Annotated in this window: 41 protein-coding genes, 1 other RNA gene and 2 pseudogenes; 18 read left to right on the plus strand and 26 right to left on the minus strand. The window is 67.4% G+C overall.

Translation table 11 applies throughout. The features are described from left to right. Nucleotides 1-161: 161 nt before the first annotated feature. The 12 genes and pseudogenes from CYU89_RS10175 to hrcA form a co-directional block, all read right to left on the minus strand. Nucleotides 162-359 (minus strand): annotated as a pseudogene (locus CYU89_RS10175) (phosphoglycerate mutase); the annotation flags it as partial. Between the two features lie 16 nt (nucleotides 360-375). Then, on the minus strand, nucleotides 376-840 hold the full coding sequence (gene greA / locus CYU89_RS10180) for a transcription elongation factor GreA (RefSeq protein ID WP_296280735.1): 465 nt from the start codon (nucleotides 838-840) through the stop codon (nucleotides 376-378). 8 nt (nucleotides 841-848) lie between these two features. Next, nucleotides 849-4,094, minus strand: coding sequence for a carbamoyl-phosphate synthase large subunit (gene carB / locus CYU89_RS10185; protein ID WP_296280679.1), 3,246 nt, complete (start codon nucleotides 4,092-4,094; stop codon nucleotides 849-851). 18 nt (nucleotides 4,095-4,112) lie between these two features. After that, on the minus strand, nucleotides 4,113-6,011 hold the full coding sequence (locus CYU89_RS10190; protein WP_296280681.1) for a S9 family peptidase: 1,899 nt from the start codon (nucleotides 6,009-6,011) through the stop codon (nucleotides 4,113-4,115). A gap of 79 nt (nucleotides 6,012-6,090) precedes the next feature. Further along, nucleotides 6,091-7,218 (minus strand): glutamine-hydrolyzing carbamoyl-phosphate synthase small subunit, encoded by a 1,128-nt coding sequence (gene carA / locus CYU89_RS10195; protein ID WP_296280683.1) that lies wholly within the window; start codon nucleotides 7,216-7,218, stop codon nucleotides 6,091-6,093. 221 nt (nucleotides 7,219-7,439) lie between these two features. Continuing rightward, a complete protein-coding gene (dapB, locus tag CYU89_RS10200; protein WP_296280684.1) occupies nucleotides 7,440-8,159 on the minus strand; it encodes a 4-hydroxy-tetrahydrodipicolinate reductase in 720 nt (239 codons plus the stop codon). A 34-nt stretch (nucleotides 8,160-8,193) separates the two neighbouring features. Continuing rightward, on the minus strand, nucleotides 8,194-9,537 hold the full coding sequence (locus CYU89_RS10205; protein WP_296280686.1) for an EAL domain-containing protein: 1,344 nt from the start codon (nucleotides 9,535-9,537) through the stop codon (nucleotides 8,194-8,196). Nucleotides 9,538-9,638: 101 nt separating this feature from the next. Then, nucleotides 9,639-10,751 carry a prephenate dehydrogenase gene (locus CYU89_RS10210; protein ID WP_296280688.1) on the minus strand — a complete coding sequence of 371 codons (1,113 nt, stop codon included), beginning with the start codon at nucleotides 10,749-10,751 and terminating at the stop codon, nucleotides 9,639-9,641. Between the two features lie 55 nt (nucleotides 10,752-10,806). Then, on the minus strand, nucleotides 10,807-11,925 hold the full coding sequence (gene dnaJ / locus CYU89_RS10215; RefSeq protein ID WP_296280690.1) for a molecular chaperone DnaJ: 1,119 nt from the start codon (nucleotides 11,923-11,925) through the stop codon (nucleotides 10,807-10,809). 94 nt (nucleotides 11,926-12,019) lie between these two features. After that, entirely contained in the window at nucleotides 12,020-13,945 is a 1,926-nt protein-coding gene (dnaK, locus tag CYU89_RS10220) for a molecular chaperone DnaK (RefSeq protein ID WP_296280691.1), read from the minus strand. A gap of 108 nt (nucleotides 13,946-14,053) precedes the next feature. After that, nucleotides 14,054-14,572: a nucleotide exchange factor GrpE gene (gene grpE / locus CYU89_RS10225; RefSeq protein ID WP_296280692.1), complete on the minus strand. Its 519-nt coding sequence runs from the start codon at nucleotides 14,570-14,572 to the stop codon at nucleotides 14,054-14,056. A 42-nt stretch (nucleotides 14,573-14,614) separates the two neighbouring features. Beyond that, nucleotides 14,615-15,664 (minus strand): heat-inducible transcriptional repressor HrcA, encoded by a 1,050-nt coding sequence (gene hrcA / locus CYU89_RS10230; RefSeq protein ID WP_296280694.1) that lies wholly within the window; start codon nucleotides 15,662-15,664, stop codon nucleotides 14,615-14,617. Between the two features lie 92 nt (nucleotides 15,665-15,756). On the opposite strand from hrcA, the gene recN reads away from it, so the two are divergent. Next, on the plus strand, nucleotides 15,757-17,424 hold the full coding sequence (gene recN / locus CYU89_RS10235; RefSeq protein WP_296280696.1) for a DNA repair protein RecN: 1,668 nt from the start codon (nucleotides 15,757-15,759) through the stop codon (nucleotides 17,422-17,424). 108 nt (nucleotides 17,425-17,532) lie between these two features. Here recN and fur read toward each other — a convergent pair whose 3' ends face one another. Next, a complete protein-coding gene (gene fur / locus CYU89_RS10240; protein ID WP_296280697.1) occupies nucleotides 17,533-17,937 on the minus strand; it encodes a ferric iron uptake transcriptional regulator in 405 nt (134 codons plus the stop codon). A 103-nt stretch (nucleotides 17,938-18,040) separates the two neighbouring features. On the opposite strand from fur, the gene bamE reads away from it, so the two are divergent. After that, a complete protein-coding gene (bamE, locus tag CYU89_RS10245; RefSeq protein ID WP_296280698.1) occupies nucleotides 18,041-18,433 on the plus strand; it encodes an outer membrane protein assembly factor BamE in 393 nt (130 codons plus the stop codon). Nucleotides 18,434-18,441: 8 nt separating this feature from the next. Here the strand turns inward: bamE and CYU89_RS10250 are convergent, their stop codons facing one another. Together CYU89_RS10250 and CYU89_RS10255 are read right to left on the minus strand one after the other, a co-directional pair. Then, nucleotides 18,442-18,690, minus strand: coding sequence for an RnfH family protein (locus CYU89_RS10250; protein ID WP_296280737.1), 249 nt, complete (start codon nucleotides 18,688-18,690; stop codon nucleotides 18,442-18,444). A gap of 1 nt (nucleotide 18,691) precedes the next feature. Further along, entirely contained in the window at nucleotides 18,692-19,120 is a 429-nt protein-coding gene (locus CYU89_RS10255) for a type II toxin-antitoxin system RatA family toxin (protein WP_296280700.1), read from the minus strand. A 41-nt stretch (nucleotides 19,121-19,161) separates the two neighbouring features. Between CYU89_RS10255 and smpB the strand changes: the two genes are divergently transcribed. From smpB to CYU89_RS10285, 6 genes are all read left to right on the plus strand, one after another. Next, nucleotides 19,162-19,650, plus strand: coding sequence for an SsrA-binding protein SmpB (gene smpB / locus CYU89_RS10260; protein ID WP_296280702.1), 489 nt, complete (start codon nucleotides 19,162-19,164; stop codon nucleotides 19,648-19,650). Between the two features lie 210 nt (nucleotides 19,651-19,860). Next, nucleotides 19,861-20,214: a transfer-messenger RNA gene (gene ssrA, locus CYU89_RS10265) on the plus strand. 133 nt (nucleotides 20,215-20,347) lie between these two features. Further along, nucleotides 20,348-21,013: a DUF3348 family protein gene (locus CYU89_RS10270; RefSeq protein ID WP_296280703.1), complete on the plus strand. Its 666-nt coding sequence runs from the start codon at nucleotides 20,348-20,350 to the stop codon at nucleotides 21,011-21,013. After that, a complete protein-coding gene (locus CYU89_RS10275; protein WP_296280705.1) occupies nucleotides 21,010-23,097 on the plus strand; it encodes a DUF802 domain-containing protein in 2,088 nt (695 codons plus the stop codon). Before CYU89_RS10270 ends, CYU89_RS10275 begins: the two co-directional genes overlap by 4 nt. Further along, nucleotides 23,094-23,744 (plus strand): OmpA family protein, encoded by a 651-nt coding sequence (locus CYU89_RS10280; protein WP_296280707.1) that lies wholly within the window; start codon nucleotides 23,094-23,096, stop codon nucleotides 23,742-23,744. Before CYU89_RS10275 ends, CYU89_RS10280 begins: the two co-directional genes overlap by 4 nt. Further along, the gene (locus CYU89_RS10285) at nucleotides 23,734-24,357 is read left to right on the plus strand and encodes a DUF2894 domain-containing protein (protein WP_296280708.1); all 624 of its coding nucleotides are present in this window, start codon (nucleotides 23,734-23,736) and stop codon (nucleotides 24,355-24,357) included. Before CYU89_RS10280 ends, CYU89_RS10285 begins: the two co-directional genes overlap by 11 nt. 92 nt (nucleotides 24,358-24,449) lie before the next feature. Here CYU89_RS10285 and CYU89_RS10290 read toward each other — a convergent pair whose 3' ends face one another. Then, nucleotides 24,450-25,733, minus strand: coding sequence for a DUF1343 domain-containing protein (locus tag CYU89_RS10290; RefSeq protein ID WP_296280710.1), 1,284 nt, complete (start codon nucleotides 25,731-25,733; stop codon nucleotides 24,450-24,452). A gap of 141 nt (nucleotides 25,734-25,874) precedes the next feature. Between CYU89_RS10290 and CYU89_RS10295 the strand changes: the two genes are divergently transcribed. The 3 genes from CYU89_RS10295 to CYU89_RS10305 all read left to right on the plus strand — a co-directional run bounded on the left by CYU89_RS10295 (nucleotide 25,875) and on the right by CYU89_RS10305 (nucleotide 29,816). Beyond that, nucleotides 25,875-27,917, plus strand: coding sequence for a hypothetical protein (locus CYU89_RS10295; protein ID WP_296280711.1), 2,043 nt, complete (start codon nucleotides 25,875-25,877; stop codon nucleotides 27,915-27,917). Nucleotides 27,918-28,073: 156 nt separating this feature from the next. Then, nucleotides 28,074-29,654, plus strand: a complete 1,581-nt coding sequence (locus CYU89_RS10300) for a hypothetical protein (RefSeq protein ID WP_296280713.1) — start codon at nucleotides 28,074-28,076, stop codon at nucleotides 29,652-29,654. Nucleotides 29,655-29,660: 6 nt separating this feature from the next. Continuing rightward, a complete protein-coding gene (locus CYU89_RS10305; protein WP_296280715.1) occupies nucleotides 29,661-29,816 on the plus strand; it encodes a hypothetical protein in 156 nt (51 codons plus the stop codon). Nucleotides 29,817-29,861: 45 nt separating this feature from the next. Here the strand turns inward: CYU89_RS10305 and CYU89_RS10310 are convergent, their stop codons facing one another. Continuing rightward, nucleotides 29,862-32,225, minus strand: a complete 2,364-nt coding sequence (locus tag CYU89_RS10310; RefSeq protein WP_296280717.1) for a Tex family protein — start codon at nucleotides 32,223-32,225, stop codon at nucleotides 29,862-29,864. A 154-nt stretch (nucleotides 32,226-32,379) separates the two neighbouring features. On the opposite strand from CYU89_RS10310, the gene pip reads away from it, so the two are divergent. Continuing rightward, nucleotides 32,380-33,324, plus strand: coding sequence for a prolyl aminopeptidase (gene pip, locus CYU89_RS10315; RefSeq protein WP_296280719.1), 945 nt, complete (start codon nucleotides 32,380-32,382; stop codon nucleotides 33,322-33,324). A 55-nt stretch (nucleotides 33,325-33,379) separates the two neighbouring features. Here the strand turns inward: pip and CYU89_RS10320 are convergent. From CYU89_RS10320 to CYU89_RS10360, 9 genes and pseudogenes are all read right to left on the minus strand, one after another. Then, nucleotides 33,380-33,952 (minus strand): annotated as a pseudogene (locus tag CYU89_RS10320) (OmpA family protein); the annotation flags it as partial. Nucleotides 33,953-34,158: 206 nt separating this feature from the next. Then, nucleotides 34,159-35,619, minus strand: a complete 1,461-nt coding sequence (locus tag CYU89_RS10325) for a wax ester/triacylglycerol synthase family O-acyltransferase (RefSeq protein ID WP_296280720.1) — start codon at nucleotides 35,617-35,619, stop codon at nucleotides 34,159-34,161. A gap of 59 nt (nucleotides 35,620-35,678) precedes the next feature. Continuing rightward, entirely contained in the window at nucleotides 35,679-37,097 is a 1,419-nt protein-coding gene (locus tag CYU89_RS10330) for a deoxyribodipyrimidine photo-lyase (protein ID WP_296280722.1), read from the minus strand. 31 nt (nucleotides 37,098-37,128) lie between these two features. Next, on the minus strand, nucleotides 37,129-38,325 hold the full coding sequence (alr, locus tag CYU89_RS10335) for an alanine racemase (protein ID WP_296280723.1): 1,197 nt from the start codon (nucleotides 38,323-38,325) through the stop codon (nucleotides 37,129-37,131). 42 nt (nucleotides 38,326-38,367) lie between these two features. Beyond that, nucleotides 38,368-39,768 (minus strand): replicative DNA helicase, encoded by a 1,401-nt coding sequence (locus CYU89_RS10340; RefSeq protein ID WP_296280738.1) that lies wholly within the window; start codon nucleotides 39,766-39,768, stop codon nucleotides 38,368-38,370. 199 nt (nucleotides 39,769-39,967) lie between these two features. Beyond that, nucleotides 39,968-40,417, minus strand: a complete 450-nt coding sequence (gene rplI / locus CYU89_RS10345; protein ID WP_296280724.1) for a 50S ribosomal protein L9 — start codon at nucleotides 40,415-40,417, stop codon at nucleotides 39,968-39,970. Nucleotides 40,418-40,515: 98 nt separating this feature from the next. Then, nucleotides 40,516-40,746: a 30S ribosomal protein S18 gene (gene rpsR / locus CYU89_RS10350; protein WP_056880329.1), complete on the minus strand. Its 231-nt coding sequence runs from the start codon at nucleotides 40,744-40,746 to the stop codon at nucleotides 40,516-40,518. Between the two features lie 11 nt (nucleotides 40,747-40,757). Further along, on the minus strand, nucleotides 40,758-41,180 hold the full coding sequence (gene rpsF / locus CYU89_RS10355) for a 30S ribosomal protein S6 (RefSeq protein ID WP_296280725.1): 423 nt from the start codon (nucleotides 41,178-41,180) through the stop codon (nucleotides 40,758-40,760). Between the two features lie 170 nt (nucleotides 41,181-41,350). Further along, complete coding sequence (locus CYU89_RS10360; protein WP_296280726.1) at nucleotides 41,351-41,689, minus strand: iron-sulfur cluster assembly accessory protein; 339 nt, start codon at nucleotides 41,687-41,689, stop codon at nucleotides 41,351-41,353. Nucleotides 41,690-41,801: 112 nt separating this feature from the next. Between CYU89_RS10360 and asnS the strand changes: the two genes are divergently transcribed. The 6 genes from asnS to CYU89_RS10390 form a co-directional block, all read left to right on the plus strand. Further along, nucleotides 41,802-43,202, plus strand: coding sequence for an asparagine--tRNA ligase (asnS, locus tag CYU89_RS10365; RefSeq protein ID WP_296280727.1), 1,401 nt, complete (start codon nucleotides 41,802-41,804; stop codon nucleotides 43,200-43,202). Beyond that, on the plus strand, nucleotides 43,202-43,507 hold the full coding sequence (locus tag CYU89_RS10370; protein ID WP_296280728.1) for a hypothetical protein: 306 nt from the start codon (nucleotides 43,202-43,204) through the stop codon (nucleotides 43,505-43,507). The genes asnS and CYU89_RS10370 overlap by 1 nt, the downstream gene beginning before the upstream one ends. Further along, a complete protein-coding gene (locus CYU89_RS10375) occupies nucleotides 43,504-43,812 on the plus strand; it encodes a hypothetical protein (protein ID WP_296280729.1) in 309 nt (102 codons plus the stop codon). The genes CYU89_RS10370 and CYU89_RS10375 overlap by 4 nt, the downstream gene beginning before the upstream one ends. 4 nt (nucleotides 43,813-43,816) lie before the next feature. Beyond that, nucleotides 43,817-44,461, plus strand: a complete 645-nt coding sequence (locus CYU89_RS10380) for an FMN-binding negative transcriptional regulator (RefSeq protein WP_296280730.1) — start codon at nucleotides 43,817-43,819, stop codon at nucleotides 44,459-44,461. A 116-nt stretch (nucleotides 44,462-44,577) separates the two neighbouring features. Beyond that, entirely contained in the window at nucleotides 44,578-45,366 is a 789-nt protein-coding gene (locus CYU89_RS10385) for an SDR family oxidoreductase (protein WP_296280731.1), read from the plus strand. Nucleotides 45,367-45,409: 43 nt separating this feature from the next. Continuing rightward, the coding region (locus CYU89_RS10390; protein WP_296280733.1) for an aldehyde dehydrogenase family protein at nucleotides 45,410-46,119 on the plus strand (710 nt) is incomplete at its 3' end.

The following is a 46,119-nucleotide window of genomic DNA, read 5'->3' on the forward strand; positions in this document are numbered from 1 at the left end:
GCATCTTGTGCAGCGCCACGGTCGCAGCGGATCACGGGTCGCTTTTCCTCGACGCGGCGAAGGCGCTGGACTGCTCCCTGGCGGAGGAGGTCCTGGACACCGGCTTGGAGGACCACCCGCACGCGTACAGGGGCGACCCGGTGACGCTGGGAGACCTGAGCGCCAGCATCGTGCTGGCGCGTGAGCGCGGCGACCGGCCAGTGGTCCGGTATCAGCTGGAACTGGCGGCGCAGCTGCGCGCGCTCCCCCGCCTCGCTCGCTGCACGGTCGGCACGGCCCAGGGCCTTCGCGAGATCAGGCGGCAGGACCTGCCCGACCAGGCGGGTGCGTGCGGGCAGCAGCAGGGTGGCCTGGGCCATGACGGGGCGACCGCGGTCAGTCGGCGTAGGAAACGCTGATGATTTCGTACTCGCGCTGGCCGGCCGGCGCATCGATGGTGACCGAATCGCCCTCGTGCTTGCCGATCAGGGCGCGAGCGAGCGGCGACGAGATCGCGATCAGGCCCAGCTTGATATCGGCCTCGAGGTCGCCGACGACCTGGTAGCGCTTCTCTTCATCGGTATCCACGTCCGCCAGCACCACCTTCGCGCCGAACACGATGCGCGAGCCCGCGTTGAGCTTGCTCACGTCGATGATCTCGGAATGCGAAAGCTCGCCTTCCAGCTGCTTGATGCGGCCTTCGATGAAGCCCTGCTGCTCGCGGGCGGCGTGGTACTCGGCGTTTTCCTTCAGGTCGCCGTGCGCACGCGCCTCGGCGATCGCGGTGATCACCTCGGGGCGCTTGACCGTCTTCAGAAGGTCCAGTTCCTGGCGCAGGCGCTGTGCGCCCTGCATCGTCAATGGGGCTCTCACCCTTGAAGCTCCTTGTGCAGTTCCTGCAACGCCAGCACCGGGCCCGTGCCGCGGTATTCCAGCGAATGCACCAGCGCCTTGGCGCCGGCGACGGTGGTCGAATAGGTGACGCGGTGCTGCAGGGCCTCGCGCCGGATGGAGAAGGAGTCGGCGATGGCCTGGCGTCCTTCCGTGGTGTTGACGATATACACGATTTCGCCGTTCTTGATCAGGTCGACCACGTGCGGCCGTCCCTCTAGCACCTTGTTGATCTGCTCGCAGTCGATGCCACGCTCACGCAGCCACGACGCGGTGCCGGCGGTCGCGACGATGGAGTAGCCGCGGCCGACCAGTTCCTGCGCCACGGGCAGCACGCGCTTCTTGTCCGGGTCGCGAACCGAGATGAACACCTTGCCCACCGGCGGCGCCTTGATGCCGCCGGCTTCCTGCGCGCGCGCCATCGCGGCACCGAAGCTCCGGCCGACGCCCATCACCTCGCCGGTGGAGCGCATCTCCGGCCCGAGGATCGGGTCCACGCCCTGGAACTTGGCGAACGGGAAGATCGCTTCCTTGACCGAGTAGTAATCGGGCACGATTTCCCTGGTGGCGCCCTGCCCGGCAAGCGTCTTTCCGGCCATGCAGCGTGCCGCGATCTTGGCCAGCGGCATGCCGGTGGCCTTGGAGACGAACGGCACGGTGCGCGACGCGCGCGGATTCACTTCCAGCAGGTAGACGATGTCGTCGCTGCCGTCCTCGCTCGACTGGATGGCGAACTGGGTATTCATCAGGCCGACGACCTTCAGTGCCTTGGCCAGCTCGACCACTTGGCGGCGCAGTTCGTCCTGCGTCTTCGCCGACAGCGAATACGGCGGCAGCGAGCACGATGAGTCGCCCGAGTGCACGCCGGCCTCCTCGATGTGCTCCATCACGCCGCCGATCAGCACGTTGCCGTCGGCGTCGGCGATGATGTCCACGTCCACCTCGACCGCGTTGTCGAGGAAGCGGTCCAGCAGCACCGGCGAATCATTGGAAACCTTGACCGCGTCCCGCACGTAGCGTGCCAGGTCGGATTCGCCGTACACGATTTCCATCGCACGGCCGCCCAGCACGTACGACGGGCGCACGACCAGCGGGTAGCCGATCTCGCGCGCCAGCAGCAGGGCTTCCTGGTCGTTGCGGGCGATCCGGTTCGGCGGCTGCTTGAGGCCCAGCGAATCCACGAGTTGCTGGAAGCGCTCGCGGTCCTCGGCGAGGTCGATCGAGTCGGGGCTGGTACCGATGACGGGCACGCCGTTGGCTTCGAGCGCGCGCGCCAGCTTCAGTGGGGTCTGGCCGCCGTACTGCACGATGACGCCCTTCGGCTGCTCCAGTTCGACGATGGCCAGCACGTCTTCCAGCGTCAGCGGCTCGAAGTACAGGCGATCGGAGGTGTCGTAGTCGGTGGAGACGGTTTCCGGGTTGCAGTTGACCATGATGGTCTCGAACCCGTCCTCCCGCAGCGCGAGCGCCGCATGCACGCAGCAGTAGTCGAACTCGATGCCCTGGCCGATGCGGTTTGGCCCGCCGCCGAGGATCATGATCTTGTCGCGCGTCGTCGGCTCCGCTTCGCATTCGTCCTCGTACGTCGAATACAGATACGCGGTGCTTGTGGCGAACTCGGCCGCGCAGGAATCCACGCGCTTGTAGACCGGCTTCACGCCCAGCGCCTTGCGCAGGACACGCACGGCGGTTTCGTTGGTGTTCGCCAGCTGCGCCAGGCGCGCATCGGAGAAACCCATCCGCTTCAGGTGGCGCATGCGCGCCTTGTCGAGCGAACCGAGACCGTCGTTGGCCAGCTGGCGCTCGGCCGCGATGATCTCTTCCATCTGGTCGAGGAACCAGGGGTCGATGAACGACAGCGCATGCACCTGCTCGACCGTCATGCCGGCGCGGAACGCATCGGCCACGTAGAACAGGCGCTCCGGACCCGGCGCTTTCAGTTCCCGGCGCAGCGTGGCCAGGTCGTCTTCGTCGGCAAGGTCCAGTCCGGTGGGATCGAGGCCGACCTTGCCGGTTTCCAGGCCCCGCAGTGCTTTCTGCAACGATTCCTGGAAGGTGCGGCCCATCGCCATCACCTCGCCCACCGACTTCATCTGGGTGGTGAGGCGCGCATCGGCCTGGGGGAACTTCTCGAACGCGAAACGCGGGATCTTGGTGACGACGTAGTCGATCGCCGGCTCGAACGACGCCGGCGTCAGGCCGCCGGTGATCTCGTTCTTCAGTTCATCCAGCGTGTAGCCCACCGCCAGCTTGGCCGCGACCTTGGCGATCGGGAAACCGGTTGCCTTGGACGCCAGCGCCGACGAACGCGAAACGCGCGGGTTCATTTCGATGACGACCACACGGCCTGTCTGCGCGTTGATGCCGAACTGCACGTTCGAGCCACCGGTATCCACGCCGATCTTGCGCAGCACGGCGATGGAGGCGTCGCGCAGGCGCTGGTACTCCTTGTCGGTCAGCGTCTGCGCCGGCGCGACGGTGATGCTGTCACCGGTGTGCACGCCCATCGGGTCCAGGTTCTCGATGGAGCAGACGATGATGCAGTTGTCCGCGGTATCGCGGACCACCTCCATCTCGAACTCCTTCCAGCCCAGCACCGACTCCTCCACCAGCACTTCGGTGGTCGGCGACAGCTCGAGGCCGCGGGTCACGATGTCGACCAGTTCCTCGCGGTTGTAGGCGATGCCGCCGCCGCTGCCGCCCAGCGTGAAGCTGGGGCGGATGATGGTGGGATAGCCGACGCGGGTCTGGATTTCCAGCGCTTCCTCCAGCGTGTGGGCGACCGCGGCCTTCGGACACTCCAGGCCGATCTCACCCATCGCCACGCGGAACAGCTCGCGGTCTTCGGCCATCCGGATGGCGTCGCGCTTGGCGCCGATCAGCTCGACGCCGTACTTCTCGAGCACCCCATTGTCCGCCAGGTCCAACGCGCAGTTCAGCGCGGTCTGCCCACCCATGGTGGGCAATAGCGCGTCGGGCTTCTCCTTGGCGATGATCTTCTCGACCGTCTGCCAGTTGATCGGCTCGATGTAGACCGCGTCCGCCATCTCCGGGTCGGTCATGATGGTCGCGGGGTTGCTGTTGACCAGCACCACCCGATACCCCTCCTCGCGCAACGCCTTGCACGCCTGGGCGCCGGAATAATCGAATTCGCAGGCCTGGCCGATGACGATCGGGCCTGCGCCGATGATCAGGATGGTGTTGAGGTCGTTGCGCTTGGGCATGGGGGACTGCTTCCAGGGTTACGGGGCCGAGGCGGTCTTCGCGTTCGGCCCGATGTACTTGTCAAAGAACGCCAGCATCTTGGTGTAGAGGTTGACGTTGTTCTGCAGGTCGCGGAAGCCGTGCGCTTCCTTCTTCTCGACGATCACGTCATCGGGTTTCTTGCCGACCTTGGCCAGTTGCGAAATCAGGAAGTGCATGTTCTTGATCGGCACGCGCACGTCCTTCTCGCCGTGGACCAGCAGGATCGGCACCTTGATGCGCTCCACGCCGTATGCCGGCGACTGCGCCATGCGCTCGGCAGCGGTCGGCGGATAGACGTCCTTCAGGTAGTTGCGACCGCTTTCATGGCCCATGAAGTCCGCGTCGCGCTGCGCGTCGAGGTCGTAGACGCCCACATAGCCCACCGTGCAGCGGTACAGGTCGGGCTCGCGCACCACGCTCATCAGCGCGGCATAGCCGCCGTAGGACGCACCGTAGATGCAGACGCGGTTCGGGTCAGCGATACCTTGCGCGACTGCCCAGCGGACCGCGTCCGTCAGGTCGTCCTGCATGGTGGTGCCCCACTTCCGGTAACCCATGCCTTCGAAGGCGTTGCCGTAGCCGCCGGAGCCGCGATAGTTGACCTGCAGGACGGCATAGCCGCGGTTCGCGAACAGCTGGACCTCGGGATTGAAGCCCCACTCATCGCGCGGGCCATGCGGGCCGCCATGCGGGTTGATGATCAGCGGCAAGTTCTTGCCGCTGCTGTCCTTCGGGATGGTGATGTAGCCGTGGAGGGCAAGACCGTCCCGTGCCTTCACCACGATGGGCTTCATCGGCGACATGTCTTCCGGCTTGATCCAGGCCATGCTGGCGGTCAGGAACTGCGCCTGACCCGTCTGGCGATCGAACAGATACGCCTCGGGCGCCTGCACGTCCGAATAGACCCGCATCATCAGGTAACGCCCGTCATCGGACGGTCGCTGGAAGCGAACGGCCTTGCCGGGGAACGCCTTTGCGAGTCCCGCGTACACTTTCGTCTCCGGATGCTCCGGAGCCACCCAGTCCCAGTAGGGGACACCGTCTTCGTACCACACGCCCAGCAGGGTCTTCTCGTCACTGCTCCACAGATAGCCGGAAGGACTGACGGTGCCGTTGCTGGAGACGGGCGTCTCTTCGCGGGAATCCACGTCGAGCAGGACGATGGTCTCGGGCTTGCCCTGCTCGCCTTTCGCCATGTACACGCGCTTGTTCTGCGCGTCGAAGCCGAGCGGATAGTAGGTTGCACCGTTGCGTTCGCTCTCGTGGACCAGCGTCCACCGATCGCCATCGCGGCGATACGTCACGTTGCGGCCGTCGTTCATCGCGCCGGCCACGAACCGAACCTTGCGGTCATGGTCGACCAGGAAGCTGCCCTGCTCGACCGGTGCATTGGCCACCGTGGTGATGCGGCCGTTGTTGACGTTGAGTTTGGAGAGGAAGGACGTTTCGACGGACCGCTCCACGAGGATCGTATCCGGATCCTCGGGCGTCAGGTCCACGATGCTGTAGCTGTTTCCGTTCGGGATATCCATCCGGCCCGTGCCGTCCAGGTTCGCGGCGTACATGTCGCCTCGCGCGGTCTCGAAGTCGAATCGACCCGTCTTGAACGTCACCACGAACAGCAGGCGCTTGTCGTTGGCCCAGACGACCTGGCGGAAATGGCGGTTCTCGCCATAGTCGAACTTGCCGACGATGGCCTGGTCCGCAACCCGCACGATGGCGAGCAACGTGCGATCGGCCTGGGGAACGTTCACCGCCATGTGCTTCCCGTCGGGAGAAAGCGCGACGGAGGTGAACTGGGGATCCTTGAAGAAATCCTGGATCGGAATCTCACGCGCGAAGCCCTGCACAGGCAACAGCGCGAGCAGCAACAACAGGCGCACCATCATTTTCATCTTCCACTCCCTGAAATGGAAAGGCAGCGATACGCCGCCGTACGGACAATCGATGGCGCTGGGCCATCCCCCTTCACGATTACCTCGCCTGCTCCATGCAGACAATGAAACGATCGAACAGCGGTGAGACATCATGCGGCCCCGGCGATGCCTCCGGGTGGCCCTGGAACGAGAAGGCCGGCGCGTCTGTCAGCTCGATGCCCTGGTTGGTGCCGTCGAACAGCGAGCGATGGATGACACGCACGTTGGCCGGCAGCGAGGCCTCGTCCACGGCGAAGCCGTGATTCTGCGACGTGATCATCACGCGGCCGGTATCGATGTCCTGCACCGGATGGTTCGCGCCGTGGTGGCCGTGGCCCATCTTGAGGGTCTGTGCGCCGGCGGCCAGCGCCAGCAGCTGGTGGCCGAGGCAGATGCCGAACGTCGGGATCTTCCTCGCGATGAATTCGCGGATGGCGGTGATGGCGTAGTCGCACGGCGCCGGATCCCCCGGGCCGTTGGACAGGAACACGCCGTCGGGCTGCAGCGCGAGCACGTCGGCCGCGCTGGTCTGCGCCGGGACGACGGTGACCTCGCAACCGCGTTCGGCGAGCATGCGCAGGATGTTGTGCTTAACACCGAAGTCGTATGCCACCACCTTGAACTTCGCGGGCGCCTGCACGAAGGCATTGCGGTCCAGGTCGAGCTGGCCATCGCGCCACGGATACGGCTTGTCGGTGCTGACCACCTTGGCCAGGTCCATGCCTTTCAGGCCGGGGAACTTGCGCGCGGCTTCCAGCGCCTTCTCCACGTCGACATCATCGCCCGCCATCAGCGCGCCGTTCTGGGCACCGCGCTCGCGCAGGATGCGCGTCAGCTTGCGCGTATCGATGCCGGCAATGGCCACGATGCCGCGCGTGGACAGCCATTCCGGCAGGGCCTGCTGGTTGCGCCAGTTGCTGGGGCGGCGCGGTACGTCGCGCACGATCAGGCCGGCACACCAGACCTTCGACGCTTCGTCGTCCTGGTCGGTGCAGCCGGTATTGCCGATGTGGGGATAGGTCAGGGTGACGAGCTGGCGGGCGTAAGAGGGGTCGGTCAGGATTTCCTGATAACCGGTCATCGCGGTGTTGAACACCACTTCGCCGACCGAGAGGCCGTCTGCGCCTACGGATTCGCCCTCGAATACGGTGCCGTCTTCGAGTACGAGGATTGCGGGTCGTGTCACGGGGTTCGCCTTGGGGTGGAGGAACCCTGTCCCACCGGCTTGCGGCTGCAAGAAACCGCAGACGCGGCGTTCATCCGGTCCGTGGCGATGGGTAACAGGCGAGCGGGAATTGTACGGAAACGGCCTGTTCAGCGCCACCGTTTTTTACGCCGGATGCTCGGCGGCGTGCCCAAGCCCGCCGTGTTCAGGTTGTAGCGCGACGTGGGCAAGCCAGCGTGCCTTCACGCCAACAGGTCGCGCACCCGGTAGCTGCCCGCCGGGCGCCCGGCGAGCTGCCGCGCAACGTGCAGCGCGCCGCGTGCAAACACATCGCGATGCGTCGCCCGGTGCACCAGTTCCACCCGCTCGCCCAGCCCGGTGAACTGCACGGTGTGCTCGCCGACGATGTCGCCCGCGCGCAGGCTGGCGTAATGCACGGGCGCGCCCGCGCTGCCTGCCGCGCCTCCGAGCGTGAGCGCCGTGCCGGACGGCGCATCCTTCTTGTGCACGTGGTGCGACTCCACGACATCCACGTCCCACCCCGGCAGCGCTGCCGCGGCTCGCTCCACCAGGTCCGCCAGGACCGCGACGCCAAGGCTGAAGTTGCTTGCCCACACCAGCGGGATGCTCTTCGCCGCCTGCACCAGGGCGCCCGCCTGCGCGTCGGCCATGCCCGTCGTTCCGGACACCAGCGCCGCGCCACGCTCGACGCAGAGGGCGAGGATGTGATCGAACCCGTCGGGCAGGCTGAAGTCGATGGCGACATCGAAGGCCGGCACGCCCGCCAGCTCGCTGGCCGCGAAATGGGGGACGCCGTCCACCACGCGCGGTGACGGCGTACGCCGTGTCACCGCCGCGACGACCTGGCAGTGGCCGGCCTGTTCGGCGGCGAGGCGGAGCAACGCCTGGCCCATGCGACCGGACGCACCATGGATGAGGAGACGGATCGGGGAGGCGTTCATGGCCGCATGGTAACCGCTGGCCCGCCAGGCCGGGCTACGGCGCGGCCGGATGACCGAGGAAGTAGCCCTGCGCGAAGGGCACGCCGAGTGCTTTCAGTGCGTCGCACTGGCGTTCCGTCTCCACGCCTTCCGCGATCAGCTGCGCGCGCGTCCCCTCGGCGAATGCGAGCAGCGCCGCGATGAGGGCCTGCATGCGCGGGCGCTGGTCGACTTCGCGCACCAGCGAGATGTCGAGCTTGATGATGTCCGGGGAAAGCCGCAGCACGTGGCGCAGGCTGGCGAAGCCCGCGCCGGTGTCGTCCACCGCGATGCGCACCCCGCGCGCCTGCAGCGTGGCGAGACAGGTGTTCAGCTGTCCGTAGTCGTCGACAGGCGTGTGCTCCGTGATTTCCAGCACCAGTCGCTGCGGCTCGCTCGCCGCCAGCAACGATGAGAGGCGCTCGTTGCATGCGGTCTCGGGCGACACATTGAGCGCGATGTAGGCGTCTCCGGGAATGCGCGGCAGGCACGCCAGCCCGGCTTCCACGGCAGCGAGTTCCAGTGGCACGCTCAAGCCGTGCCTTGCGGCGTCCTCGAACCAGCGGCTGGTGGACAGGTCGTATTCGATCGGGAAGCGTGCCAGTGCCTCGTACCCGACGGTGGCGCCGTCGGCAAGCCGCACGATGGGCTGCAGGACGCTCGTCAGTCTGCCCTCGCGCAGCACGTCTTCGAGGCGCGCCCTCGCCGCCTGCGCATGCTGGCGGTCCCGATCCAGCGCTCCCTTGCGCGTTTCCAGTGCCGCGCGCATCTGCGCGTGCTCGATCGCCTTGTAGAAGCTGGCGGCCACCAGCGTACTGAGCTGTTCCAGCGTGCGGCAATCGGCGTCGCGGTAGGCAATGGGCGTCGCCGAAACCACCTTCAGCACGCCGACCACCTGGCCACGGAAATGCAGGGGGGCGACCAGCATGGAACGCAGTCCGACCCGCCGGCAGGCATCGCGGTTCACGCGTGCGTCGTCCTCGCTGTCGTCGCACCTCAGCACACGGCCTTCGTGGATGCAGCGACCGGACAGGCTACCCTCCACGGGGATGCTCATGCCCACCATGTCGTGCGCGATGCCGCTGGCCGACCAGTAGCGCATGACCGCGCCATCGCGGATTTCCAGCACCGCGCCGTCGGAGCGCGTCAGGGCCTGCGCACGATGGGTGATCGCATCCACGACATCCTGGGGCTCGGGACCGGCCGCGGCGATTTCACCCTGGGCGACCACGATCTGCGTGAGCAGGGCGATCGCCTCCTCGTCGTCCTTCCGTGCAGCCAGCACCTGCAGTGGCGACCGCGTCACCCGCGTGTTGTCCTGACCCATCTCCCGTCGCTCCCTGAGGATGATGAAGCTCATGCGACGGTCGTGGCCGCCGCCTCGTGGGGGATGCTAGGGCTCTCGACTCACGCTTGTCGAGTAAACGGGTTTACATGCCGATCGGCGGATTCGATGGTCGATCAGGCGGACGACACGATCCGACCGATACCGGTCTCCGCGATTTCGGCGACGGCGCGCTGCAACGCCTCCGCGTCGATGTCCGTGTCGAATCCGATCCGGAAATGCACGTCACCCTCTGGCGTGCGCGACGAATGGATGGACGACAGGCTGACGTCGTGTCGCTCGAACACATGCAGCAGGCTGCGCAACGAGCCGGGCCGGTCCTGCGGCAGGTGAACGCTGAGCGCTTTGTCCGCCGACAGGTCGGCCAGCAGGTAGCCGATGCGCTCGTAGTGGTAGTTGCCCTCCGCGAGCGCAGCGGCACCCACCGCTTCGCGGTTGTCGTGCAGGAACTCGTTGCGGAAGGCCTCGCGTGCGGCGTCGCCGCCTTCTTCCACCAACGCGGCCATCCGGGCCACCTGTTGTCCGAGCGCGCGCAGGACCTCGGACGCATGTGGATTGCCGAACTGGATGTCTTCGTAGATCGCAGGGTTCAACGACAGGATGCGCGCGATGATCGCGGCATCCATCTCGAAGGAGGCCGAACGGAAAGGCATCACCGAGGCGAGATCGCCTACCCTGTCGGCCTGTCCCCTCAGCACGCCCGCCTGCGCCAGGTGCGTCGCATGCACCATGGCCTGCACCAGTGCCATCACGCGGTCGTGCTGTTCCGGGGTGGCCTCCACGCATTCGGCGTCCAACGCCTCGAGCAGCGCGGTCAGCCACGGACGCCAGCGGTCGAGCCGCGCCTCGCACACCACCATCACCCTGCCCTTCAGCGTCGGCGACTTGGGCGGGGCGGTCATGGGGTGCAGGCCAACGACCTCGGCCCGGGACCGCAGCATGGCGGCCACCGGCGCGGCCTTGACCGACGTCACGTCGAGCCACAGCTTCCCGCTCTCGCCGCCGCCCGCCAGGTCCACGTAACGCTCGATCAGCGACACCGTCGCCCGGATGGGTGCGGAAAACAGAAGTACGTCGGCACGGCGGACCAGGTCCGCCTCGTCCGTGGAAGACGGGTCGGCGGGATCATGGCCGATCACCTCCAGGGCCATGCGGTTGCGGAAGAACTGCTGCAGCCAGCGGCCATAGGCGCCTGCACTGCCGACGATGCCGATGAGGGGTCCGGGCACGAAAAGGGCTCCACGAAGGAGCCCCATTCTAGAAGCAAGCCGGCGCGTCCCGTCGTCAGGACGTCATGCGGTCCCAGAAGCCCTTCACGCCGTCGAGAAACGTCGCCGACTTCGGCGAGTGCTTGCGCGCTTCCTCGCCGCTGAAGGTGGCTTCGAACTTCTCCAGCAGCTCGCGCTGCTCGCCGGTCAGGTTGACGGGGGTTTCCACCACCACGCGGCAATAGAGGTCGCCCTCGCTGCGGCTGCGCACCGATTTCACGCCCTTGCCGCGCAGGCGGAACAGTTTGCCGGTCTGGGTTTCGGCGGGAATGCGGATCTCCGCCTCGCCCCGCAACGTCGGAACGCGCACGGTATCGCCCAGCGCCGCCTGCGAGATGCGGATCGGCACTTCGCAGTGCAGGTCGTCGCCATCGCGCTGGAAGATGTCGTGCTCGCGCACGCGTACTTCCACGTACAGGTCGCCCGGCGGCGTGCCCGGAGGGCCCGCTTCGCCTTCGCCGGTCAGGCGGATGCGGTCGCCATTATCCACACCGGCCGGGATCTTGACCGACAGAACCTTTTCTTCCTCCACGCGACCGGCGCCATGGCACTCGGTGCAGGGATTCTTGATGGTCTGGCCGCGCCCGCCGCAGGCCGGACAGGCCTGCTGCATGGCGAAGATGCCGCGCTGCATGCGCACGTTGCCGCGACCGCCGCAGGTGCCACAGGTCTCGACCTTCCCGTCCGCCGAGCCCGAGCCCTTGCAGGGCTCGCACGCGACCAGCGAAGGAATCTCGATGCGCTTCTCGATGCCCGCGACCGCTTCCTCCAGGTCGAGCTCCATGACGTAGCCCACGTCGGCGCCCCGTCGGGCGGCACGCGCGCCACCTCCGCCGAAGATGTTGCCGAAGATGTCCCCGAAGATGTCGCCCATGTCCGGGCCGCCGGGACCGCCACCGCCCATGCCATGCTCGAATGCCGCATGTCCGTGCGCGTCGTAGGTGCGTCGCTTGGCGCCGTCGGACAGCACCTCGTACGCCTCCTTGCACTCCTTGAACGCCGCTTCGGCCGCGGCATCGCCGGGGTTGCGGTCGGGGTGGTGCTTCATAGCACAGCGACGATAGGCCTTCTTCAGGTCCTCATCGCTGGCGTCCCTGTCCACGCCCAGGACTTCGTAGTAATCGCGCTTGCTCATGTGTCGTCAGGCTGGTCTCGCAGGTTCGCCGGATGGCAAAACGGGAGGCCGTGGCAGGCCACGTCTCCCGTCCGCCGCATCCCGTGGGCCGGGATTACTTCTTGTCGTCCTTCACTTCGGTGAACTCGGCGTCGACCACGTCGTCCGCGCCGGCCGATGCACCGCCGGCAGGACCGGCACCGCCACCCGGCTGCTCGGTCGACGCCGCGGCCGCGTACAGCGACTGGGCCGCCTCTTCGAGCGCCTTCGACTTGGCTTCGATCTGCGCCTTCTCGTCGCCCTTCATCGCCGTCTCCAGCTCGGCGATGGCGGATTCGACGCGTCCGATCACGTCACCCGGCACCTTGCTGCCGTGCTCGGTGATGGCACTGCGGGTGGCGTGCAGCAAGCCATCGGCCTGATTGCGCGCCTGCACCAGTTCCTGGAACTTCTTGTCCTCTTCGCGGTGCGCCTCGGCGTCGGCCACCATGCGCGCGATCTCGTCCTCGGACAGGCCCGAACCGGCCTTGATCTCGACCTTCTGTTCCTTGTTGGTCTTCTTGTCCTTGGCCGACACGTGCAGGATGCCGTTGGCGTCGATGTCGAACGACACTTCCACCTGCGGCATGCCGCGCGGCGCCGGCTCGATGCCGGACAGGTCGAACTTGGCCAGCGACTTGTTGAAGCGGGCCTGTTCGCGCTCGCCCTGCAGCACGTGCACCGTCACCGCGGACTGGTTGTCCTCGGCAGTGGAGAAGGTCTGCGAGGCCTTGGTCGGAATGGTGGTGTTCTTCTCGATGATCTTGGTGAACACGCCACCCAGCGTCTCGATGCCCAGGCTCAGCGGGGTGACGTCGAGCAGCAGCACGTCCTTGACGTCGCCGGCCAGCACGCCGCCCTGGATCGCGGCGCCCAGCGCCACGGCCTCGTCGGGATTGACGTCCTTGCGCGGTTCCTTGCCGAAGAACTCGGCCACGGCCTGCTGCACCTTCGGCATGCGGGTCTGGCCACCGACGAGGATGACTTCGCCGATGTCGCTGGCGCGCAGGCCGGCGTCGTTCAGCGCGATGCGGCAGGGCTCGATGGTCTTCTTCACCAGGTCTTCGACCAGCGCTTCCAGCTTGGCGCGGGTCAGCTTGATGTTGAGGTGCTTCGGGCCCGACGCGTCGGCGGTGACGTACGGCAGGTTCACTTCGGTCTGCTGCGAGCTGGACAGCTCGATCTTGGCGCGCTCGGCGGCGTCCTTCAGGCGCTGCAGGGCCAGCGGATCCTTGCGCAGGTCGATGCCCTGGTCCTTCTGGAATTCCTCGACGAGGTAGTCGATGACGCGCTTGTCGAAGTCTTCGCCACCCAGGAAGGTGTCGCCGTTGGTCGCCAGCACTTCGAACTGCTTCTCGCCGTCGACATTGGCGATCTCGATGATCGACACGTCGAAGGTGCCGCCACCCAGGTCGTAGACGACGATCTTGCGGTCGGCACCGCCTTCGCCCTTGTCCAGGCCATAGGCCAGCGCGGCCGCGGTGGGCTCGTTGATGATGCGCTTGACGTCCAGGCCGGCGATCTTGCCCGCGTCCTTGGTCGCCTGGCGCTGGCTGTCGTTGAAGTAGGCCGGCACGGTGATGACGGCTTCGGTGACGGTCTCGCCCAGGAAGGCTTCCGCCGTCTTCTTCATCTTTTCCAGCACGCGCGCGGAGATCTCCTGCGGTGCCATCTTCTTGCCGTCGCTGGTCTGTACCCAGGCGTCGCCGTTGTCGTGCGCGACGATGCCGTAGGGCACCAGGTCCAGGTCCTTCTTCACTTCCGCGTCGGTGAACTTGCGGCCGATCAGGCGCTTCACCGCGTAGAAGGTGTTCTTCGGATTGGTCACGGCCTGGCGCTTGGCCGAGGCGCCGACCAGCACTTCACCGTCCTTCGTGTACGCCACGATCGAGGGCGTGGTGCGGTCGCCTTCCGAGTTTTCGATGACGCGGGCCTTGCCGCCGTCCATGATCGCCACGCACGAGTTGGTCGTGCCGAGGTCGATGCCGATGATCTTGCCCATGGTGGTTCTCGCTCCCTAGCAAATTCTGTTTGGATCCGGCGCTCGGCCGGGTGGATGGTCCCGATATAGGGGTGCGATGGCGCCGTTCAAGCGCCGTCGCGCAGGCGTTCAGTCGTGCTTCGCCACGACCACCAAGGCCGGGCGCAGCAGGCGTCCGTTGAGCAGGTAGCCCTTCTGGAACACCTGCACCACGCTGCCGGGCGCAGCGCCCGGCGCATCGGCCTGGCTGATCGCCTGGTGGTGTTCGGGGTTGAAGGCATCGCCCGTGGGGTCCAGCAGGGTCAGGCCGTTGTCGCCGGCCACCTTCAGCAACTGCTTGAAGGTCAGCTCCAGTCCGTCCTTGAGGGGACTCGGCTCGGCGCCTGCCGCGGCCAGGCCGGCGTCCAGGCTGTCGAAAACGGGAAGCAGATCGCCCAACAGGCGTTCGTTGGCGAACTTGCGGGCCTGCTCGATGTCGCGGGCCACGCGCTTGCGCTGGTTCTCCAGGTCGGCGCGCTCCAGCAGCGTAGTGGCACGCAGCTGGTCGAGTTCGTTGCGGAGGGTTTCCAGCTCGGCGATCAGCGCGCTGTCGGTGTCCTGCGGGTCGTGGCCCTGGTCCAGGTCGGAATCGTGGTCGTGTTGGTTCATTTCGGGTCCCATCGCGGCAAGTCCGGCCGCCCAAGCCCCAACCTATGGGGCCGGCGCATCCGGATTCAAGGCCGCACCCAGTACATCGGCCGCCGCCTGCACCACCGGAATGACCCGGTCATACGCCATGCGCGTGGGCCCGATCACTCCCAGCACGCCGAGCACCTGCCCGCCCGCCATGTAGGGCGCCGTCACCACCGACACGCCATCGTGCGGCGCGAGCCCGGTGTCCTCGCCGATGAAGATGCGCACCCCCGGGGCGCGGATCGTGCGCTCGAGCAGTTGCAGGATTTCACGCTTGCGGGCGAACGCCTCGAACAGGTCGCGCAGCCGTTCCAGATCGGACAGCTCCTGCACCCCCATGAGCCGGGTCTGGCCCGCCAGCACCACATCGTCGCCCGGCGGCGTGAGGGCCTGTTCGGCCAGCTCGATCGACTCGGCCAGCAGGCCTTCCATTTCCGTCTGGGCGCGGCGCAGGTCACGCAGCAGGTTGGCCCGGATTTCGGCCAAGGGTCGCCCGGCGAACTGGGTGTTCAGATAGTTCGCGATGCGCTCCAGTTCCGACCGCTCGTAGGGCCGACGGGTCTCGATGACCCGGTTCTGCACGTCGTTGTCGGCGAAGACCAGGATGGCCATGACCCGCTGCCCATCCAGCGGCACGAAATCGATGTAGCGGAAGGCGAACTGCTCCCGCCGCGGCACGCTGACCACGCCGACGAAGTGGGTCATCGCCGACAGCAGCTCCGAGGCGTTGCCCAGCAGTGCCTGGGTCCCCGCCCCCGTAGACAGTTCGGCCCGCAGCCGCGCGACTTCGCCGTCCCCCAGGGACTTCACCTTCACCAGGCTGTCCACGAACACCCGATACCCCTGGGCGGTGGGAATGCGGCCGGCGGAGGTATGCGGGGAACTCAGCAGTCCGACCTCTTCCAGCTCGGACAGGATGTTGCGGATGGTCGCCGGACTCACCTCCAGCCCCGCATGGCGGGCCAGCGTCTGCGACCCCACCGGCTCGCCATCGCGGATGTAGCGCGAGATCAGCGTCCGCAGCAGCTGGCGGGCGCGCGGATCCAGCGGGGGCGATGGCGGATGCATGCCCGCTAGATAACGTCGCTCCCCCCTTCTTTGCAAGCCGGCACGCCCGGGACGTCTCAGACGCTGAGCCGCCACCGCTTACAATCCGCCGCATGCTCAGACATCTCGCCCTCAAGGATTTCGCCGTCGTCCGTGCGGCCGAACTGGAATTCGGCGACGGCATGACCGTCATTTCCGGTGAAACCGGCGCCGGCAAATCGTTGCTGGTCGATGCGCTGGGGTTCCTGTCCGGCCTGCGTGCAGACAGCGGCGTGGTCCGTCATGGCGCCGAGCGGGCGGAGCTGTCGGCCGAATTCTCCCCCTCGCCCGGGTCGCCAGCACAGGCGTGGCTCGCCGAGAACGAACTGGACGACGACGGCCAGTGCCAGCTGCGCCGGGTGATCCGTGCCGACGGCGGTTCCCGCGCGTGGATCAATGGCCGCAGCGTGACGCTGTCCCAGCTGACCGAACTGGCCGCCCGGCTGGTGGAAATCCATGGCCAGCACGAACACCAGGCGCTTCTGGCCCGCAACAGCCAGTTGGACCTGCTGGACGCCTTCGCGCGCAACGACCGCGAGCGCGCCACGGTACGCGAGGCGGCGCGATCCTGGACTGCGCTGCTGCGCGAACGCGAACTACTGTCGGGCCAAGGCGATGTCTCCGACCGCATCAACTATCTGGAACACCAGCTCTCGGAGTTGCAGCGGGAGGATCTTTCGCCCGCTGCGCTGGAAGCGCTGGTCGCCAGCCATCGCAGGCAGGCGCACGCGGCCGGCCTGATCCAGGCCTGCGATGCGGCCCTGGGCGAACTGGCCAGCGACGAAACGCCCTCGCTCACCCGGCAGTTGCAACAGGTGCGCGCCGATCTCGGGCGGCAAGCCGAACACGAGCCGCGCCTGCGCGAGGTGGATGCGCTGCTCGACGGTGCGGCGATCCAGATCGAGGAAGCGCTTTCCCTGCTTGGCCAGGTGCGCGACGACCTCGACGGCGAACCGCTGCAGTTCGACGCGCTGGAGCGCAAGCTGGCCCGCGTCCACGACCTCGCCCGCAAGCATCGCGTGCCGCTGGAGGGCCTGCAGGAGCAGCACGACCGGCTCGCCGCCGAACTGGAGTCGCTACGCGGCGCCGGCGAACGCCTGGTCCAGCTGAACGGAGATATCGATGCGGCCCGGGAGCAGTGGCGCAGCGCCGCGGCATCCCTGAGCCGTTCGCGTGTCCGCGCGGCGGCATCACTGGGTGATACCACTACCGCCCTGATTGCCGAACTGGGCATGGGCGGTGGCCGTTTCGAGATCGCGCTGGAGCCCCAGGAAGGCGATCGCCCCGATCCTGCCGGCGCCGAGCGGGTCGAATTCCTGGTCTCGGCCAATGCCGGGCAGCCGCCGCGCCCGCTGCGAAAGGTGGCGTCCGGCGGCGAACTCGCGCGCATTTCGCTGGCGATCGAAGTGGCTGCGCTCGGGGTGGACGCCGTGCCGACCATGGTCTTCGACGAAGTCGACACCGGCATCGGTGGCGCGGTCGCCGAGATCGTGGGACAGAAGCTGCGGGCGCTAGGGGCCCAACGGCAGGTGCTGTGCGTCACCCACCTGCCGCAGGTCGCGGCGCAGGGACACGCGCACTACCGGGTCAGCAAGGCCCCGGTGGATGGCATGACGCAAAGCGCGGTCGAGAAGCTGGGAGCGAAGCAGCGCGAAGAGGAGCTCGCGCGCATGCTGGGCGGCGTGGAAGTCAGCAAGGAAGCGCATGCCGCGGCCAAGCGGCTGCTGGCGAACGCGGTCTGACAGCCCTGCTGCCTACTGTGGGAGCGACGCAGGTCGCGATGAGGCCTTGCCGATGCCGCTTCGCGACTTACGTCGCTTCCACATCCCGAGCCGGAAAATCTCCAGCTGTCAGCGCTTCTTGCGCACGTACAACACCAGCGAGTGCTCTTCCAGCTCGTAGCCGTGCTTGGCGGCGATCTCGCGCTGCAGCTTCTCGATCTCGCTGCTTTCGAATTCGATGATCTTGCCGGTATCCACGTCGACCATGTGGTCGTGGTGACCGCCGCGATCCAGCTCGTACACGGCCTGTCCGCCTTCGAAGTTGTGCTTCAGCACCAGGCCGGCGGCCTCGAACTGGGTCAGGACCCGATAAACCGTCGCCAGCCCGATTTCGTCGCCATGGTCCAGCAGCTGCCGGTAGATGTCTTCCGCGCTCAGATGATGCTGGGAGTTCTTCTGCTCCAGCAATTCCAGGATGCGCATGCGCGGATGGGTGACCTTGAGGCCGACTTTGCGAAGGTCCTGCGATTCCATGGCGTCTCCGTTCACTCTCGGTTTAGCGCCAGCTGCCTGAAGCTCGGTTGCGGCGGTCCGGGGGAGTGTATCATCGGCCCGGTTTCCCACCGTACCTGTCCCAATGCGCAAATTCCTGCTGGCTGCCGTTCTCGCTTCCGCCACCGCTGGCTGCGGCATCCTCTACAAGCAGCCGATCTACCAGGGCAACCTGATCGAGAAGACGGCCGTGGACCAGCTGCAGGCCGGGCAGACGAAGCAGCAGGTGCAGTCGTTGCTCGGCAGTCCGTCGATCGCCGACCCGTTCCATGCCGACCGCTGGGACTACACCGCGAGCAACCGCACCAATCGCCGCGGCACGACCGACATCAAGAACCTCACCCTGATCTTCAATGGCGACACGCTCGCCAGTTGGGAGGGCGAATATTTCCCCGAGGCGGACCTGCAACTTTCGCGCGACGTGCGCAAGTTCGGCCCCAACCTCGCCAAGGAAAAGAAGAAGGGCCGCCGCCGCTGAGGCGTCGCCTAGCCGCGCGCCCGACGACGGCGCGCTTCCTTCGGATCGATCTGCAACGGGCGCAGCACTTCCACGCGATCGTTGTCGTTGAGCACGGTGTCCGGCGTCGCGATCACGCCATGGATCGCCACGGCCGGATGAGCGGCTTCGGCAAATCCGCTGGCTGAAACCGCATCCGCTACGGTGGCACCGGGCGGGAGGCTGAGCACGACGGAGTCGAACCGGTGCGGCCATGCCCGGATCACCTCCACCCGCACGTCATTCACCGCGATCGGCGGCGCGCACGAAATCGTCCACCATCCGGTCGGCCAGTCCCTGGAAACCCAGCGCCATCGCCGGGGCCAGCAACCGGCTCGACGGCTCGAACTCCAGCGTCAGCGTGACCTTGCAGGCGGATTCGTCCAGTGCATGGAAATCCCAGCGCCCGTGCAGCTTGCGGAACGGCCCATCCACCAGGTTCATGTCGATGCGGTGCGGGCGGTCCAGCACGTTCTCGGTGGTGAACCAGGTCCTCAGCGAGCCGAACCCCAGGTCCAGCCGCGCGACCAGCCGCTGGTCGCCCTGCTCCCTCAGCTCGGCCGCACTGCACCAGTCGAAACGGCGCGGGTAGGCCGCCACGTCGTTGACCAGGTCGAACATCCGGGTGGCCGAGTGTTCGACCAGGGCGCTGCGGCGGATCGTGTGCATGTGGCTCGCGTAGGGTTCCGCCTTCGGCGACAATAGGAAGGATGGCAAAGAAACCGGACAAGAATAAAGCAACGGGCACGATCGCGCTGAACAAGCGCGCCCGTCACGAGTACCACCTCGAGCAGCGGCACGAAGCGGGCCTCGCCCTTCAGGGCTGGGAACTCAAGGCGATCCGCGCGGGCCGCGCCAACATCACCGAGGCCTACGCCATCATCCGGCAGGGCGAAATCTTCCTGTTCGGTGCGCAGATCACCCCGCTGATCCAGGCATCCAGCCACACGGTCGCCGACGATCGGCGCACGCGCAAACTGCTGTTGCACCGGAACGAAATCGACAGCCTCATCGGCAAGGTCGAGCGCGACGGCTACACCCTGGTGCCGACGTCGCTGTACTGGAAAGGCAACAAGGTGAAGGCCGAACTGGCACTGGCCAAGGGCAAGCAGACGCACGACAAGCGCGCCAGCGAGAAGGACCGCGACTGGGCCCGCGAGAAGTCCCGTGTCATGCGCCGGCACAACAAGGATGCGTGATTTCATCGCACAACGCGATGGAATCCCAAGATTCGCTACGCGAATCTCGGGCCCCAACGCTTGCTTCCGATCCCCCATTGGCGCTGACGCGCGAATTCGCCCCCTTACCAGGGGGCTTGGCCTCACGAGGCTGAACATCGCCGTCGCTGCGCCTTGTGAAGCGAGGTAGCCGGCCCTACACTGCTATTCGTCAGGACGTTTCTGACTCCCGGGGGTGCACTGGCTTCGACGGGGGTTGCGAAGTTGCCTGGTGCATGCCGAGGGGGCAGCTTTCCTCGTAAATCCAGCGGCAAAACTCTAGTTGCCAACGACGACAACTACGCTCTCGCCGCTTAAGGCGTAAGCCCTGAAACTGCTTGTGTCCGTGCTCGCAGCGTAAGGTCATTATCACGGAATCGCCGGGAGTGGCTGCCTGTCAGCACCCGGTCAACCTAAAACAGGCTGGTCCTGCGGTGCGCTTCGCCCACCGTGCTGTCGCAGGACGAGATCCAACGGCGGGATAAGCATGTAGTACCGGGGATGGAGTACCTTCGGACGGCGGTTCAATTCCGCCCACCTCCACCATTTGAAGAGAAGCCGGAACCGCAAGGTTCCGGCTTTTTCTTTGTCCATGGCAGGCCTCGCCTCAGATTGGGCGCCTTACCGGCCAGCGGGCTTGGCGCATCCTGTAAAATCGTCGTCTTTTTTGAGTGTCTTCGTGGCTTCACCGCAGCAACGGAGGGCCGTTTCGGCCCCCGCCTTCGTCCGACGACTCGCCCGGCTGGGCGATCTCGACCCGACCTCGCCTGCGCCCTCCCTGTCGGAGAGGCTGGGCCAATGGCTCGACTGGAACCGTGCCATCGCGCTGTCCCGCGCGCTGGATGGAACGCCGGTCACCGAAGACCGCGCGGTCCGGTTCGACGACGAGGCGACCGCCTGCGCGCGCGCACGGGCGACCCTGCAGGGCGCCATCATGCGCACTGACCGACTCGACGCATGGCCGGGGGAGGATGTCGCGCCTTTCCGTCGCCATTGCCTGGACCTCCAGCGCGCGATGCAGGCGACGACCGGCCAGTTGCGCGGGAGATTGCGTGATGCACTGGCGGCGGGCACGGCGACACAGGCGCGGCTGGCCGAGGTCGATGCCGTCATGGAGACGACGCTAAGTCCCCGGGAGCAGGCACTGCTGGCGGCGACCCCGGCCCTGCTCTGCCAGCATTTCGATCGACTGAGGGGCGCCGCCCCCTCGACGGATGCCGCCTGGCTCGCCACCTTCCGCCGCGACCTGCAGGACATTCTCCTCGCCGAGCTGGATGTCCGCTTCCATCCCATCGACGCGCTGCTCGCCGCGCTTCGTTCTTCGCACGCTTCCGGAACACCATGAACCGACATCTGTTTCCCGCCGCCCTGTTCCTGCTGGGTCTTGCCATCGTCGCCTGGATCGGGATCGGGTATATCGGCACGCACGCACTCGGCGTGGTGGTCACCCTGGTGATCGGCCTGTGCTATGCCGCGGGCGCGCTGGAACTGCACCGCTACCGCCAGGCGACGGACACGTTGCGGCGCGCGGTGGCGGATACGTCCACCGCCGGCAATGGCCTGTCGACCTGGCTGGCGTCGTTACCGGCGAGCCTGCGCCCCTCGGTGCGCCAGCGCATCGAGGGCGAGCGCACCGCGTTGCCCGCTCCGGCACTGACACCCTATCTGGTGGGGCTGCTGGTGCTGCTGGGCATGCTGGGCACGCTGCTGGGCATGATGGCAACGCTGCGCGGTACCGGTCTGGCGCTGGAAAGCGCGACCGACATCGATGCGATCCGCGGTTCGCTGGCCGCACCGGTCAAGGGACTGGGTTTCGCGTTCGGCACATCCATCGCCGGCGTGGCCACGTCCGCCGTGCTCGGGCTGCTGGCCGCCCTGTGCCGGCGCGAGCGGCTGCAGGCCGTGCACCTGCTGGATGCCGAGATCGCGACGTCGCTGCATGTCCACTCGCAGTCGTTCAAGCGCGAAGAATCCTTCCGCCTGCTGCAACAGCAGGCTGCGCTGATGCCAGACCTGGTCGAACGCCTGCAGGCGATGGTCGCGTCGATCGAAACGCAGAACGCCGCCGCCGGCGAGCGGCTGATGGCCAGCCAGAGCGATTTCCATCATCGCACCGAAGCCGCGCAGGCGCAGTTGGCCAGCACGCTGGAAGGCGTGCTGAAGAACGGCGTCGACGCGAGCGCACGCGCCGTCGTGGCCGCGCTGCAACCGAGTACCGAGGCCACCCTGGCGGGTCTGGCGCGCGAGAGCAGCGCGATGCAGGCGACCGTCACGCAGGCGGTGCAGCGCCAACTTGACGGCTTGAACGCGGGCTTCGATGCCGCCAACGCCGCCGCGGCGGCGACCTGGACCACCGCCATCGCGCAGCAGCAGCGATCCAATGCGGCGCTCACCGACGAGATGCGGGCGCTGACCGATCGACTGTCAGGCACGTTCGAAGCGCGCTCGTCCGCCTTGATCGAAGGTGTTGCGGCGCAGTTCCAGCAGAACGCCGCGACCCTGTCGGACCGCTGGGACCAAGCACTGGCGCGACAGGACGCCGCCAGCGCCGGTATCGCCGCACGCCACGAGCAGGCCTTGGCTACCCACGTCGCAGACGTACAGCGCCATGCGAGCCAGTTGCTGGACGCCATCGGCCACTCCCACGTCGCCGTACAGCAAGCACTGGCGTCGCAGGACGAGGCGCGTCTGGCCATCTGGGCGGAAAGGCTGGCCTCCACCGGCGCCTCGCTGCAGGCGCAATGGGAACAGGCCGGCGCGCAGACCGTCCGCCTGCAGCAGGACATCGGCGATGCACTGGCACGCACGTCGCACGAGATCACCGCCCAGGCCCAGGCGCATGCCACGCAGACCATCGCCGAGATCTCACAGCTGGTGCAGGCGGCTTCGGAAGCCCCGCGCGCCGCCGCCGACGTCATCGCCGAGCTTCGCCAGACGCTGTCCGACAGCATGGTCCGCGACACCGCCATGCTGCAGGAACGCAACCAGCTGATGGAAACGCTGCAGACGCTGCTCGATGCAGTGAACCACGCCTCTACCGAGCAGCGCGGCGCCATCGATGCCCTGGTCGCCACTTCGGCCGACCTCCTCGATCGCGTCGGCACCCGCTTCACCGATCGTGTCGAAGCCGAAACGGACAAACTCGGCGGCATCGCCGCCCAGATCGCCGCGGGCGCCACCGAAGTGGCCAGCCTGGGCGACGCGCTCGGCACCGCCGTGCAGCGGTTTGGCCAGTCCAACGAAGCGTTGCTGGATCGCCTGCAGGGCATCGAAGGCGCGCTCGACCGGTCGCTCGCGCGCAGCGACGACCAACTGGCCTACTACGTGGCGCAGGCGCGCGAAGTCATCGATCTCAGCCTGGCCGCACAGCGGCAGATCACCCTCGACCTGCAGCAGTTGGGCGGCGCACAGCCGGCGGAAGCCGCGTGAGCGTCGAAACCGGAGACGACGCCGACCTCGGCGCGCCCGTCTGGGCGAGCTTCGGCGACCTGATGTCGGTGCTGCTGGGCGCCTTCGTACTCGTACTGGTCGGCGTGATCGCCGTGCAGGCGCAGTTGTCGCAACGGCTGGACGAGGAAGTGCGCCGGCGCGAGCTGGAGGCCCAGCAGCGCAAGGCGCTGGAAGAGGCACTTGCGGAACCGCTGGCCGAGGGGCGCGTCACGCTGGTAGACGGCCGCATCGGTATCCGCGGCAACGTGCTCTTCGCCCTGAACTCGGACCAGTTGCAGCCGGAGGGGCGCGAACTGCTGAAGGGGCTTGCGGCACCGCTCGCGGGCTACCTGCGTACGCGCGACGAAATCCTGATGGTCAGCGGGTTCACCGACGATCGCCAGGTCAGCGGCAACAACCGCCAGTTCGCCGACAACTGGGAACTGTCGGCACAGCGGTCGCTGACGGTCACCCGCACGCTGATCGCCGAGGGCGTGCCCTCTGGATCGGTATTCGCCGCCGCCTTCGGTGCGGAACAACCGGTGAGCGCCAACGACAGCGACGAAGGCCGCGCGCGCAACCGCCGCGTGGAGATCGCCCCGATCCCCCGCCCCCCCAAGCGCGACGTCGCCCCGCATGGTCGGTGACGCGCTCTCCGCGCCGGCCCGGTTGCAGGCGTGGCGCATGCGCGGCGCCGACCGCATGGACCCCATGCGTTTCGCCTTCATCGATGCGCTCGCCTCGCGTGCCCGTGCGCACGAAGGCGAAGCCCGCCGCCTGCTCGATGCACGGCTGTCGGATCTGATCGCGTCCTACGCCGACGACCTCGATGCCTGGTCGCCGCGCGCGGCCACCGCACGCATGCGGGATGATGGCGCGCGTGCACTGCGGACGCTCGCGGCTGCCCTGCAACAGCGCACGCCGATCGCCTGCGCCGACGCGCCTTCACCGGGCCAGGCGCCCCCCGTACTCGACGAAGCCCGCCGCCTGTGGACACGCGTGCGCACGGACAGCCAGCTGCGCGCCACGCTCGACGACCTGCCTGCCGATGCCGGCCCGCTCAACTCGGCCACCCTTGTCCACCGCGCCCTGCATCTGATGCGCGACGTTTCTCCGGACTACGTGCAGCACTTCATCGCTTATGCCGACACCCTGTCGTCGTTGGAGCAGATGCAGCACGCACTCGCCGCGCTGACGCCTGGCGTTGCCGAAGGCGCCAAGCCCGCCGGCCGCAGTCGAACCCGGAAGCGCCGCGCCTGAGGGTGTCATACGGTGTGAAGCGCGACGAACGACCGGCGTCGTGCCATCGCCCCTGACGTCGCGCGCACGGCATGTCCAGGCTGAGAATGCGGCTACTGCGCGGCCTCTGCATACAGCAGATACCGCTGCCGCAGCCTCTCGAACTGCCGGAGCTCCGGCGTCCAGCGGGCCTCGATCGCTTCGATGGCATCGCCGCGCAGGATCGCCTCGCGCAGCCACGGCACGCCGGACAGCCGGTCGAAGAATGGCGGGTCGCCGGACAGGAAGGCGAAATCCTTCGGATGCTGCTCGTGCAACGCCTTCAGCACCGCAATGCCCGTGCGCACGGGGCGGAAGGCAGCGCGGTCGGTGATGTGCACCTGTACCCCGCCGCATGCCAGGCCCGCATGCTTCGAGAACGAGGGCGTGAACCAGGCGGCACGGAAACGCGCACCCGGCAGTCGCAGGGCGTTGAGGCGGTCGGCGAGCGCGCGTGCATCCACCCACGGCGCACCCAGCATTTCGAACGGACGCGTGGTGCCCCGCCCTTCCGACACGTTGGTGCCTTCCAGCAGGCCCAGGCCGGGATAGACGAGCGCCGTGTCCGGCGTCGGCATGTTCGGCGACGGCGGTACCCAGGGCAGCGCCTCGCGCAGCGGCTCCTCGCCGCGCCGCCACCCCTCCATCGCCACGACATGCAGGTCCGCGCCGATACCGAATTCGGTGTTGAACAGCAGGGCCAGTTCGCCCAGCGTCATGCCGTGGCGCAGCGGAATCGGGAACAGGCCGACGAACGAGGCCAGCGAGGGATCCAGGACCGGCCCCTCCACCCGCAGGCCTCCAAGGGGGTCGGGACGGTCGGCCACGACGACCGGGATGCCGCCGCGCTTCGCCGCCCGCATCACCCCCGCCAGCGTGTAGGGATAGGTATAGAAGCGCGTGCCCACGTCCTGGATGTCGAACACGATCACGTCGATGCCGGCCAGCATCGCCGCCGTCGGCTCACGGTGTTCGCCATACAGGCTGTGCACCGGCAGGCCGGTACCGGGGTCGCGCGACGAGGCGACCTTGTCGCCCGCCTGTACATCGCCACGCACGCCATGCTCGGGGCCGAACAGGGCGACCAGTGCGACGTCGGGATGGGCGGCAAGACGATCGATGTCGCTGCGCAACTGGCGGTCCACGCCGGTGGCGTTGGTCACCAGGGCCACCCGCTTGCCGCGCAACAGGTCCAGCCGCTGTTCCAGCAGCACGTCGATGCCGAGCCGAGGAAGCGCATCGTCGCCGGCCAGCGCGACGGCACCGGGCGCCGCGCAGGCCAGGCACAGCAGCGCCCGCGCGGCGAAGGTACGGGACGCGCGCAGTGCAGCGTGCAGCGGACGACGGAACCGAGCCATAGTGTCATCACCGTTTGCTATCGTTGTCACGACGATAGCAGCCTGCGTCGGGCGCCGCGCGAAAGTCGCCGGTACCGACGCCGTCTTCCGTTGTCAGTGAGGGATCCGATGTCCCGTACGGCGAAACGCATCATGCGCAGCATGTCTTTCCTTGTCATGGCCGGCGTGCTGGCCCCTGCAGCATCGCAGTCCGCACCGAACAGGCTCGGCGTGGCGCCCTCGGCGCAGTCGCAGGATTTCGTGGCGAACAAGCAGCAGTTCCAGCTGCACAGCCTGCTCACCGAACAGCGGCATCCGCGCAGCGTCGACCTGAGCACGCGCATCGACGCCGACACCGCGGATGGCCTCGCCTCGCTGCTGGCGGTGGACGAAGACATCGCGCTTGCGCTGCAGGGAGTGGCCGACGACCCTGCCCGGCTGGCGACCCTGGAAGCCGCATCGCGCGAGATCACCCGCGCGCTGCGGGAAGGCCATCGCTTGTACTTCTACGGCACCGGTTCGACGGGACGCCTGGCCGAAACCATCGAGAGCGGCCTCTGGCGCCCGTTCTGGCAACGCACAGCCCGCTCGCCCGTCATGGCGAAGATCGAGGCCCGCTATCGGGGCCTGAGCGAGCGCGTGCGCGGCGAGATCACCGGTGGCGACCGCGCCCTGATCGCCTCGCTGGAAGGCTTCGAGGACATCCCCGAGATCGGCCGCCTGCAGTTGCAGGACAACGACATCCGGCCCGGCGACCTGGTCTTCGCCGTCACCGAAGGGGGCGAAACCTCCGCCGTGATCGGCACCGCGCTGGCGGCCGCCGACCAGGCCGGCGCCGACGCACGACGCACCTGGTTCGTCTACAACAATCCCGATGCGGTACTGCGGCCGTTCGAACGCAGCCGCCGCGTGCTGGACGATCCGCGGATCACCAAGATCCCGTTGCCGACCGGACCCCAGGCGATCACCGGGTCCACGCGCATGCAGGCCACCACCACCAGCCTGTATGTGCTGGGCGTGGTGCTGGAAGATGCGACGCGTGCGTTGCTGCGCGACGTACTTTCGCCCGGCGAACTCGCCTCGCTCGGCTTCAACGACGCCGGCATCGGCGATCGCCTGCGCGGCTTCGCCACGCTGCAGCAGACCGCCGCGGCCGCCGCGCCGAAACTCGCCGCCTGGACCGACCGCGAAGCCCGGAGCTATGCGAACGGCCGACGTGCGACCTACCTGGCCACGCGCGCACTCATGCCGGTGTTCGTCGACGTGACCGAACGGGCGCCGACCTTCCGGCTCGGCCCGCTCGATCCGGTGAACGCGACCGAGCGCCGCTCCTGGATCCAGGTATGGACGCCCGCGACCGATGGCGCACAGGCGTGGCAGGCGTTGCTGCACCGGCCATTCCACGGCCTCGACAAGGCGCTGTACCTTCCGCCGTTCGAGCACGGCATACACGATCCGTATCTGCGGGAAGCCGCGTTGCGGGGGCTGGCCAACGCGGGAGACGAGCAGCAGGCGCTCTACGATCTGTCGTACTCACCGGCCAACATGCAGCGCAATGCACCGGCGGCGGGCGATTCCGGTGCGCTGATCCTGCTGGGCGACGAACCGCACGCGCAGGCGAACAGCCGATGGCTCGACGCCGCCGCAGCGGCAGGCGCCGAGCTGGTGCTTGTGTCCGTGTCGGCGCGGCCGCTCGCACCGGACGTGCTGCGCGATCTTGACGCCCTGCCCCGTGACGTGCCGGTGATCGCAGTGACGGTGCCGCAGCGCGATGCGTTCGAGCTCAACCAGACCATCGTGCTGAAGATGCTGCTCAATGCGCACTCCACCGGCGTGATGGCCAAGCGCGGACGCGTGGTCGGCAACACGATGACCAGCGTGCAGCCCGGCAATCTGAAGCTGATCGGCCGCGCAACGTGGCTGATCCTGTCGCACGTCAACGCAGTGCTTGAGACTCCCGCGTGGCGCGCCGCGCATGGCATCACGGCACCCCTGACCTATGCAGAAGCCAATGCCGTGCTGTTCGATGCCATCGAGCAGCGCCGCAATGTAGCGGGCGCTGCGGGCCTGCCGGAAGTCGAACTGTCGGTCGTGGCGACCCTCGAGGCGCTGAAGCGCGGAGCGCCGGTCGACTGGACAGCCGCAGCGACGCGACTGCGCGCGGACGGCCTGAACCGCTACCTTGCGGGCTACGCAGCGCCATGACGTCGAACGTGCGCATCGCATCGCCGATGAGGTAGGAAAACCCTGATTTTTCATGAACACGGGGCGTAACGCCCCGGCGTGTGTCCGTCGCACCCATGACGCGGCGTTGTTCCTGGTGCAGGAGGGATCCTCAGCCACCCAGCCAAGGACAGCACCATGCCCATCATCGATACACCCCTGACGATAGAAAACCTGCGTCACCTGGAACTGCGCGAACGCTTCCGCGACGACTGGCGCATCAACCCCGAGATCTACTGGCCGTTCCTCCGTCCCTGCACCGTCAAGCTGCTGCTGGTCGCCGATGGCGGCCTGGACTTCTCCGAAGGCGATTTCGGCCTGTCCACCTTCGTGCGCTCGCTGCTCGCCATGCCGGGACGCCATGCACGCTTCGAGATCACGCTGGCGCATATCAACAGCGTGGCCGGCAGCCAGTTGATGTCCGCCGAAACACGCATCGCCCAGCGCATCCCGTCCTTCAAGTTCGACAATGCCGCGCATTTCGGCACCGCCATGTACGACGCGGTCTTCCTGTTCGGCATCAGCACCGGCTACGGCGGCAGCCGTGGCGCCGGGTATCCGTCGGATCGATTGTCCGACAACGAGCTGCGCGCGTTGACGCAGTTCATGAATGCCGGCGGGGGCGTGTTCGCCACCGGCGACCACGGCGCGCTGGGCAAGGCGCTGTGCCATGCGATCCCGCGCGCCCGCGGCATGCGCCGCTGGGAATCCACGAGCGGCGGCGAAGACGAAGTCAGCATGGCCGGGCCTCGTCGCAACGACACCAACCGGCCGCCGGGCGTGTCTTCCTTCGAAGACCAGTCCGACGATGTGCCACAGACCATCCAGCCGCGCATGTACTCGCGGCGCAACGGGCTGTTCCGCTACAACTACCCGCACCCGCTGCTGTGCGGCCCGCGCGGCGTGATCCGCGTGATGCCCGATCATCCCCACGAAGGCGAATGCCTCGAGCCGACGTCGACGGGCGCGAACCTCAACTTCGGTGGTGCACTGGGCGCGGAGTATCCCGCCGCCACCGACGGCGGCCCGCGCCCCCTGCCCGAGCTTGTCTCCTGGAACAGCGTGCTCGGCGGCACGCGTTCCGGCGGAAAGCAGCCGACCCAGTCGCAGACCTTCGGCGGCATCTGCGCCTACGACGGCCACCGCGCCGGCATCGGCCGCGTGGTCACCGATGCGACCTGGCACCACTTCGTCAACGTCAACCTGATCGGCCTGTTCAACGACAGCGGCCTGACGCCCGGGAATGTGTGGCGCAACGGCTTCCTGTCGTCGGCCAGCGGGCAGGCGCATTTCGAGGAGATCAAGTCCTACTACCGCAACCTCGCGGTGTGGTTGTCGCGGCCCGAGCGCATCCGCTGCATGAACTCGCGCCTGTACTGGACGCTGCTGTGGGACGAACGCGTGATGGAAGCGGTACTGACCACGACCGACATTCCGCTGGCCAAGCTCGACCTGGGCGCAATCCGCCTGATCGGCCAGCATGCGCGCGACGTGCTTGGTCGCTTCGCTGGCCGTTGCCAGGGTGTCCGGCTTGCGCTCGACCTGCTGTACGAACGCCTGCCGCCGCTGATCCCCGAGATCGATCCGTGGTGGCCCGAACCGGATCCGCTGCGGGAGAAGTTCGATGGCGTGGAATGGCTGGATGGCACGCAGTTGTTCGACATCGCCATCGGCAGCGCGCTGGTGGCCCTGCGCGAAGCCTTCCCGGAGCCCGACTAGAAGACGGTGCGCAAGCTGGAAGGCGATCAGATCGAGAAGGTGCTGCGGGAAGGTGCGCATGCCGGTCTGCAGCGCGCGATGGAGTCCATGGTGGCGTCGGCGGAGCTGCTGGCCTCGGTGTCGAAGATCACCGCGGCGCAGAAGCCGCGCAAGAAGCGCTGAGCGGGAACGCGGGACATCGGCCGATGCCGGTGTCCCGCGGCTGGATCAGGACTTGTCGCGGGCGCGGGCGAACGCCGCGGCCAGCGCGTTGTCCGCCGGCGCAGCGGTCGTCTTCGCGGGTAACGGACCACGCCGCGGGTCGCGCGGATTGCCTCGGTCCGGTCCGCGTGGCGGACGCGGGTCACTGTTGCGGGCCTCGCGCGGCTCCTGCGGCGCGGGCGCATCGTCCAGGCGGCGGGTCAGCGCGATGCGCTTGCGGGCCACATCGACCTCCAGCACCTTGACCTTGACGATATCGCCCGCCTTCACCACCTCGCGCGGGTCCTTCACGTAGCGGTCGGCAAGCGCCGAGATATGGATCAGGCCGTCCTGGTGCACGCCGATGTCGACGAACGCACCGAACGCAGCCACGTTGCTGACCACGCCTTCCAGGATCATGCCCTCGCGCAGGTCCTTGATGTCCTCCACGCCGTCCGCGAAGCGCGCTGCCTTGAATTCGGGACGCGGATCGCGACCGGGCTTCTCCAGCTCCTTCAGGATGTCGCGAATGGTCGGTACGCCGAACTTCTCGTCGGTGTACTGCTCGGGCTTCACTCCACGCAGGAAGACGATGTCGCCCACGATCTGCTTCACCTGCCGGCCGCTGCCGGCCAGGATGCGCTCCACCACCGGATAGGCTTCCGGATGCACGGACGAGGCATCCAGCGGCTCGTCGCCATCGGCGATGCGCAGGAAGCCGGCGCACTGCTCGAAAGTCTTCTCGCCCAGGCGTGGCACGCCGAGCAGCGCCTTGCGCGTGCGGAACGCACCATGCTCGTCGCGAAAGCGCACGATGTTTCCGGCCACCGTCGACGACAGCCCGGACACGCGCGTCAGCAGCGCGGCCGAGGCGGTGTTCACGTCCACGCCCACGGCGTTCACGCAGTCCTCCACCCGCGCATCGAGAGCGCGCGCCAGGCGGAACTGGTCCACGTCATGCTGGTACTGGCCCACGCCAATGGCCTTGGGCTCGATCTTCACCAGCTCCGCGAGCGGATCCTGCAGGCGGCGCGCGATCGACACCGCACCGCGGATGCTGACATCGAGATCGGGGAATTCCTTCGACGCGAACTCCGATGCCGAGTACACCGACGCCCCCGCCTCGCTGACGACGATCTTGTCCATCTTCAGTTCCGGCGCCTGCTTGATCAGGTCGCCCGCGAGCTTGTCGGTTTCGCGGCTGGCGGTGCCGTTGCCGATCGCGATCAGGTCCACCTTGTGCTTGGCGCACAGCGCACGCAGCACGTGCAGCGATTGATCCCACTGGCGCTTGGGTTCGTGCGGATAGATGGTGGCGTGGTCGACCAGCTTGCCGGTGCGGTCCACCACCGCGACCTTCACGCCGGTGCGCAGGCCCGGGTCGAGGCCAAGCACGGCCTTAGGCCCCGCAGGCGCTGCCAGCAGCAGGTCCTTCAGGTTGTCGCCGAACACCGCGATGGCCTCGGCTTCGGCCTTCTCGCGCGCCTGGTTGAACAGGTCCAGCAGCAGGTGCATGTGCAGCTTGGCGCGCCACGTCAGGCGGCAGGCATCCAGCAACCACTTGTCGGCGGCGCGGCCCTGCGCCGACACGCCGGCATGCACGGCCACGCGTCCCTCGGCCTGCAGGTGGCCCGCCTCGGCCTCCATGCCGGGGTCGAGATCGAGCAACAGGATCTCTTCGCGACGAGCACGGAACAGCGCAAGCAGGCGGTGTGAGGGGATCTTCGCCAGCGACTCGGCGTGGTCGAAATAATCGCGGTACTTCGCGCCTTCGTTCTCCTTGCCCTGCGCGACCTTGGCGCGGATCACGCCGACATCGGTCATCCAGGCGCGCAGTTCGCCCACCAGTGCTGCGTTCTCGCCCCAGCGCTCCATCAGGATGGCGCGCGCACCGTCGAGGGCGGCCTTCGCATCGGCCACGCCCTTGTCGGCATCGACATACGCGGCGGCCGCGACCTCCGGCACCTGTGTGGGATCGGCAAGCAGGCCGTCGGCGAGCGGCTCCAGGCCGGCTTCGCGCGCAATCTGCGCACGCGTGCGGCGCTTGGGCTTGTACGGCAGGTAGAGGTCTTCCAGCCGCGCCTTGCTGTCGGCGCCCTCGATCTCGGCGCGCAGTTCGTCGGTCAGCTTGCCCTGCTCGTCGATGCTGGCGAGCACGGCGGCGCGACGGTCTTCCAGCTCACGCAGGTAGGTCAGGCGCACTTCGAGGTTGCGCAACTGGGTGTCGTCGAGCCCGCCGGTGACTTCCTTGCGGTAGCGGGCGATGAAGGGCACGGTGGCGCCTTCGTCGAGCAGCGCGATGGCGGCCTTGGCCTGCGCGGTCTGGGCGCCGATCTCGGCAGCGATGGTGGCGGCGATGTGCTGGGCGATCTGGGGATTGCGGTCTTGCATTGCGTCCGTACTGGAAAACCCGATGCACCGGGTGGGACCCGGATTGTGGCAACGGTTGGCCGCGCGGGAAACGGGTTGACACGCGCGCCCGATGCGGGCTGACGGACGGGGCGCCGCTGGCTATGCTCGGACACCCCGCGAGGACCCCCTGCCCATGCGCACGCTGTATCCCGAGATCGCGCCGTACCGCACGCACCGGCTTGCCGTCGATGCCCTGCACACGCTCCATGTGGAGGAATGCGGGAATCCGGACGGCATCCCCGTGATCTTCCTGCACGGCGGCCCGGGCGCGGGCCTGTCGCCGGTGCATCGGCGCTTCTTCGATCCGGCACGCTACCGCATCGTCCTGTTCGACCAGCGCGGTACCGGCCAGTCGACGCCGTTCGGCGAGCTGCGCGACAACACCACCGCGCACCTGGTCGCGGACATCGAAGCCGTGCGTGCGCTCGCGGGAATCGAGCGCTGGCTGGTATTCGGCGGCTCGTGGGGTTCGACGCTGGCGCTGGCCTACGCGCAGGCGCACCCCGCGCGTGCGACCGGGGTGATCGTGCGCGGCGTCTACCTCGGCCGCGAAGAGGAGAACCGCTGGTTCAACGAGGCCGACGGCGGGGCGCGCTGGGTGTTTCCGGAACGCTGGGCGCGCTACGAGGCGCATATCCCCGCGGAAGAACGCAGCACGATGATAGAGGCGTACTGGCGCCGCATGGACGATCCCGACGCGGCCATCGCCATGGCCGCCGCACAGGCGTGGCTGGGCTGGGAAGACGGTGCGGCCACGCTGCTGCACGACCCGGATGCCACGTCGGACGAAGATCCCGCAAGGGTCCTGGCCAAGGCACGGATCGAAGCGCATTACTTCCGCCACAACGCCTTTCTCGCGCATGGACAGTTGCTACGCGACATCGACCGCATCCGCCACCTGCCCGGTGTGATCGTCCAGGGCCGCTACGACATCATCTGCCCGCCGCGCAGTGCCTGGGACCTCGCACAGGCCTGGCCTGAAGCACGCCTGGAGATGGTGCTGGCCGGCCACGGCGCCACCGAGCCGGCGATCACCGATGCGCTGGTTCGCGCAACGGATGCGTTCGCGGATCGCTGAAACGAAGACGGGCCGCGCAAAGGCGGCCCGTCGGACAGGCGAGATGCAAACGTGCTTACGAACGGACCGGCAGCACGCGGACCTCGACGCGACGGTTCGCGGCACGACCTGCATCGGTATCGTTGCTGGCGATGGGATAGCGCTTGCCCATGCCGACGATCTCGAAACGCTCGCGCTGCAGGCCCTGGCCGATCAGATAGTTGCCCACCGCCGCCGCACGCTGTTCGGACAGGCGCTGGTTGACGGCCTCGGAGCCGATGCTGTCGGTATGGCCGCTGACTTCCACGATGGTCTGGTTGTACTCGCGCAGCGTGGCCGCCACGTTGTTGAGCGCAGGATAGAACTGCGACTTCAGGTCGGCCTTGCCGAAGTCGAAGGTCACGCCATCCGGCAGGTTGAGCTTGATGACGTCGCCATCGCGGCTGACATCGATGCCGGTACCGGCGGTCTGGCGGCGCAGTTCGGCTTCCTGGCGGTCCTGGTAGGCGCCGATCGAGCCGCCCGCGATGCCGCCGACGCCTGCGCCGACCAGCGCACGCTGGCGACGTTCGGTGGCATCACCACCACTGAGCAGGCCTGCGACGGCACCGATGCCGGCGCCGATCAGCGCACCATTGCGGGTGCGGTTGGGATCGTTCGGATCATTGGTCTGGCCGGTGTAGCTGGCGCAGCCGCCCAGCATCGTCACGGTGAGCGCCGCGAGGGCGCCGGTCTTGAGCATCGCGTTCATGGGTATCTCCTGGGTGGCATGCGGATGGAACGGGGCGCAAGCCTAACCAGCGAAATGTTTACATCACGCGATTTGCGCCCTGTTCATTCAGGTGCCGGCGGGGATCAGTCGACCAACGCTTGGGCCGCCGGGGCATCCAGCGTCTGCTCCCAGTCCCCCATCAACGACAGATAGAGCAGCTTGTCGAATTCCGGACCGAACCGGCGGATGACCGCATCGGGGTCCGGAATCAGCTTGGCATCGGCGATCAGCCCGAAATGCACCCGGCCGTTGTAGCTCAGGATGGAAATGCCCAGTCCGATGGACCCCGTCTGCGGCACCCAGAACATCATGTCCCGCAGGCGAGCGCCCCCCATGTACAACGGTTGCTGCGGGCCGGGCACATTGGTCGCCACGGCCGTCGCCTTGCGCGAGAACAACTCGAGCGCCACGCCCTGGATGGCCGCCGGCGCCATGCCCAGTGCCGCAAGAAGGCCAAAGGCAACAATGGCTTGCCGTGAATTCTTGAGGTCGCGCATGCACTCGGCCACCCGCTCTAGACGGCGGATCGGGTTGTCCTCGCCCACGGGCAGATCCAGGAACACCAGGCCGAAGTGGTTGCCCAGCTTGCGGGCGTGCTCCAGCGGACGCAGGTTCACCGGTACGGTGGCGCGCAGGCTGACGCCATCGAGCTGTTCCCCGCGCTCCAGCATGTAGCTGCGCAGGGCGCCGGCGGCGGCCGCCATCAATACGTCGTTGACCGTGCAGTCGCAGGCGCGCCCGACCGCCTTCACTTCTTCCAGGTCCAGCGGTTCCGCCCACGCGACCCGCTTGCTGACGCCAAGCTTGCCGCGCAGCAGCGTGGGTGGATCGTCGGACAGCGACAGCGCATGCAGCAGCTCGCGACCGATCTCGCCGCCCTCCTTCGCCAGCATGGTCGCCAGCGTCGGGTCCTGCATCATCTCCATGCCCTTGCCCAGCACCTTGCCGCCGATCTGCACGTAACGGTCGATGGCGCCGACGCGGCGCACGACCTCCGCGCCGTCCTTCTTGAGCCAGGCCGAACGCAGGTCCTTGCCCGTGTCGGGCTTGCGGCTGGTATCGGTGAGCGACAACAGCACCTGCACCAGCGCGATGCCATCGGCGTAGCTGTGGTGGATGCGGGCCACCAGTGCGGAGCCGGTGCCGTAGCGCTCGATCAGGTGGAACTGCCAGAGCGGCTTGGTCTTGTCGAGCGGCGTCGATGCCATCTGGCTGGTGAAGCGCTCGAGGGCCTTCTTCTCCGACTTCGGATCATGCCGACCCGGCAGGGCCGAAATGCGCACGTGCCAGTCGAGATCGAAGTCCGGGTCGGTCACCCACGAAGCACCTGCCGGCGTATCTACCGCCTTCTGCAGGAAGCGCGGATAGGCGAGGAAGCGCTTCTTGATCACCTGTTTCAGCCGATCCAACGTCATCGGCTCGTCGAACATCAGCACGCCGGTGATCATCATCGGATTTGTCGGCCGGCACATCCGCAACCAGGCGGTGTCCACCCGCGACATCGGCTCGCGACGCGGCTTCGCCGACGCCTTTTTCGTGGCCATGCGTACCCTCCTCTCCCGCGCCGAGTGAAGCATGCGGCGGCGAAAGGCGTCAACGCGGCTCAGTCACCGGTCTTGCGGTATGCAGCCAGTGCGCCGTCGCGCCCGGCGGCCAGGTCCACGATGGGATGGCGCGGGTACCCGCGGCCGCGCTTGGCCAGCAACTCGGGGGTCTCCCATGGCGCGAAGCGCGCAGGTACGGGGATGTCGGCCAGTTCCGGCACCCATCGGGCGATGTAGCTTCCCTTGGGATCGAACTTCTCCGCCTGCGTCACCGGGTTGAACACGCGGAAATACGGGGCGGCGTCGGCACCGGTCCCGGCCGTCCATTGCCAGCCCAGCGTGTTGTTGGCGAGGTCGGCATCGACCAGCGTGTCCCAGAACCAGTGGGCTCCGTGCAGCCAGTGGTAGCGCAGGTGCTTGGTCAGGTAGCTGGCGACGACCATGCGCACGCGGTTGTGCATGTAGCCCGTGGCCCACAGTTCGCGCAGGCCGGCATCGATGATCGGCACGCCGGTGCGTCCCCGCTGCCACGCCTCCAGCGAGTCGGGGTCCACCTTCGCCCAGTCGAAGTGCTCGAAACGCGGATTGAGATTCTTCGTGGTGGTCTGCGGGAAGTGGTGCAGCAGGTGGTAAGCGAACTCGCGCCAGCCCAGCTCACGGATGTAACCGTCCATGTCCGCGCTGTTGGCGGCAGTACGCACGCGCTCCAGCTCCGCCACGATGCGCCAGGGCGCGATCTCGCCGAAGTGCAGATGGGGCGACAGGCGCGAGGTACCGACACGGTCCGGCCGGTCGCGGTCGCTGCGGTAGCCGTTGAGCGCGCCGTCGATGAAGACGTCCAGTGCGTCGCGCGCGCCGGCCTCGCCGGGCGTCCAGACGTCCCAGAAGCCTGCATCCCATCCCCGTCGCGGCGTCAGCCGCAAGGCATCCAGCGCGTCGCCGCCGGGCCCATCGTCGAGGGGCGGCAACCGTGAGGGCGCATTCCACAGGGCGGGCGTGCGCAACAAGGTGAGTGCCGTCCGCCAGAAGGGCGTGAATACCTTGTACGGCTGGCCCTGCTGAGTCGCGATGTCCCAGGGTTCGATCAGCAGGCTGCCGTTGAAGCTTTCGGCCTGCAGGCCCTGCTCACGCAATGCCTTCTTTAGCGCAGCGTCGCGCGGCTGCGTGGCAGGTTCGTACTTCCGGTTCCAGAACACAGCGGTTGCGCCGGATGCCGCGACCAGGTCGTGCAGCACCTGCTCGCTGGGTCCCTGCCGGATCACCAGGCGGGAACCGCGCCGACGCAGATCGCCATCCAGCGCCATCAAGGCGTGATGCAACCACGCCTGCGAGGCGGCACCCGGTGGCCATTCGCCTTCCTCGGCGGGGGCATGCACGTAGACCGGAATCGGGGTGAATCCCTCCTCCACCGCGGCCCGCAAAGCCGGGTTGTCATCCAGGCGCAGGTCGTGGCGGAACCAGACGATGGCGTTGGGCATGCAGTCGGATCGCTGGGAAGGGCTGCGGCGTTTACGCAACGGGCCCGGCAGCGGATGCAGCGTTCCCGTACTCGCGCGGAATGCGGGCATTGAGTCCGGTGAGGATTTCGTAGGGGATCGTCCCCGCCGCCTGCGCCACCGCTTCGCACGGGATGGTTTCGGCGCCTTGCCGGCCGATCAGCACCACTTCGTCTTCGTTGTAGGCGCTCCCGCCCGGGCCCAGATCGACCATGAACTGGTCCATGCAGACGCGACCGATGATCGGATGGCGCTCGCCCCGCACCAGGACCTCGCCACGCGACGACAGCGAGCGCGGATAACCGTCGCCATACCCTATCGGCACGGTGACCACGCGCGTGTCGCTCGTGGCCGTCCATGTGGCGCCGTAGCTGACCGTCCGGCCCGCCCTGACCACCTTGAAGTAAACGACTTTCGAGACCAGCGACAGCGCCGGTCGCAGCGCCACCGTCGGCCGCGAGGCGGGATCGGGCATCACGCCGTACAGCGCGATGCCGGGTCGTACCATGTCCAGGCAGGTCTCGGGAAAGTGCAGCACACCGCCGGAGTTGGCCAGGTGCCGGATCGGCATCGGCGCACCGATCCTGTCGAAGTGTCCGCACGCGTGCAGGAAACGCTGCAACTGCTCGCGCGTCATCGGCGAGGCAGGATCGTCCGCGCACGCCAGATGCGAGTAGATGCCCTTCACGGTGCACCAGGGCGACGCCACGGCGGCCTCGATGAAGCCGCCGGCGTTCTCGCTGTGCACGCCGATGCGCTCCATGCCGGTATCGATCTTCAGGTGCACTACCGCCCCGCGCCCGGTTGCCTCCGCGGCCGCCTCGACCTGCCGCAGCTTGGCGATCGACGAGACCGTCACTTCCAGATCGCACGCCAGGAACTGGCTGACCTGCGGCGCATGGATTCCCCCCATCACGAGGATAGGCACAGTCACGCCTGCACGCCGCAGGACCAGGCCTTCCTCGACCAGCGCAACACCAAGTTGTCCGATGCCCTCGGACTGCAGCTGTAGTGCCACGGGCACCAGCCCGTGCCCGTAGGCGTTCGCCTTGACGATGCCCATCACCGGCGCCCCGGCATGCGCCTGCAGCGCGCGGAAATTGTGGCCGATTGCCTCTAGATCCACGCGGATGCGCGTGGGTCGGTCGTTGGCTTCCGGGCGGAGGGCGGCCGCGGGATCCGTCACGTCGGGGAATTCAGGTCCTGGCATGCCGCGATTGTAGCGGCGCCGGGCTTAGGACCGCAGCGGCGGCTACTCGAACGCACCGATGTTGTCGTGGCTCAGGTTGTCGAAACGCGTGTATTCGCCGAAGAACCGCAGCTTGCACGAACCCGTCGGACCCGAACGCTGCTTGCCGATGATGATCTCGGCCAGGCCTTTGTCCGGCGAGGTTTCCTTGTTGTAGTAATCGTCGCGGTAGATGAAGACGATCATGTCGGCGTCCTGCTCGATGGCTCCGGATTCGCGCAGGTCGGCCATCACCGGACGCTTGTCGGTGCGCGTTTCCAGCGAGCGGTTGAGCTGCGACAGCGCGATCACCGGGACGTTGAGCTCCTTCGCCAGGCCCTTCAGCGAGCGCGAGATCTCGGAAATCTCGGTGGCGCGGTTCTCGTTGTTGCCGGGTACCGACATCAGCTGCAGATAGTCGATGACGATGAGGCCGAGGTCGTGCTCGCGCTTCAGCCGGCGCGCCTTCGATCGCAACACGTCCGGCGACAGGCCCGGCGTATCGTCGATGAAGACCTTGGCCTGGTCCTTGAGGATGCGGATGGCGCTGGTCACGCGGCTCCAGTCCTCATCCTCCAACTGGCCGGTGCGCAGGCGCGTCGCGTTGATGCGCCCCACGGAGGAAATCAGGCGCATGGCGAGCTGGCCGGCCGACATTTCCATCGAGAACACCGCGACGGCCTTCTTCGACTTGATGGCGGCGTATTCGGCGATGTTCAGCGCGAACGTGGTCTTGCCCATGGCCGGGCGCGCGGCCAGGATCACCAGGTCGGTAGGCTGCAGGCCCGCCGTCATCATGTCGAATTCGGTGTAGCCGGTCGGCAGTCCGGTGACCGTGCCGCCGCTCTCCGACCGCACGCGCAGGACTTCGAACGCATCCTTCAGCGCGTCGTTCATCGCCACGAAGTCGGTGCGTCCGCGCGCGCCCTGTTCGGCGATGGCGAACACCTTCTGCTCGGCGACGGCCAGCATCTCGTCGCTTTCCTTGCCATCGGGCTGGAAGGCGTCGTTGACGATCTCGGTGCCGACCTCGATCAGCTGCCGCATCACCGCCTTGTCGCGGACGATCTCCGCATAGGCGGTGATGTTGGCGGCCGACGGCGTGGTGCTGGCCAGTTCGACCAGGTAGGCGCCGCCGGCGATGAGTTCCATCTGGCCCTGCGATTCGAACCACTCGCCCAGCGTCACCGCGTCGAACGGACGGTTCCTTTCTGCCAGTTCGCCGATGGCCCGGTAAATCAGCTGATGATCGCGCCGGTAGAAATCATTCGGCGTCAGCTTGTCGTTGATGCGGTCGTAGGCTTCCGGCGCCAGCATCAGGCCACCGAGCACCGCCTGTTCCGCCTCGATGGAGTTCGGCGGCACGCGCAGTTGTTCGATGCGCGAATCGTGCGGATCCTGGCGAAAGTTGGTGCGTGCTGACATGGGCGTGGCGAACTCCTGCGGCGCATGCGGGGCGAGCGCCAGCACGGCCGGTCATGGTAGGCAGTCCATGCCCAGGGGTGTTGCAGATAAGTGTGTGGATAACCGGTGGGCATCTCAGGATCCGAGACTCCCAATCCCAAAACAGGACGGGCGCCTTTCGGCGCCCGTCTGTCGGCATCACGGATGATGCGCGGGTGGATCAGCCTTCGGCCTGCACCACGACCTTGACGGTCGTCTGCACGTCGGCGTGCAGCTTGACGACGATGTCGTACTCGCCGATGTTGCGCAGCGCGCCTTCGCCCATGATGACCTCGCTCTTCTCGAGCGGCAGGCCGGCGGCGGTGAAGGCGTCGGCGATGTCGCGCGGGCCGACCGAGCCGAACAGCTTGCCTTCGGTCGCGGCGTTGGCGGTGATCGTGACGCTGGCGCCATCCAGCTTCGCGGCGCGGGCTTCGGCGTCGTCATGGACAGCCTTGGCCTTGGCTTCGTACTCGGCGCGCTTGGCTTCGAACTCGGCGACGTTGGCGGCGGTGGCCGGCACGGCCTTGCCCTGCGGCACCAGGTAGTTGCGGCCGTAGCCCGGCTTCACGTTGACCTTGTCGCCCAGGACGCCCAGGTTGGTCACTTTCTGCAGAAGAATCAGTTCCATCGTATTGCTCCGTATTCGTTAGCAGGCTGGGCCTGCAGCGATTGGCTGTCCGAATGACAGTGGGAAAGAAGAACCTCCCCGTGCGGGGAGGTCCTGGATTACACGTCGTGGTTGTCCGTGTACGGGATCAGCGCCAGGAAACGGGCGCGCTTGACCGCGGCGGACAGCTGGCGCTGGTAACGGGACTTGGTGCCGGTGACGCGGCTCGGCACGATCTTGCCGTTCTCGGTCAGGTACTGGCGCAAGGTGTTGAGATCCTTGTAGTCGATCTCTTTCACGCCTTCGGCGGTGAACTTGCAGAACTTGCGGCGACGGAAGAACTTGGACATGGGGGTGCTCCTCAGGCGGCTTCGGCGGTGTCGGAATCGGTCGAGGCTTCGGTACCGGCCTCGTCGTCGTCACGGCGGCGACGCTCGCCACGCTCGGGCTTGTCGCCCTTCTCGTCCTTGTTCTTCATGATCAGGGACTGCTCGGTATCCGGGCCATCGCGCTTGATGACCAGGTTGCGCAGCACCGCATCGTTGAAGCGGAAGCTCTCGACCAGCTCGTTCAGCACGGCCTGGTCGGCTTCGATGTTGAGCAGGACGTAGTGGGCCTTCACCAGGTTCTGGATCGGGTACGCCAGCTGGCGGCGGCCCCAGTCTTCCAGACGGTGGATGGTGCCGTTGCCGCCCTCGATCAGCGCCTTGTAGCGCTCGATCATGGCCGGCACCTGCTCGCTCTGGTCCGGATGGACCAGGAACACGACTTCATAGTGACGCATCGTTTTTACCTTTCGGATGTGGGTCCGGCCACGAAAACAGCCGGACGGAACAGCCCCCCGATGCCTGGGTGGACACGGTGGGGCGAGGAACCGGCGACCAGGCTGGCCTCCGGCAGCAGGAAAGTATGGCAGGTCAACGACTTAGGGGCAAGCCGTGCCGTTGCGTGGAATCAGGCAGCGTCGGCGGTGGTGGTGAAGCTCTCGCCGCAGCCGCACTCGGCCGCAGCGTTGGGGTTCCTGAAGATGAAGGTCTCCGACAGGCCCTGCTTGGCGAAGTCGATTTCGGTGCCATCGACCAGCGGCAGGCTGGTGGCATCCACGTAGATCCTCACGCCGCCGAATTCGAACACGGTATCGCCTTCGCGCTCGTCGCGGGCCAGGTCGGCCACGTGTCCCCAGCCCGAACAACCGGTGCGGGTCACGCCGAAGCGCAGGCCCAGGGCAGCCGGCGTCTGCTCGACGAAGCGCTGCACGCGCTCGAGTGCGACCGGGGTCAGGGTGATGGCCATGTGTGTCTCCTTCGCAACGCCGACGGATTATAGCCCTCGGCATGCCGAGGGCTGCGCAGCTCTTGTAAACTCCGCGTTCCATTAATAAGTCTGTCTTCGAAGGATTCAAGCCATGACGGTGGTAAGCGTCGAACATGCGCTGGCGGGCAAGCTCCCGGCCGGCGGCGAAGTCACGGTGCGCGGCTGGGTGCGCACGCGGCGCGACTCAAAGGCAGGCCTGTCCTTCGTCAACGTCAGCGACGGATCCTGCTTCGCGCCGATCCAGGTGGTGGCGCCCGCGGCATTGTCCAACTACGAATCCGAGATCAAGCACCTGACCACGGGCTGCGCGGTCGTCGCCACCGGCACCCTGGTGGCCTCGCAGGGCCAGGGCCAGAGCTTCGAGATCCAGGCCTCGGCGATCGAGGTGGTGGGCTGGGTGGAAGACCCCCTAACCTACCCGATGCAGCCCAAGCAGCACTCGCTGGAATACCTGCGAGAGTTCGCCCACCTGCGCCCGCGCACCAACCTGTTCGGCGCGGTCACCCGCATCCGCAATTCGCTGGCGCAGGCCGTGCACCGGTTCTTCCACGAGAACGGCTACTTCTGGATCAGCACGCCGATCATCACCACCTCCGATGCCGAAGGTGCAGGCCAGATGTTCCGCGTGTCGACGCTGGACCTGGTCAACCTGCCGCGCGACAAGGAAGGTGCGGTGGACTTCTCGCGCGACTTCTTCGGCAAGGAGACCTTCCTGACCGTGTCCGGCCAGCTCAACGCCGAGGCGTATGCGCTGGCGATGAGCAAGGTCTACACCTTCGGCCCCACCTTCCGCGCCGAGAACAGCAACACCACGCGCCACCTGGCCGAGTTCTGGATGATCGAGCCGGAAGTGGCGTTCAACGACCTGGCCGCCAATGCGCAGCTGGCCGAGGACTTCCTGAAGTACCTGTTCCGCTCCGTGCTCAGCGAGCGTGCCGACGACCTGGCGTTCATCGCCGAGCGCGTCGAGCCGACCGCGCTGACCCGCCTGGAAGCCTTCGTCAACTCGCCGTTCGAGCGCATCGACTACACCGATGCGATCTCGCTGCTGCAGAAGTCGGGGCAGAAGTTCGAGTTCCCGGTCGAGTGGGGCCTGGACCTCCAGACCGAACACGAGCGCTGGCTCACCGAACAGCACGTCGGCCGCCCGGTCGTGGTGACCAACTATCCCGAGCACTTCAAGGCCTTCTACATGCGCCTGAACGACGACGGCAAGACCGTCGCCGCAATGGACGTGCTGGCGCCCGGTATCGGCGAGATCATCGGCGGCAGCCAGCGCGAAGAGCGCCTGGACGTGCTGGATGCGCGCATGGCCCAGTTCGGCCTGGATCCGGCGCATTACGGCTGGTACCGCGACTTCCGCCGCTATGGTTCGGTGCCGCACGCCGGCTTCGGCCTGGGCTTCGAACGCCTGGTGGTGTACGTGTGCGGGTTGAGCAACATCCGCGATGCCATCGCCTACCCGCGCGCGCCCGGCAACGCGGAGTTCTGATGATCCTGTTCTTCGCCCTGTGCTTCGTCGGTGTCGCCATCGCGGGTTTCTGTGCGTTCGTCATCTTCTGGCCGCTGACGCTGGTGCACGTGCGCGACCGCCATGGCGCGCTGGGCGCGCAGTGGGGCGAAGGCGCCTTTCTCAAGCCGGTGGCATTGCGCTGGCTGCTGTCCGGCGACTATCGCCGCATCCCCGATACGTCGCTGTCGGGGCTGGCCACGCCGGCGCGCATTTCGCTGTGCGTCATCATGTTCGGGCTGGCGATGGCCGGCCTGCTGGCGCTGTGGGCGGAGGCCTTCGCATGAATCCGTTCCTGCGCGAAGACTGGTACCTGGCGTCGCTGGGCCGCACCCTGATCTGGGCACGCCTGCGCATGCTGGAGGCCGGCACGGCCGAAGTGCTGGACAGCGACGGCAACACCCTGCCCTACGACAGCGAGGACAGTGCCCGTGCGGCGTTGTTCGACGCCGAGTTCGTGGCCTTCGACGGGCTGGACGAGGACGACGCGCTGGCACGCGGCTTCTCGCTGGCGGGCATCCAGCCCCCGCGGGGCGACGACGATGCCGTGCTGGTGCCGAAGATGGTGCAGTCGCTCGGCGCGCGCGCCTGACCGCATGTACTCGCCGCGCGCGTTCGTCGAAGACGATCTCGCCGAACTGGACCGGCTGATCGCGCGTGACGCCTTCGTCACCCTGGTCACTGTCGCCGATGGCGCTCCGACCATCAGCCATCTGCCGGTGCTCTACGACCGCCAGGAGGATCGGATCGTCATCGAGGGTCACTGGGCGAAGCCGAATCCGCAGGCGCGCCATGCCGGTCCCGCGCTGATGATCGTCCATGGCCCGCATGCCTACGTGTCGCCGGGCTGGTATGCGGACAAGGAGGAAGCCGCACGCGTGCCGACCTGGAACTATGCGGTCGCCCACCTGCATGGCGCACTCGAAACCACCGACCAAACGGCCGAACTGGCATCCATCGTCGATCGCCTCAGCCAGAGCAACGAGGGACGGGTCGGCAATGACTGGCGGTTCGAACACGACCGTGACGACCATGTACGCCAGTTGCGCGGCATCGTCGGCTTACGCTTCACGGTCGAGCGAGTGGAACTGAAATTCAAGCTCAGCCAGAACCATCCGGTCGCCAACGTCGAAGGCGCCGCCGCCGCCCTGCAGCGGCTGGGCGGCGAGGACAACGTGGCGGTGTCGGGGCTGATGCGCGAGCGCTCGGCCCGTCGGGGTGACGGCGTAGGGGCGACGTAAGTCGCGAATGGGGGTCCATCCACTTCGCGAGTGAGGTGCAGCATCCCGATTCCCATCGCTCCCACACGCGATACCCACAGGGCTACACTCGCCCCCTGTCATTGCTGGGACGACGCATGGACCTCAACCTCGCCGGCCGGCACGCCCTGGTGTGCGGCGCTTCCGAAGGCATCGGCCGCGCGGCCGCCCATGAACTCGCGCTGCTGGGTGCGAGCGTCACCCTGCTCGCCCGACGTGCCGACGTGCTGGCGGACGTCGCCGCCGCCCTGCCCTGTACGTTCCATGCGCAGCAGCACGACAGCATCGCCGTCGATGTCGCCGATGCCGCGGCCCTGCAGGCGAAGGTCGGCGGACTCGCGGCCGACCGTCCCGTGCACATCCTCGTCAACAACACCGGCGGTCCGCCGGGTGGACGCGCAATCGAGGCCGGTCCCGACGATTACCTGGCTGCATTCCAGCGCCACCTGCTGGCCAACCAGGTGCTCACCCAGCTGACGGTTCCCGGCATGCGCGAAGCCCGCTGGGGCCGCATCGTCAACGTCGTCTCCACCTCGGTGAAGGAACCCATCGCCAACCTCGGCGTCTCCAACACCGTCCGCGGCGCCGTTGCCAGCTGGGCCAAGACCCTGTCCCGGGAACTGGGCGCCGACGGCATCACCGTCAACAATGTGTTGCCCGGCTACACGCGTACGCAGCGGCTGGAGCAGATCCTGCGCGATCGCGTGCAGGCTACGGGCAAATCGGAAGACGCCGTCACCGCCACCATGCTGGCCACCGTGCCCGTCGGCAGGTTCGCGGAGGCCGATGAGATCGCCGCCGCGATCGCGTTCCTGGCTTCGCCGGCAGCCGCGTACATCTCGGGCGTCAGCCTGGCGGTCGACGGCGGCCGGATGCAATCGATCTGAGCCGAAGGAACGGGGGATCGCCAGCCGGGTTAAGCTAACGGGCATGGAACGCTTCGGCCACTTCATCGAAGGCGGACTGCGCACGGGCAGCGCCTGGCGTGCGGTGTTCGAGCCCGCGACGGGCGAGGTCTACGCCGAAGTCGCCGATGGCAGCGAACACGACGTGCTGCTGGCGGTACAGGCCGCCGAAGCCGCCTACCCCGCGTGGTCGGCCGTGACCACGAGCGAGCGCTCGCGGTGGCTGGAGACGCTGGCCGACGCGCTGGAACGACGCCGCGACGTGTTTGCCGCCGCCGAGTCCCGCGACACCGGCAAGCCGCTGGCACTGGCCCGCGATATCGAGATTCCCCGCGCCATCGCCAACCTGCGGTTTTTTGCGCATGCGGCCACGCAGTTCGCCAGCGAATCGCACCATGGCGAGGCCGGGCTGAACTACACGTTGCGACAGCCGCTGGGCGTAGTGGCGGCGATTTCTCCGTGGAACCTGCCGCTCTACCTGTTCACGTGGAAGATCGCGCCCGCCCTGGCAGCAGGCAATACGGTCGTGGCCAAACCGTCCGAGATCACTCCCGCGACCGCAACGATGCTCGGCGAACTCGCCGCGGAGATCGGCCTGCCCGCCGGTGTGCTGAACATCGTGCACGGCACCGGGGCTGCGGTTGGCGAGCCGCTGGTGCTGCATCCGGCCATCAAGGCCGTGTCGTTCACCGGCAGTACCGCGGTGGGCCGGCGCATCGCAGGGCTGGCGGGGCC

Source organism: Pseudoxanthomonas sp. (assembly GCF_002863005.1).
Lineage (GTDB): Bacteria > Pseudomonadota > Gammaproteobacteria > Xanthomonadales > Xanthomonadaceae > Pseudoxanthomonas_A.

Bases quoted from the DNA above. Each gene is read 5' to 3' on its own strand.
- carB (WP_296280679.1), bottom strand. From the start codon at position 4,094: ATGCCCAAGCGCAACGACCTCAACACCATCCTGATCATCGGCGCAGGC.
- CYU89_RS10190 (WP_296280681.1), bottom strand. From the start codon at position 6,011: ATGAAAATGATGGTGCGCCTGTTGTTGCTGCTCGCGCTGTTGCCTGTG.
- dapB (WP_296280684.1), bottom strand. From the start codon at position 8,159: ATGAACGCCTCCCCGATCCGTCTCCTCATCCATGGTGCGTCCGGTCGC.
- CYU89_RS10205 (WP_296280686.1), bottom strand. From the start codon at position 9,537: ATGAGCTTCATCATCCTCAGGGAGCGACGGGAGATGGGTCAGGACAAC.
- dnaJ (WP_296280690.1), bottom strand. From the start codon at position 11,925: ATGAGCAAGCGCGATTACTACGAAGTCCTGGGCGTGGACAGGGACGCC.
- dnaK (WP_296280691.1), bottom strand. From the start codon at position 13,945: ATGGGCAAGATCATCGGCATCGACCTCGGCACGACCAACTCGTGCGTG.
- grpE (WP_296280692.1), bottom strand. From the start codon at position 14,572: ATGAACCAACACGACCACGATTCCGACCTGGACCAGGGCCACGACCCG.
- hrcA (WP_296280694.1), bottom strand. From the start codon at position 15,664: ATGCATCCGCCATCGCCCCCGCTGGATCCGCGCGCCCGCCAGCTGCTG.
- recN (WP_296280696.1), top strand. From the start codon at position 15,757: ATGCTCAGACATCTCGCCCTCAAGGATTTCGCCGTCGTCCGTGCGGCC.
- fur (WP_296280697.1), bottom strand. From the start codon at position 17,937: ATGGAATCGCAGGACCTTCGCAAAGTCGGCCTCAAGGTCACCCATCCG.
- bamE (WP_296280698.1), top strand. From the start codon at position 18,041: ATGCGCAAATTCCTGCTGGCTGCCGTTCTCGCTTCCGCCACCGCTGGC.
- CYU89_RS10255 (WP_296280700.1), bottom strand. From the start codon at position 19,120: ATGCACACGATCCGCCGCAGCGCCCTGGTCGAACACTCGGCCACCCGG.
- smpB (WP_296280702.1), top strand. From the start codon at position 19,162: ATGGCAAAGAAACCGGACAAGAATAAAGCAACGGGCACGATCGCGCTG.
- CYU89_RS10275 (WP_296280705.1), top strand. From the start codon at position 21,010: ATGAACCGACATCTGTTTCCCGCCGCCCTGTTCCTGCTGGGTCTTGCC.
- CYU89_RS10285 (WP_296280708.1), top strand. From the start codon at position 23,734: ATGGTCGGTGACGCGCTCTCCGCGCCGGCCCGGTTGCAGGCGTGGCGC.
- CYU89_RS10290 (WP_296280710.1), bottom strand. From the start codon at position 25,733: ATGGCTCGGTTCCGTCGTCCGCTGCACGCTGCACTGCGCGCGTCCCGT.
- CYU89_RS10295 (WP_296280711.1), top strand. From the start codon at position 25,875: ATGTCTTTCCTTGTCATGGCCGGCGTGCTGGCCCCTGCAGCATCGCAG.
- CYU89_RS10300 (WP_296280713.1), top strand. From the start codon at position 28,074: ATGCCCATCATCGATACACCCCTGACGATAGAAAACCTGCGTCACCTG.
- CYU89_RS10310 (WP_296280717.1), bottom strand. From the start codon at position 32,225: ATGCAAGACCGCAATCCCCAGATCGCCCAGCACATCGCCGCCACCATC.
- pip (WP_296280719.1), top strand. From the start codon at position 32,380: ATGCGCACGCTGTATCCCGAGATCGCGCCGTACCGCACGCACCGGCTT.
- CYU89_RS10325 (WP_296280720.1), bottom strand. From the start codon at position 35,619: ATGGCCACGAAAAAGGCGTCGGCGAAGCCGCGTCGCGAGCCGATGTCG.
- CYU89_RS10330 (WP_296280722.1), bottom strand. From the start codon at position 37,097: ATGCCCAACGCCATCGTCTGGTTCCGCCACGACCTGCGCCTGGATGAC.
- alr (WP_296280723.1), bottom strand. From the start codon at position 38,325: ATGCCAGGACCTGAATTCCCCGACGTGACGGATCCCGCGGCCGCCCTC.
- CYU89_RS10340 (WP_296280738.1), bottom strand. From the start codon at position 39,768: ATGTCAGCACGCACCAACTTTCGCCAGGATCCGCACGATTCGCGCATC.
- rplI (WP_296280724.1), bottom strand. From the start codon at position 40,417: ATGGAACTGATTCTTCTGCAGAAAGTGACCAACCTGGGCGTCCTGGGC.
- rpsR (WP_056880329.1), bottom strand. From the start codon at position 40,746: ATGTCCAAGTTCTTCCGTCGCCGCAAGTTCTGCAAGTTCACCGCCGAA.
- rpsF (WP_296280725.1), bottom strand. From the start codon at position 41,180: ATGCGTCACTATGAAGTCGTGTTCCTGGTCCATCCGGACCAGAGCGAG.
- CYU89_RS10360 (WP_296280726.1), bottom strand. From the start codon at position 41,689: ATGGCCATCACCCTGACCCCGGTCGCACTCGAGCGCGTGCAGCGCTTC.
- asnS (WP_296280727.1), top strand. From the start codon at position 41,802: ATGACGGTGGTAAGCGTCGAACATGCGCTGGCGGGCAAGCTCCCGGCC.
- CYU89_RS10370 (WP_296280728.1), top strand. From the start codon at position 43,202: ATGATCCTGTTCTTCGCCCTGTGCTTCGTCGGTGTCGCCATCGCGGGT.
- CYU89_RS10375 (WP_296280729.1), top strand. From the start codon at position 43,504: ATGAATCCGTTCCTGCGCGAAGACTGGTACCTGGCGTCGCTGGGCCGC.
- CYU89_RS10380 (WP_296280730.1), top strand. From the start codon at position 43,817: ATGTACTCGCCGCGCGCGTTCGTCGAAGACGATCTCGCCGAACTGGAC.
- CYU89_RS10385 (WP_296280731.1), top strand. From the start codon at position 44,578: ATGGACCTCAACCTCGCCGGCCGGCACGCCCTGGTGTGCGGCGCTTCC.